This window comes from Streptomyces sp. NPDC091282, assembly GCF_044757385.1.
Taxonomy (GTDB): domain Bacteria; phylum Actinomycetota; class Actinomycetes; order Streptomycetales; family Streptomycetaceae; genus Streptomyces; species Streptomyces gramineus.
In genome coordinates this window covers 168,689-223,868 of the sequence record NZ_JBIVUX010000003.1, presented here as the reverse complement: position 1 = coordinate 223,868, position 55,180 = coordinate 168,689, and the positions used below count along the sequence as shown (strand labels likewise).

Here is a 55,180-nt window from a genome sequence, read left to right as displayed (position 1 = left end):
GAACTGGGGCTGCCACGGCAGGGGCGGGGCGAGGTGTCGTGAGGGGCGCGGTGTCCTGACGTGAGGGCTGCGGGGTGCCGGCACGAGGGGTGCGGAGTCCTGACGTGAGGGCTGCGGGGTGCCTGCGTGAGGGGTGCGGTGCCGTGGGAGGGCGCGGCGCCTTGGTGGCGCGGTACGGGCGGGCGCGTCCGTGAGGTGACTCGAACCCGGCGGGGCGCTCACGGTGCTTCCTGGACGCATCCGAGGCGGTTCCGGGGCAGTTCACGGGGTTGGCGCGGGCGCGCGGGGCGCGTGAAGTCGTGCGGCGGATGCGGGGCTTCGGGCGTACGGTCGGAGACATGCGCATTGTCATCGCTGGTGGTCATGGTCAGATCGCGCTGCGGTTGGAGCGGCTGCTCTCCGCGCGCGGGGACGAGGTCGCGGGGATCATCCGCAACGCCGAGCAGAGCGACGATCTGCGGGCGGCCGGTGCCGAACCGGTGCTGCTCGACCTGGAGTCGGCGTCGGTCGAGGAGGTCGCGGCGCAGTTGCGGGGTGCCGACGCGGCGGTGTTCGCGGCGGGCGCGGGACCGGGCAGCGGCACGGCCCGCAAGGAGACGGTGGACAAGGACGCGGCGGTGCTGTTCGTGGACGCGGCGGTACGCGCGGGCGTACGCCGTCTCGTGATCGTGTCGGCGATCCGCGCGGACCCGGCACACCCCGGTGACGACGTCTTCGACGTCTACCTGCGGGCCAAGGGCGAGGCCGACGCCTACGTCGCCCGGCAGACCGCCCTGGACTGGACGATCCTGCGCCCCGGCCAGCTGACGGACGAGCCGGGCACGGGCCTGGTCCGGCTGGAGGCCCACACCGGACGCGGGCCGGTCACCCGTGACGATGTGGCCGCCGTGCTCGCGGAGTTGGTGGACACCTCGGCGACGGCCGGTCTGACCCTGGAACTGATCGGCGGCTCGACGCCGGTCACGGTCGCCGTGAAGTCGGTGGCCGGGAACTGAGCGCACCGCCCGGCCGTTGCGCATCGTGACGGTGCCGACGGCCGGGCCCGGTCCTCAGAACAGCGGCAGCTGCCCCGGAAAGTCCGGCACGGCATACCCGTCCAAGGACGACTGGGCCGCGCCGAGTTCGGCCTGCCGCCGGGATCCGGAGCAGGAGACGAGGTCGCCGGTGTCCCGCGCCCCGGGCGGGTCGTGCCGCGCGAAGCGGCCCGCGACGACGGCGATTTCGCGGCGGCACACCGGACAGGTTCTGCGTCGGGAGGACATGATCCCAGTGTGCCCCGGCGCACGCCGCGCATATCGGGCCACAGGGGTCCCGGGCGGCCGGTCCGAGGATCCGCAGGCCCCTCGCACCGGCACGAGTGCGGGCCGCCCCGCCGGACCCCGGGAGCGACGCCTCACCCCTGTGGGCCACGTCACGCCGCCCACTCCTGGCACGCCCGCGACGCAACAAAAAAGACCCCCTCTGCACTGTGTTTCCACAGTGCAGAGGGGGTCTTCCCCAAAGTGGCGGCGCCAGGATTCGAACCTGGGAAGGTAAAACCGGCAGATTTACAGCGGGCCGCTTCCGAGCTGCCTCACCTGGCAAGAAGGGCAACGGAGCGCCCCTCGGGGGACACCTGGGGGAATCACGACCGTGGGCGCCGTGCGGCTAGCCGGCCCAACCGCGCCAGGACGAACTTCTTAAAAGCTCCCGCTATGCCACCAGCAGACCACCAGCCGGCGGCTCGGGACCGCCCATACGGGCCAGCAGGTAAGCGCCGTAGACACTCAGGATGCTGGCGAAGTACTCCCCGAGATCCAGCGGGATCTGGGTGTCAATGAGGGCGAGAGCGATGGCAACCCCCAGGAGCTGGGCCGCCGCCTTCATCACCGCCCGCTGCCCCTCACGGTCGTCGGGCGGCCGGTCCTCGCCATGGTTGTCGGGCGGGGGTGAGTTCCTGTCTACTGACATTGGGGTCCTTTCGAGGGCTCTGGGTGGGCCGCGTTTCAGTTTTCGAGGACTTGGGGCGCGGTCCCACCAGCAACATCTGGATCCATCGCGACGCCGTAGTGGGTTCCGCCCTCGGCGACCGCGTCGGTGTGAGCCACGAGAAACATCCGGGGTTCTCCCGGCCCTCTCGTTTTTCGCCAGGCGATTTTTTCACCGGGCGCCTGGCTCACGAGCGGAGCGTAGTCACAGCGGGTGAGGTGCCGCAACTACCCAAGGTCGTAGATCTCCGCCCCCGCTCGCGCGTGGCGCCGGAGGACTACGCCCGCCTCGCCCCCCTGACTCCTCCAGGCGACCCCGTTTCGAAGCTCCACCATTCCTTCATGGAGCGACCCCAACACCATGCCTGAGCTGCAGAGATTCAACATCTGCGACCATCAGGCGGTGCAAGACAGCCACCCTCGGACACCAGAGTGGTTGCATAGCAGCACAGCGCAAGATTACGCTCGCGACGCGCGCGTGGCGGGCTGAAAAAAAATCGCCTGGCAAAATCTTCGAAGGACAAGCTGATGACATCCGAGGCGGACATTCAGGCGATGACGGAGGGCGAGGACATGCGCCCAGTCTCGTTCAGGACTCCGGCGTTCCTGACCATGATCGGCGACATGCCGTCGTTCAACTTCGTTCATCCCGTGCCGGCCCTCGTGGAGCTCAGGGCGCGCACAGAGTCGGGCGTGATCGTCCGCAAAGACTTCGATCTTGATGATGAGGAGTACGGCAACCGTCCTATCGACTTCAAGCACGTGGAGAAGATCGCGAACGGGCTCTACGACCGCCCCGACACCCCGATTCAACAGATCCAGCTCGCCATCCCGAAGGACATCGACGGCGAGAAGACCTACCGCTGGAAGCGCTTCAACTCCATCTCTCCCGGCGTCGAGTTCGGCATGTTCACGGTCTACCAAGGCACGCCCATGCACATCGAGAACGGGCAGCACACACTGGAGGCACTCGCCCGAGTCTGGGATCGGGTCAAGGGCGCCTCCTTCGGCGAGGACCAGAAGAAGGAGGGCGTTCTGAAGGCGAGTGCCGCCCCCGTCCAGGTACTCGTGCAGAGCGATCGGGACGAGGTCACGAGGATGTTCGTGGTGGCGGGGATGACAAAGCCAATCTCCCCAGCACTCATGACGGCTCTTGACCAGAGTTCGTACGCGAATCGGCTCGGTACACAGGTAGGACGCCGTGCACGACTCCTCACCGACGAACCCGCTCGTCTCGTCTACCTGCGCTCCGCCGCACGCGAGGAGTCGCTGTACTCGACCGCTCACATGCGAGGGTTCACCACCGCCACCCTGGTCGGCTTCAGGGACCGCACTCCCGATGCGCGCGAGGCGAACGTGCGCAAGGTACTCGAGGAGCGTGCCGGATCAAGCGGCAACCTCAACGACGAATTGGAGACCGTCGTCACCGAAACTGTGACCGCTCTCGATTACGCGTATGAAAGGGTTCCCGGCTGGAAGGAGCTCCGCCGTTCCCCGGACGGGGCGGGCCTGTCGCCCAAGCAGTTCCGCGCGGAGTATCTGCACGGATCCCCAGCTGGCCTGTACGTGATCGGTGGCGTCCTTGGCGCTGCACGGTTCTGCGGTGTCCCGCTGAACGACGTCATCGATGCGCTCGCAGAGCTCCCATGGGGCCGATCCGAAGGCAAGATCCGCAAGGTGGACGGCGCAGAGAGGATGCAGCATCTCCTCTTCGAGGACACCCTCGTCCGCTTCGAGAAGGGGACGGATTCAGACGGCAACGTCATCTGGTCACCGACCACTGCCGGCGGCGCACGGACGAACTATGAGGCCGCCACGGAGAGGGTGTTGAAGGAGCTGACGCGTGAAGCTGCCTTCAAGGAGATGTACCACGTGAAAACACTTGTGCACCTCGGCCTGCGGTCGGCTAACCGTCGCGGCCGCCCGCGCAAGGCGGTTGAGAGCTAGCACCTGGCCAGCACAGTCGAGCCGCACCGATCCGCCAACTGCGCTGTCAGTGCTGTGATCTACGGTGTCGCGCATGGCACCTTCTGAGATCACTCGTGCGGGCATCCTGCAGGCGATTGCGGAGCACGACCGGATCGGCCCGGAGGCGTTCCGGGACACCTACGGCTTCCGCGCCGCGGCTACCTATCTCCTGGAGCACGAGGGGAACCTGTACGACTCGAAGGCGATAGCTGGTGTCGCCCACAAGTACGACTTCGGCGTAGCGCTCAAGCCCTCCTCTCCGGGGCTCAGCGGGGGCCTCAAGCATGCAGTGGCGTGGCTCCGGAGGGAGGGCTTCACCGTGGTGGAGCCCCCCAAGACCTTTCACAGGCGCGTGGGAGACGTCCGGCCGGCTCGACGTGCGACGGGGCCAGCCCTGCATCGTCCCGTTCTTCTGCTCTGGGCTATCGGCCAGGCTCTGGCCGGAGCACCCCGCATGCAGCCATGGGCAGCCACACGTGATGCTGTCGCACCTCTGCTGGTGAAGTACGGCCAGGTGGAAGACGGTGTGGACGGGGCCCGTTACCCGTTCTGGGCACTTGTTCGCGATGAGCTGTGGACCATCGAGCAGGGGCAGGAACTCAACCTGACCAGTCGGGGGCGGCGCCCGACACTGGAGTCTTTGAATGAGGTCAATCCCCTTGGCGGTCTGCGCGAGGATGACTACCACCTGCTCCGCTCGCATCCGGATGCCGCGGCATCCGCGGCTGCCGGACTGATCCTGCGCTACTTCCATCCCCTTCCAACAGGCTTGCTCGAAGACTTCGGCCTCCACGAGTTGCTCGCCGGCAGGTGGCCGGATGCTCTGCGCCCGCTGCTTGGGGAAACGTTCAAGGATCGGGACGCCATTTGGCGGGCCTATGGCGGTCAGAAGATGGCAGGAATCGGCTGCCTCGCCGATGGCATCCTGAGCGCCTTCTCGGACGACAAGGGGCCTTACGCCGATGGGCGTATCCCGGACACCAACTGGATCGCCTACGTGGGCGACGGTCTATCTGGCGACCAGAAGCTCACTGACGGCAACGAGCTCATGGCCGAACATCAAACGGCTGGTCGCCCGCTGCGCTACTGGCACAAGCCGTTCCAGGGACAGTTCAGCTTCGAAACCTGGGCCGTGATCGTGCAACGCCGACTGCGGTGGGGCGTGGGAGAAGACAAGCTGCCCCGTCGTGAGTTCCTTTGGGTGCTGGCGCCTGTCCCTTCCCCGGAGCGGGAGACCTGGCCCGCCGAAGTGCTCGAAGCGCTGGACGCCGATACAGGGGAGCTCCACGACGACACCGGCGACTACCGTCCCAGCGACCTCGACCTCGAAGCCCCCAGCGGCGAGGAGAGCGACGAGGATGCGTATCGGCGTCTGGCGCAGAAGGCCGAGTCGAACGCTGAGCGGCGCGGCCAGATGAAGAAGCCGACCCTGGCCGACAAGTACGTCCGCGACCCCAGCGCGCGAGCTGCAGTCATCAAGCGCTGCCGCGGTAGGTGCGAAAGCCCTCAATGCGCAGGCCACCCCACCGAGCTGACCACAGCCGGCCTGCCAATCTTGCAGGTCGACCACGTCAAAGACCTCGCCAAGGAGGGACCCGATGTCCCTTCGAACATGATCGCCTTGTGCCCCAACTGCCACGCCCTCAAGACCTACGGCGCGAACAAGGAGAAGCTCCGGCGCCTGCTCGCTGCTACAGCACGACGCCTCCATGAGGCGATGCTCGATTGACTTACGCGTGCCGGCGTCTACTCGTGGGGTAGGCGCCGGCACTTCACAGGAACGGCGTTCAAGAGCGTTGCGGTTGCACCAGCCCCGACCCCGCTGGCCTGCTGAAACGGCAAGCCATGCACCGGGGGTGCCTCGGCTGGCCCACACATGGCCCACAGAGGATCTAATTCGCTCGGCCGGGCAGATCCCACACGCTTCGCGCGACGCTCTGCCCGCTGAGGTAGGTGGAGTAGGGCCGGTCCCCCTGGTGCGGCAGGGTGTGCCGGTGTTGCCGTCAACGAGTGCCGTCAGATACGGGGAGCGAGGTTTCCCACGCGAGTTGCACGGGTGGCTGAGCTGGCAACACTGCCCGGTGCAGACGGCCGCGGACGTGAGCGGTCCTCGGGTGATCGAGACCACGTCACAGGAGGTGGATTGACTCGTTCGAGTGGCCGGCCTGACGTGTCGTAGACGACTTTAACTTGATTGGTGCAGGTCATCTGGCGGTTATAGCGTCCTGAGCATTCTGTGACTTCGAAGCTGTAGCAGCGGACGGTAGCGGGCCGATAGACTTTCAGTCATCGATCCTTCGAACAGTGATCTTTGAGTAGAAGGAGACAGAGATGATCGATGAAGCACAGATGCGCTTGTTAGCGCTCTGCACACTGCGCATAGACAGCACGAGTGTCGATTGGTCACTCCTTGCTCGGTGCGCGCTACGAGGCCACCTCGACAGCCTGTGCGAGGGATTCATCCCCGAGGAGACGGCTGTTGCACGCAAGGCTCTTCCACTGCTGCGGAAGGGGCTGGCAGAACTCCCTCTGAGTCAGCATTTTGCGCGAGTCGAAGGTGAGTTGGAGCAGGCTTCGAGTGTCGACGCCGAGCTGGTTACAGTACTCGACCCCGAGTACCCCGAGAACCTACGCACCTTGACGGATCTTCCCCCTTTCCTCTTCTACCGAGGGAAGCTTGATCATCAGGCTGATTCACGCTCAGTCGCAGTCGTCGGAACACGGAACGCGACGGATCTGGGCCTTTCGCGCGCCCGACGGGTTTCACGTGAGCTCAGCGAAGCTGGCTACACGATTTCGTCCGGGCTTGCTCGCGGTGTAGATACGGAAGCACACCGAACGGCTCTCCATTTCGGGCGCCGCACCGTCGCCGTGATCGGTACCGGGATCACCAAGTGCTATCCCAAGGAAAACTCAAGTCTTGCCGAGGAAATCGCAGAGCAAGGGCTAATCGTGTCGCAGTTTTGGCCCTCGCGTTCCCCGGGGCGCGACACCTTCCCTCGAAGGAATCACGTCACGTCGGGGATGAGTCTGGGCAGTGTTGTTATTGAGGCGTCGGGAACCTCGGGCGCCAAGATGCAGGCGCGAGTGGCAGCAGAGCAAGGGCGACACGTGATGCTGCTGGAATCCCTCGTAGATCAGCAGCCATGGGCTCGAAAGATGGTCGAGGATGGGCGCGCCACTCCTGTCGCCAGCGCCGAACAGATGCTCGAAAAACTTGAGACTCCTGTCCGCTCAAGGCAGATTCAGCCCCCCGCTCAGCTCGTGTTTGACGCTAAGTGATTGCCCATCATCGGACGGTGTGCATACCCTCTGATGGGGAGTTGACTGTCAGAGGGGGCTGGGTTGCCGTATCGCCGTTTCAAGCGGCCCAATGATCGTGGTTGGACTACTGCGGATTGGGTCGGGTGGCTGCAAGAGCAGCACGTTGCTCCATCGGCCTTGCCTGATGACGTAGGCACGTGCTCCTTATGCCGGGCACCGACGCGGATCGGTGCCCTGGGCACGCCCTACGAGCGCTGCTATGAATGTCGCCATACAGTTTCGACCGTATTGGATGGTTTTGTTCCCATATGCTACTCCATCCATGACGGCCTCGAAGGCGTGCTCGGGTGCTCGAAGAATGAACCTCCTGACGCTTGGCTGAGGTTGCCATTAGGGTCGCTTCTATTTACGTTTCTGAGGCGCCACCTTGAATGCATCGAAGGGTTTTATGGCGGCGCGTTCGATTTGAAGATAGTGACGCCATCGCACTCGTCTACACGTGGCGGAGTAAGTCATCTGGATGCGCTTATCGGCCACATTCGAGGTTTTTCCTCCGAGTGGGCCAGTGACATCTTAGTGAAAAATGACGCTTCGAAAGCCGGGACTCGACGCGGGAAAATAGTACCGGATCTATTCACAGCTAAGCCAGTTGTCGAAGGCAAGAGGGTTCTGCTGTTTGACGATACCTTCACGACTGGTGGCTCTATGGCAAGCGCCGCTCATGCCCTGAAGCGTAGCGGGGCGACCTCTGTCGTGGGCCTCGCCTTCGGGCGGCAGCTGAATGCGGAATGGAGAGACTCTAAAGATTTTGTCGCTTCCCTGTGCGATAGAGAACTAGAGCTCGATAAATGTGTGGTGCATGGGGGTAGCCAGACAGACCCATTCGACCTCTTCTTTCGCCAGCCCGGCTGATCCGGGCGCTGGCTGATCAGTTCGGGTAATTCACAACTGTCGTCAGCGCCCACGGGGTTAACGATGAGCCCCCTCTGCTCTGAAAACTCAGGGTCCAGAGGGGGCATCTGCGCTAGACGGAAACTGAGACGGAGCAGTCGCCGGTCCTATCAGGCCTGACCTGCGGTTTCCGGCACGAGCCGGCTCGTGAAGCCGCTTTTGCGTAGCCGCTCGAACGCGGCCCGGACGTCGTCGGGAATCTCCTGCTCGATCATGAACCCCTGCCGGGGGTAGATCATGAGTCGCTGCTGAGCGCCGACCATCATGTCGAGTACAAGGCGCGCGTCTCCGATCGAGTCGATGTACTCGGTGAGCGTCATGGGGGTGGACGCACACACCCACTCGACACCCGGCCACAGCTTCCGGGCGGTCGCGTACGAACGTCGTTCCTCGTACGGCTTGCTGACCAACAGGACGGACGAGACAGGCACGCCCACCTCTTCCAGGACCTCGCGAGAAAACCGGATGTTGTCTCCTGTGTTCCGCGCTTCGGGCTCCACGAGGATCGCCTCCGCTGGCACCCCCAGCTCTACGGCGCGCTCGCGGTAGTGCTCGGCTTCGCCGCGCGGCATCCGCTCCTGAGTCGTACGACTGGTCGCTCCGGTGAAGACGACGAGCGGGAACATGCCCCGGTGGTACAGCTCCGCTGTGGTGTCAGCCACCCCCAGGTCGTGACTGCCGAGACCGACAGCCACAGAGCATGGACGGGGCTGATGGCCCATCTGCTGGAAGTCCCACAGTGTCTGAGCGTCCACCCACACCTGAGCCGAGATCACTTGCTCTCGCCCTCCACCTCTGTCTGTGCCGAGTCGGGCACCTTGAAGTCGTACGACCATGCGAACCGTGTCGCCGCGTGCACCCCGATGGCGAACTCAACCACGGTTCCATCTGCCGTGCGCGTCGTCCGGTGGAGCTCCACCACCCACTCGCCCGGAGAGAGTTGGAGTAGCTGAGCCTCTTCGGCCGTGGGCACGCGCGCGAACAATTCCTCGGTCATGTGGTCGATCTCGTACCCAGCGTCGTACAGGACGCGGAACCCGCCGCCCCGTCCGGCCGGACCCGGAGCAGGGTTCACGATGCGGGTTCCTTCTACGTGTTCGGGCCGGTAGTAGCTGGTCAGGGTGTGTGTCGGCTGCGTGCCCTCCTTGACCAGGCGCGCCCGCGCGTAGACGTCGGCGCCCTCAGGCAGACCGTAAGCGGCGGACACGACGGCCGACGCCTTCACACGGCTGACCGTCTGAGTCTGCTCGTTCCGGTCGTACGAGCGCCCGGACGCCACGCGGTCAGCGATGAACGCGACCTCATCGCCGTCGCGCCATTTGGCTTTGTCATACCGGTCGATGCCTACTCGCTTGAGTCGGGGCCGGGGGCGCACAGTGGTGCCGCGCCCCCGGGTCATCGTGACCAGCCCTTCTGCTTCCAGCGTCTTGTAGGCCTTGTGGACCGTCTCCTTTGAGCCCTCGCCTGCCTCTACAAGCTCCCGAATCTGCGGAAGCTGCTCGTCAGGCGCAATCTCCCCGCTCCTGATCAGCCCGGCATACCGGTCCGCCAGTTCCCGCCACTTTGGCGCTTTCGCTGCCATGTCGACTCCTCCCGACAGATCCAAGTGAAGCACACAGTCCTAGGACAGTTGACAGTCCTAGGACTGCGATGCATTCTCTTCTCAGGCCGCTCGCAGTCCTAGGACAGCGAAGCGGAGGGAGCCCTCTTTGGCTGTCCTCCGCAAGCGGTTAGGGGCCCGGGACAGAGCGGGCCGAGGGACCCGGACTCCTGGTCATCCGGAGGGCTTGAGACCGAAAGGTCACGTCTCCATACGCCTGAAACGGGAGCGCGCTCCCGAAGGAGACACCTGCACGACATTGAACGTTTCCGCAGCTCATCGGCTGCGGGCCGGTTGCCTCCGTCGCTCGTCTCGCACGAGCGACGCAGAGGGGAGCCGGATCACCCGACTTCAACGGCGCGCGCCCCCGGAGGTGCAACTCCGGGGGCGCTGTTCGGGCCGTTCCTGACTGGAAGGAACAAGACCCAATGAGCCACATCGTGACTGTTCAGGAGGCTGTTACCGCGTTCGCCGACTTCATGGAGCCGACGAACGCGGAACTGGACGCGATCGAGCGGGAGATGCCGCTGATCCTGGCGGACGTTGACCTGCTGGACGCGTACATCACCACCCTGGACCGCGCCCCGTCCGAGCTGGACAAGCGGCGCATCCGCCGGGCCCGCCGCCGCGCGGTGGCGGCCCGGCTGGAGCTGGCCAACCGCACCGTCACCGCGAGCCGGCCCGGCGGTGCGGCGTGAACGACGACACCCGCGAGTTCCTGACCGCCCTCCTGGACGCCATCAACCTCCCCTCCCCGGCCACCTACGGCGACCACGAAGCGTTCCAGCGCGTGCTGGAAGACCGCGCACTGGACGCGGTGGTTGCCCTGAGCGGCGTTCTGGGTGAACCCGCGGATGCCGACTGGGGGCTTGGCTGGCACACCGCTTACCTGCGCGAGCAGGTCGCCAAGAAACCGGTGATCACCTACCTCCACTTCGACGCGGCCGGCGGTGCGGTGTGAACGGCCTGATGAACATGGCCTCGGCCGCTGGTCCATTAGCGGCCGGCTGGAGCGTCCACAGCGTGTGGATGCGCCGCCGGTTGTCGATCGCGCGGCATGACCCGCTCTCGGGGCTGTGGACGCGGGACGCGTTCGAGCACCGCGCCGCCCGGCTGCTGGCCCGGCACCCGCACGTGGCCGTGGTTCTGGTCGACCTGGACGGGTTCAAGGCCCTCAATGACACCCACGGTCACGCGGCTGGTGACACCGCGATCCGTGCCACGGCCGGAAGTCTGGCCGCAGCGCTCGCCCCCTACCGCGCGGCGGTTGCGGGCCGGCTGGGTGGGGATGAGTTCGCCGCCGCCGTGGTCCTGCCGGACCCCATCGCGTCGTCGTGGCTGCTGCGCGGTCTGCACGACGAGATCACCGCCCCGTTCCGGCACGACGGTCGCCGTCTGACGGTCGGCGCGTCCATCGGTGGCGCCCTTTCCAGCGCCGTGCCCGCGGGCGCCGGACGGGAGTTGCCGGCGCTGCTGCGGCTGGCGGATGAGGCCATGTACATGGCCAAGCGGGGTGGGGGCGGCTGCCAGACCGCCGCGTTCACGACCCGTCACACGACGACCGCCGGGCGGCGCACCGGACGCCCCGGCACCCACACCACACCGCGAAGGGAGGCGTCATGAGGCGCCTGAACGCGAAGTCCCTGCTGACCGTGCTGCCTGCCGTCGCGATGACGGCCGTGTCCATGGTGCTCACGCTGGCCGTGGTCGTGATGTGGCTGGGCGAGTCGGTGCCCAAGGGCGTCGCCCTGGTCGTCGGGTTGGGCATCGACGGCGGATGGCTGGCCACCCTCGCCTATGAGCGCCGGCTGGCCGCGCAGGGCGACCACAGCAACGCCGTGACCGGCGTCGGCTGGTCCTTCGGCGCCGTCGCCTCCGGGGTCCTGGTCACGCACGCCCTACTCGCCGACACGACGTCGCGGGGCGCGTGGCTGGCCGTGGCGTGGCTGCCGATCGCCGCGAAGGCCCTGTGGCTGGTCCACGGTCTGTGGGAGCGCACCGCCCTCACCCCGGCGGCGCTGGACATGATCCGGGGCATTCAGCAGGACGCCCGCGACGACGCGGCCGTGGCCCGCGCCCGCCTGCGGGCCGAAGCGTCCACGGAGGAGACGCGGCTGACGGCCGTGACGGAGGCAGGGGCGCGCGTCGCACGCGTCCAGGCCCAGACTGCCGACACCCTCGCCGATGCGTGGTCGAAGCTGGAGACGGCCCGCAAGGGCGAGAGCACCGGGCGCGCCCTGACCAGCGTGACGGCACGGGTCACGCCCGGCGTCACACCCTCCTGGGAACTACCCGTCTGGGGACCCTCGGAGCCGCTTGCGGCGCTGGAGTCCGGTCCCGCGCTCACCGATGACGCCCTGGACGTCGTGGTGGACGCGATCCGGCTGAGTGAGCAGCCGCCGTTGTCGTACCGGGAGATGGCCACCCGCTTCCGCGCGGCCGGCCACTCCGCATCCGAGGTGCGCCTACGGGCGTCCTGGAAGCGCGTTGCCTGATGGCCGCGCTGCCGGTGTTCCGGTGGCACCTGGCCCCGGACGGCTACGCCACCCGCCGCCAACTCCGCGCCCGGAACCTGCGGCCTGGCGGTCAGGACGTCGCCGCACAGCTCGAACGCCCGCGCCGCCGGCGGCCCCCGCTGGTCGCCTACCTGTACCGGGTCGACCTGGCAAAGCCGGTCCGGCCCATGACAGCCGCGCGGTGGGCGGCGCTGGCCAAGGCCAATGCCGCCCGCCGCGTCTGCCCCGTCTGCCGGCGTGATGCCGGCTACGTCATCTCTCCCTCGCTCGGCTTGTGCGCGCCGTGCGCTTTCCCTGAAGGGTCCCGCGATGGAATCGCTGCCTGACGTGCCCCGGGTCGTGCAACTCCCGGACGGCACCTACACCTACGCCAGCAACCTGCCCGCCGCACAGCAGCCGTACAGCGGGCCGCAGGTCATCCATCAGCACGTGCATCAGGCGCCGCCGGACCGCACGGTGCAGCGCATCGCGCTCGGCTCCGGGATCGGTGCCGGGACGGTCGCGGCCGGCGTCTACTTCGGCCCGCTGCTGGTCGGCGTCCTGACCGCGATGGCCGCGAACCTCGCCCTACTCGCGCTGATCGCGGCGGTGTGCGCGTGGGGTGTCGTCACCGTCGTCCGCTCGGTCGGCGGCGAGGACGGCAAGCGCGCCGCCGACACCGTCCGCCGCTCCCGCCGGCGCTGACGGCTGCCTGCGATCCCCGAGCCGATCGGCCGGGGGTCGTGGGGAGCCGGACAGTCCGGCCCGGAACGGGAGACACCGTGAGCAGCAGCAGCGAACAGCTTCGCTTCACCGCCGGCGAGAAGGCCCGCCTCGCCCTGCTGGTCGCCCGGATGGCCAAGCGCGGCCTCGCCGACGACCGCCAGTTCGGCGGCCGGGTCGACCAGAGCGACCTTCAGCGCAGGGTCGAGCGGATCGAGAACCAGGCCCGCCGCCGCGCGGCGACCAGCAAGAACGGCAAGTAGCTACGCCCCGGGGGCGGTCGTCCCGGCCAAGGAATCAGGCCGCCCCCGGGTCACCCACCACCCATTTCTGTGCAGCAGGGAGTTCCCAGAATGACGGACAGCACCATGGGCCCGCACCTGCGCCCCGTGCCCGCCACCGACGACGACATGTCAGCCGCCCCCGTGCCGGTCGACAACCCGGCCTTGCGGGACCCGAAGGTCAGGATCGAGAAGCGCAAGCCGGTCCTCGCGGGTTGGCTGACCAACCGGCGTGACTTCGCGGCGACCACCCGCCACGCCGGCGCGAACCTGGGCTATGCCGCGCTCTACCACGGCGTTCGCGTCCCGGTGTATGCCGGGCGCCTCGCCCTCATGTCGCCGCGGGGGGCGTGCCGGTTCGTCGCGTCCACCAACCGGTGGATGTGGGACCGCGAAGCCGCGCCCCTGCGGGACTTCGCCGTCCGCACGGAGGACGTCGAGGAGTACATGCGCCTGGCCCGGCTGCGCGCGGGACGGATCCGGCTGCGCGGCCTGGTCACCCTGGTCGCCGCGGTGTTCGGTGTCGGCTTCGCCCTGTACCTGTACGTCCTCGCCCCCGCCTACCTGTACGCGTTCGCCGCCGGCGGGGTGCTGCTGCTCGGCATCGGCGGCCAGCAGCCCGACTCACCCGTCGTCGGCCCCGCGGTCCTGAAGACCGAGGTGCAGAAGCTGACCGGCTCCATCGTCCTGCGCGGCCTGGACTCGATCGGGAACGCGAAGGTGACCGCCGCCATCAAGAAGGGCGGGGACATGAACGGGCTGCGGTTCGTCTCGGAGATCGTCAGGGACGGGCCCGGCTACCGCGCCGACCTGGACCTTCCCTACGGCGTCACGCCCGAGGACATCATGGAGGCCCGCAAGCCCCTCGCCTCAGGACTTCGCCGCAAGACCGGCTGCGTCTGGCCCGCCCCCGACCCCGAGCAGCACGAAGGCCGCCTGGTCCTGTGGGTGGGCGACAAGCCGATGAACGAGACGACGAAGCCCGCGTGGCCGCTGGCGAAGTCGGGGACGGTCGATCTGTTCCGGCCGGTCGTGTTCGGCAACGACCAGCGCATGCGCGACGTGTCCGTCACGCTCATGTTCGCGTCCGTCGTGGTCGGCTCCATCCCGCGGATGGGCAAGACGTTCCTGATGCGGCTACTGCTGCTCATCGCCGCCCTGGACCCGCGCGCCGAACTGCACGCGTTCGACTTCAAGGGCACCGGCGACTTCGGCGCCCTGGAGCCCGTGTGCCACCGCTACCGCGCCGGCGAGGAAGACGAAGACATCCTCTACGTCGTCCAAGCCCTCCGTGAGCTGAAGGAGGAACTGCGCCGCCGGGCCAAGGTCATCAAGTCCCTGCCCCGTACGCGCTGCCCCGAGTCCAAGGTCACGCCGGAGCTGGCGAGCGACAAGAGCCTCGGTCTGCATCCGATCGTGGTCGGGTTCGATGAGTGTCAGGTGCCGTTCGAGCACGAGGAGTACGGAAAGGAGATCGAGTCGATCTGCACCGACCTGACCAAGCGCGGTCCCGCGCTTGGGATCGTGGCCATGTTCGGCACGCAGCGACCCGACGCGAAGTCGTTGCCCACCGGCATCAGCGCGAACGCCGTGCTGCGGTTCTGCCTGAAGGTCATGGGCCAGCCGGCCAATGACATGGTGCTGGGGACGTCGATGTACAAGTCGGGGTACCGGGCGACGATGTTCTCCCGCTCCGACCGGGGCATCTGCTGGATGGCCGGCGAGGGCGACGACCCCCGCATCGTCGCGTCCGCGTTCGTTGACGCGGTCGCCGCCGAACGCATCGTCGCCCGCGCCCGCACCGCGCGTGAGCAGTACGGCAACGTCACCGGCCACGCCATCGGCAACGGCCCCGAGACGACCGGCACCGGATCCGACATCCTCGCCGACACCCTGAACGTCATCGCGGACGACGAGAAGGCCGTGTGGTGCGAGCGGATCGCCGGCCGCCTCGCCGCCACCGACCCGGACACCTACGCGGGCTGGCAGGGCGAGAACGTCACCGCCGCGCTCAAGCCCTGGGGCATCAAGCCGGGGCAGGTCTGGGGTACCACCGACGACGGCGAAGGCGCCAACCGGCGCGGCATCAAGCGCGCCGACATCACCGCCGCGATTACTCGCCGTAACGCCGATCGGGCCGCGGCTTGACCGAGCAGCGCTGCTAGACCTAGCAGCCGCCGTTGCTAGGTCTAGCAGCCGTACTAGCGCCCCATGAGGCCGCTGATCAGCTCACTAGCGTCTAGCGGCCCACCTGCGAAAACACCCCGAAACCGCCCCTGGAAGGGATGTGAGCCCTGGTGGCTCTCGCTAGCTGTGCCCTGCTACTCACCCTCACTGGTTACGCAGTGTTATGTGCGGTCCGGCCGTTCACGCCGTGCCGGAAGTGCTCCGGGGCCGGCGTCCGCCAAGCCCGCCGCAAAGTCAAGCTCTGCCGGCGCTGTCACGGCCGCCGCTACCGGCTGCGCGCCGGCCGCCGGCTGCTCAACTCCGGCCGTGCCGTCCACCGCGACGGCACCCGCAGTGTCCGCCCCCGCCGCCTCACCGATTGGGAGTTCACCGAATGGCCGTGACCGTCTCCCTCGTCCTGCTCTTCGGGCTGGTCCTGTTCTTCCTGCTGCGGAGCAACAGCCTCAGCGCCGGCGCGGTGTTCGTTGCCGTCATGTTCGGGTTCTTCCTCGCCTCCACCGGCGCCGCCGCACCCATCACCAACATGACCACCGCCGTCGTCCAGTCCATCCCCAACCCATAGGCAGGAGCAGCATGTTCGAGATCCGCACCGCACTGGCCACCCGCGAGGGAACCGCCGCCGACAACGCCGACGCCGCCCGCGTCTACCGCCTGGCCGACGGCATGGTCGGGGCCGCCGTCATCGACGGCATCGGCCACGGCCCCCACACCTCCACCACCGCCCCACTCCTCGCCGAAGTCGCCGCTCGGATCTCCGCCCGCCGCGGGCCGCTCGGCGGACTCCTCACCGCCGCCGAACTGATCGCCGACAAGGGAGCCGACGGCTCGGAAGCGGACGCGGTCGCGGTCGCGGCCCGCGCCATCCCCGGCGACGACATCACCGTCATCAACTGGACCGGCGACGCCCGCGCGTACGGCTGGGACGGCCGGCGGCTGGAGCTGTACACCGACGACCACACGGTCGGAAAGCAGCTCCGGGCCAACGGTGTAGCTCTGGAGATCGCCCGGGAGCACGACAACTGGCTTCGCACCAGCCTCGCCCGGGCCACGATCGGCACCGTCTACACCGCGGGCATCCGCGACCACCTCGTCATCCTCACCACCGATGGCGTCCACGACCAGATCCCGGCCGACCTCCTGACCAGCCTCGTCCGCGACCACGAGGACGACCCGGACGCGCTCGCCGCCGCGCTGGTCGCCGCCGCCCAGGACAATCCGGACGGCTACCGCGACGACGCCACCACCGTCATCATCCGCCGCTGACCGGAGCTCCAACACCCATGCCCCGCCTGCGACTCAAGGTCATCGACTGGCCCCACCGTGCCCTCGCCTTGACCGACACCCCCCACCCGAAGTGCCCCGGCTGCAAGGGCGCGGGCGGCAACGCCCACGTCTGCGTGGACGCCAACGGCGAGTACGACGGCACCGACTGGTACCCCTGCGACTGCTGGGACGACACCCGCCGCCTCATCCTGCTGCCCCTGCCACGCCGCACCCCGCCCGGCAGCTACAGCAGCGAACCCCCGTTCTAACCACACCAAGGGCGACCCCCCTTCCGCCAAGAACCGGGGTCGCCCTTGCTTCCCAGTCACCCTCAAGGAACTGGAGACATCCAGAATGACGCAACCGACAGCCATTCGGCGAGTACTCGCCACGACTGGCGAGCATCTGCCCACTGCTCTGCGTCTCGCGTCCGACGGCCTGCCGGTGCTGCCCCTACGCCGGGGCAAACTGCCGTTCGGGAACTGCCCGACCTGCGCGCACAACGTCTGCGGGGGCCGACCCAACATGAAAGCCCCCGGACCTTGCGCCTGCCCGCATCCGTGCCACGCGTGGGCCGCCGCGACCACCGACCCGCACGTCATCGGCTCTCCCCCGTGGGCGTCCGCGTGGCAACATGCGGCGGCCGTGGCCTACCACCCCGGCGGCGCCGACCTCACCGTGGTCGACCTGGACGACGCGACGGCCATCGAGTGGGCCCGCGCCGCGCTGCCCGCCACCCGGATCGTTGCGACGACGCGCGGGGAGCACTGGATCTACCGGGGCACCATGCCGTCCGCCAACGCGGTCCGGCCCGGCGTCGACATCAAGTCCTTTGCCGCGTACGCCCGTTGGCTCGGAGACGGCACGGGCGCCACAGTCCCCCTGCCGGACTCCGTGCGCGCCCTGGCAGTAAAGGAACCCACTGTGCCACGCAGGGCGCCACAGAGCCTCACAGTGCCTCTTAGGGGCTATGGGGGCGAGTGCCCGCACCGTGCGCCGACCTATCTGGACCGGGGCGTGTCCATGGCCGTGCAGCGGATCAGCGAGGCGCGTAGCGCGGTCCACGCGACGGTGTACCGGACGTTCCTCGCGGTGCTCTCGACGCACGGCCGGTGCGGCTGCCTCACCGACGCTCACGTCGGCAGGTTGTTCACCGCCGCGCAGGCCAAGGGCGAGTCCCCGCGGCACTGCGCGGACGCGTGGGCCAACGCCCTGACCGCGTTGGGGCTGTGACCGTGTCCGACGACGAGAAGGACCCCGCCCGCAAGGTCATCACCGACTACGCGCAGGCGCACTTCCGGTACTTCCGCACCGTGGACGGGACCGTGTACGCGCAGCGCACCGGCCACCCCGTGGCCCGCCCGATCCGCTCCCAGGGAACGACCGGCAGCCACCGGCAGGAACTCATGGTCGGCCTCTTCCGTGACGGGGTCGGCGTCTTCAACGGAACCGCCCTCAAGGAGGCGTTGGACTTGATCGAGGCACTCGCCCTCACCGAGCAGGTACAGCCCACCCACATCCGCGTCGCCCCCGGCTTCGACGGGGCCACCTGGCTCGACCTCGGACGCGACGACGGGCAGTCCGTCCGCATCCACCCCTCCGGCTGGGACATCCGCGTCCCCGACCCGCAGGAAGTGTGCTGGCGGCGCACCCAGCTCACCGGGGAACTCCCGATGCCCGCCAAGGACACCAACGGCAAGGGCATCGACCTGCTGATGCGGCTGTGCAACTTCGCCGACGCCCAGACCGAAGCCCTCGCCATCGCGTGGCTCATCGGCTGCCTGGAGCCGTCCGCACCCGTCCCCGCCCCGTTCCTCACCGGCCCGCAGGGCGCCGGCAAGTCCACCGGCGGGCGAATGCTCGTGCGGATCATCGAGGGCATGAGCGGCGACCTGCGCAGGGCGCCCAAGGACGAAGAGAACATGATCACAGCGGTCGCGGCCGGATGGATCACCGCCCTGGACAACCTCTCCCACCTGCCCCCGGACCTGTCCGACCTCATGTGCTGCATCATCACCGGAGCCGAGAGCATCAAGCGCGCGCTGTTCACCGACGGCGACGTCGTCCGCTCCCGCTACCGCCGGCCCATGCTGCTGACCGGCATCGACGTCGGCGTCATCCGCCCCGACCTCGCCGAACGACTCCTCACCCTGCGCCTGGAACGCCCCCGCGTACGGCGCACCGAAGCGGAGCTGTGGACGGAGTACGCCGAGATCCTGCCCGTCGTCCTCGGCTCCCTGCTGGACCTGACCGTCAAGGTCCGCGCCGTCCAGGCCGAGACCCCGACCGATCTGCGCATGGCCGACTTCGCCCACCTGTGCGCCCAGCTCGACACCGCTACCGGCTTCGGAACTCTGGAGGCCTACCGGGCCAGCCTGGACGACCTCAACGACGACGTGATCGAGGGCGACCTCCTGGCCCAGACCGTCCTCAAGCACGCCGCTGAACTCACCCCCGGCGAAGAGGTCCGGATGACGTCAGCGGAGTGGCTGCATGCCCTGACCGCCCTCTACAGCGGCGAGGAATGCCGCCCCCTGCCCAAGGGCTGGCCCACCACCGGAAAGGTGCTCTCCGACCGGCTCAGGCGCATCCAACCCACCCTGGCCGCCCGGGGCGTCCTCGTTGACTGGGGCCGCACCCGCGCCGCCCGCTACATCGAACTCAGCCGCCAGGCCCCGCCCCCGCCGCCCGAGCAGCAGCCCGCGTTCTGACCCGCCGCACAGGCGGACAAGCAAGAGGAGCACGCCCCCGCCGGGTGCTCCTCTTGCTGTTCGGCGGCGGCAGCCGCCCTGCACAGGTCGCGCCGCGAAGCGGCCCGTTCTTCAAGCCCTGAGCAGCACGTAAGACCTACAGACACCCCCCTTCTTTTTCCTAAGTAGGGAAGATCTGCGTCACCACGTCACCGAGAGCCTGACGGACGGCCGCTGACCTGCGGCGAAAGCGGGTGACGCAGTCGGCGAACCCTGCGTCACCCCGCGTCACTCGCGTCACTCGCGTCACCCCGTGACGAGCGCCCGTGTCATCGGTGACGCAGTGCCCGCCGCGCTGCGTCACCAGAACCCGCAGGTCAGAAGCCTGATTGACGCAGGTAACGCGGTGACGCAGAAATCCCAGCTTCGGACAGCACAGACCACCCCGCCCCAAGACCAGCCCAAGCGAGGAGTAGCACTGTGGCCCGCCCCAAGATGCTCAAGCTCCCCGAAGTCCTCGAAGAGATAGAGATGAGCCGCGCCGCGTTCTACCGCATGCGTGCCCGTGGCCAGGCACCGAAGCTCATCAAGCTCCCCAACGGGCAACTCCGTTGCCGACGCACTGACCTTGACGCGTGGTGGGCGTCCATGGAAGACACCGCCGCCGCCTAACTCCTTCCGGCACACACGAGACACGAGGGGCCCGCTCTTGCGGGCCCCTCTGGAGTTTGCATGTCACTGACCTACGACGTCCGTCTCTACTCCATCGAGATACGCAAGGATCGCCCGAAGCCTTACCGTCTCCGTTGGCTGGTCGGGGAGCGCAAGCACTCCAAGAGCTACACGCTCAAAGTGCAGGCGGAAGGGCGCCGTTCGGAACTCATGTCCGCCGTGCGGCGCGGCGACCAGTTCGACGAGGAGACGGGCCTACCCGTCTCCGAGCTGCGCGCGAAACTGGGCTCCGTCACCTGGTACGAGCACAGCCGTGCCTACGTCGATCGCAAGTGGCCCCTGGCGCCGGCGAAGTCGCGAAAAAACTACGCCGACGCGCTCGCCACCATCACCCCGGCACTCGTCAAGACGAAGGCGGGGATGCCGGCCCCGGCACTTCTGCGACGCGCCCTCTACGGGTGGGCGTACAACCGGAACCGCCGGAACGAGACCCCGCCGGACGACGTGGCCAGCGCCCTGGCATGGGTCGCCAAGCACTCCATGCCGGTGTCCGCGCTGGAAGACCCTGCAACCGTCCGCCTGGCCCTGGACGCTCTCGCCCTGCGACTGGACGGGAAGGAAGCGTCACCGCGTACCGCGAAGCGAAAGCGGGCGTGCCTGAGCGACGTTCTCGGACTCGCCGTGGAAGAGCAATACTTCGCCATGCCAGTCAACCCGCTCACGGCCGTGAAGTGGGCTGCCCCGAAATCAGTTGAGGCGGTGGACCCCGAGAGCGTCGCCAACCCTCGCCAGGTCCGCGCACTGTTGGCGGGGGTCCGCGAGCAGGGGCCGCGCGGGCGACACCTGGAAGCGTTCTTCGGGTGCCTGTACTACGCGGCCATGCGCCCGGCTGAGGCTGCCGGACTGCTCGCGAGTCAGTGTCACCTGCCGGAGACGGGGTGGGGGATGCTCACTCTGCGGCAGGGCATCGTTCGGGCAGGGCGAAGCTGGACGGACGACGGGACGGCACACGAGACCCGCCACCTGAAAGCGCGCGCCAAGAAGGACTCCCGTCCGGTGCCGATCCCGCCGCACTTCGTCCGCATGCTGCGGGAGCACATCGCCGCACACGGTACGGCGCCGGACGGCCGGCTGTTCCGGACAAGCCGCAACGGCCTACTTCAGGAGACCGGCTACGGGGAGGTGTGGGCAAAGGCTCGACAAAATGTCCTGAGCGAGGCGGAGACGTCCTCACTGCTCGCCCGCCGTCCCTACGACCTGCGGCATGCCGGTGTGTCGTTCTGGCTCAGTTCCGGCGTGGACGCCATGGAGTGCGCCCAGCGGGCCGGGCACAGCATCGCGGTCCTGCACAAGGTGTACGCCAAGGTGCTGGACGAGACCCGGGAGCGTGCCAACAGCCGGATCGATGCGGCACTTCGGGAGTGGAATGGGCCCGAGTGATCATGCTCACCCCCCGGGGGACACCTGGGGGACACGCACTGATCAACAGTGGGATCCGGGCGATACGAGGTGAGACACGTCCACGTCTCGTCCACGCTGAATCGAACAGGGCCACCCAATGAGAAACCCCCTCTGACCAGGCCAAGAACCTGTTCAGAGGGGGTCTTCCCCAATGTGGCGGCGCCAGGATTCGAACCTGGGAAGGCGAAGCCGGCAGATTTACAGTCTGCTCCCTTTGGCCGCTCGGGCACACCGCCTGGGTTTGCCACCAAGTCGAACCGCTTTCGGCGGTACTCCCTGGCAACGACGTAAACAATACCCGATCCCCGGGGGTGCTCCGCCACCCGATTGATCTGCGCTCACGGGACGCGGGGTGGCTAGGCTGGGGCGGATGCGGCCCGGTCCCCACACCAGGCGCGGTCGCCGTCACGCACCGGAACGCATCCCGTTACGCCCCCCGATACAAGGAGCCACAGGACATGGCCGACTCCAGTTTCGACATCGTCTCGAAGGTCGAGCGGCAGGAAGTCGACAACGCCCTCAACCAGGCCGCCAAGGAGGTCTCTCAGCGCTACGACTTCAAGGGCGTGGACGCCTCGATCGCCTGGTCCGGCGAGAAGATCCTGATGCAGGCGAACTCCGAGGAGCGGGTCAAGGCCATCCTCGACGTCTTCCAGTCGAAGCTGATCAAGCGCGGCATCTCGCTGAAGGCGCTCGACGCGGGTGAGCCTCAGCTCTCCGGCAAGGAGTACAAGATCTTCGCGTCCATCGAGGAGGGCATCTCCCAGGAGAACGCCAAGAAGGTCGCGAAGGTCATCCGGGACGAGGGCCCCAAGGGCGTGAAGGCCCAGGTCCAGGGCGACGAACTGCGCGTCAGCTCCAAGAGTCGCGACGACCTCCAGGCCGTGATCACGCTCCTGAAGGGCCAGGACTTCGACTTCGCCCTCCAGTTCGTGAACTACCGGTAGTCACACCGCCGGGCGAGGTACGACGAAGGGTGGGCGCCCCTGGCGCCCACCCTTCGTCTCGTCCGCGCGCTCGCCTCGTGCGCCGGCCACGGCCTGCGGTCAGTCGCGTGAATTGCCGAAGAGCAGGCGGTAGAGGATCAGCAGGACCAGCGAGCCGCCGATCGCCGCCACCCAGGTCGCGCCGTCGTAGAAGTTCTTGGTGATGGGGTGGTCCAGCCAGCGGGCCGATATCCAGCCGCCGAGGAACGCACCCACGATGCCGATGAGGGTCGTGCCGATGAAGCCGCCCGGGTCGCGTCCCGGCAGCAGGATTTTGGCGATGGCGCCGGCCAACAGTCCCAGGATGATCCAACCGATGATGCCCATGCCCTGCACCTGCCCTTCCGTGCTGTGTTCGCACTGTTCCGGCCCTGTGAATTCGTTTTCGGCCGGTCGTGACAGACAGGTTGTCCGAGTCATCCGCAGATGACCGTCGCGCATCTGTTCGCGCCCTGTCGATGACGAGGACGCCGTGACGCCATCCCGCGGTTGCGGCGATCAGTAGGGTGCGCGCATGTCCTCCCCTCCCCCCGTTCTGCGGCGCACGCTGGGTGTCCGCGACGCCGTGGTGATCGGCCTCGGCTCGATGATCGGGGCCGGCGTCTTCGCGGCCCTCGGCCCGGCGGCCCGCGCGGCCGGGACGGGGCTGCTGCCCGCACTGGCCGTCGCCGCCGTGGTCGCCTACTGCAACGCCATGTCCTCGGCCCGCCTCGCCGCCCGCTACCCGCAGTCGGGCGGGACCTACGTCTACGGACGGGAGCGGCTCGGCGCCTTCTGGGGGTATCTCGCGGGCTGGGCGTTCGTCGTGGGCAAGACGGCGTCCTGCGCCGCGATGGCCCTGACCGTGGGTGTCTACGCGTGGCCGGGGCAGGCACATGCCGTCGCGGTCGCGGCCGTGGTGGCTCTGACCGCCGTGAACTACGGCGGTGTCCAGAAGTCGGCCCGCCTGACGCGGGTGATCGTGGCGGTGGTGCTGGCCGTCCTCGCTTGCGTGGTGGTCGTGTGCCTGACGTCGGGCCGGGCGGGCGCCGGGCGGCTGGATATCGGTCTGTCGTCGGGTGCCGGCGGTGTGCTTCAGGCCGCGGGTCTGCTGTTCTTCGCGTTCGCCGGGTACGCGCGGATCTCGACCCTCGGCGAGGAGGTGCGGGACCCGGCGTGCACCATCCCGCGCGCGATTCCGGTGGCCCTGGGTATCGCCCTGGTGGTGTACGCGTGCGTGGCGGTGGCCGTGCTCTCCGTGCTCGGCGCCGACGCGCTGGGCCGATCGGGGGCGCCGCCGGCGGACGCGGTGCGGGCGGCCGGGGTGCCGGGGTTGGTGCCCGTGGTGCGGGTGGGCGCGGCGGTGGCCGCGCTCGGCTCGCTGCTGGCGCTGATCCTGGGCGTGTCACGGACCACGCTCGCCATGGCCCGGGACGGTCGTCTGCCTCCGGCGCTGGCCGCCGTGCATCCGCGTTTCGCGGTCCCGCACCGGGCGGAACTGGCCGTGGGTGCGGTGGTCGCCGTCGCGGCGGCGACCGTGGACGTGCGGGGTGCCATCGGTTTCTCCTCCTTCGGTGTGCTGGTGTACTACGCGGTGGCCAACGCCTCGGCCTGGACGCTGGATCCGGCTCCGCGTGCGCGGGTGGTTCCGGTGGTGGGCGTGCTGGGTTGCGCGGTGCTGGCCTTCGCGCTGCCGGTGGTGTCGGTGGTCACGGGGGCGGCCGTGCTGGCCGTGGGCGCGCTGGCGTACGCCGTGCGATGGCGGTCGCCTGCTCCGTAGCCGGCCGCGGCCCTCCGGAGACGGGTCCGTCAGAAGATCGGTAGGTACGAAGCCCCGCGCGGTACAGGGACCGGACGGTCAGGGGGCCTGTTGCGGGGCCGGGGCCGTGCGTATCCGGAAGTCGTCCCACGGCGCGAGATCCGTGCCCTCGTCGGTCTCCTCGTACCAGCCGGTGCCGTCCATCCAGACGCACAGCCAGTCGGTGAGGGTGGGCGCGTCCACGAACCAGGCGCCGTCGGCGGCGTCGGCGTTGGGCTCGTAGAGCAGGACCGTGGCCTGCGGGGTGCGGCAGTCCACACACGCGTACATGCCGCAGCCCCAGTGGGAGATGGGCAGGATGCCCTCCGGCCAGGGCCACTCCGGGTTCTTGCGGCCGTACTCGCGGTTGGCGAGGTACTGGGCGACGGCGGCCGGTTCGCCGGAGGGAGCGGCGTCGAGCAGGGGCAGCAGACCGTACGACGGTCCGAAGCCGCCGTCGCCGACCTGCTCGTAGAGCGCGGCCAGGAGGGGCGGCAGGGGGAAGCCCAGGGTTTCCCGGGCGCGGTCGAGGGTGGCCGCGTCGACGGGCGCGGGAAGCGAAGGCCAGCCCCACGGACGGGAGTCGCGGGCCTGTACGGCCACCCGTGTCAGCACCTGCTCGATCTCGGTCATGGCTTCATGATGCAGGCCGCCACCGACAAGCGTGGCGGCCTGTGGACAACCGTGGACCGGCCGTGGCCCTGTGGACAACTCCGGTGTGGCAGGGCCCGGATGAGGTGTGGTCAGCGGTTCGCGAACGGCTGGTCGGTGGGGACGATCTCGCGTCCCAGCGGGAGCAGGGAGACCGGGATCAGCTTGAAGTTGGCGATGCCGAACGGGATTCCGATGATCGTCAGGCACATCGCGATGCCGGTGACGATGTGGGCGAGCGCCAGCCACCAGCCCGCGAGGACCAGCCACAGGACGTTGCCGACGCAGGAGGGCGCGCCGGCGTCCTGCCGCTCGACGGTCGTGTAGCCGAAGGGCCACAGGGCGTAGACGCCGATACGGAACGCAGCGAGGCCGAAAGGTATGCCGATGATCGTGATGCAGAGGATCACGCCCGCCAGCAGGTACCCGAGGAACAGCCAGAAGCCGCTCAGGACGAGCCAAATGACGTTAAGGATGGTCTTCACTGCGGGCGACCTGCCATCTTCTCCAGTCGGGCGATCCGCTCCGCCATGGGCGGATGCGTCGAGAACATCTTGGACAGTCCCTGGCCCGGACGGAAGGGGTTCGCGATCATCATGTGGCTCGCGGTCTCGATGCGGGGCTCGGGGGGCAGCGGGAGCTGCTTGGTGCCGGCCTCCAGCTTGCGCAGGGCGCCGGCGAGGGCGAGCGGGTCACCGGTGAGCTGGGCGCCTGAGGCGTCCGCCTCGTACTCCCGGGAGCGGCTGATGGCGAGCTGGATGAGGGTCGCGGCGAGCGGGCCCAGGATCATGATGAGCAGCAGGCCGAGGAAGCCGGGGCCGTCGTCGTCGTCCGAACGGCCGACCGGGATCAGCCAGGCGAAGTTGACCAGGAACATGATCACCGAGGCGAGGGCGCCGGCGACCGACGAGATGAGGATGTCGCGGTTGTAGACGTGGCTGAGCTCGTGGCCGATCACGCCCCGCAGTTCGCGCTCGTCGAGGATGCGCAGGATGCCTTCCGTGCAGCACACGGCGGCGTTGCGCGGGTTGCGGCCGGTGGCGAAGGCGTTCGGGGCCTCCGTCGGGGAGATGTAGAGGCGGGGCATCGGCTGGCGGGCCTGGGTGGAGAGGTCGCGGACCATCCGGTAGAGGGCCGGGGCCTCGAATTCGCTCACCGGGCGGGCGCGCATCGCGCGTAGCGCCAGTTTGTCGCTGTTCCAGTACGCGTACGCGTTCGTGCCGAGGGCGACGAGGACCGCGACGATCAGACCCGTACGGCCGAAGAAGCTGCCGATGACGATGATGAGTGCCGACAGTCCTCCGAGGAGAACTGCGGTTCTGAGTCCGTTGTGCCGGCGGTGCACGGTACGCCCTCCAAGTCGTGCGGCAGGAGAACCCTTTGCTCTGCGGTGCTGCCTTCCGATCTGCCTTGCCACCGGTGTCGTGGTGTCACGTCCAGTGGACCCTTACGCACTGGTCAACGCCAGGCGACGGCCACTAGTTCCCTTGTGTCCGCTGTGCGCCGCGTGGGCCGTTCGGGTGAGAGCCGCACCGCGGCGCGCTCGGGGCCGCAGGGGCGCGGGGCGGGGCCGGACGGGCGCGCAGGGGGTCTCAGGACAGTCCGGGGGTGGTGCCGGAACCGCCCGGTGGCTGGTGTCAGAACAGTCCGGTGGCGGCGAAGCGGAGCACCAGCTGGGGTGCGCCGGAGAGGGCGACGCCGGCGGCCCCGGTGAGGGCGAGCGCGGCGGTGAGGGAGGCCGGGACGCGGTGCTCGGTGGTGTCGCCTTCGGGGGTGCGGAACAGCAGGGCCGCCCACTGGAGGTAGTAGTAGAGGGCGATCACGACGTTGACGGCCATGACGACGGCGAGCCAGCCGAGGCCGGCGTCGACGGCCGCCGAGAAGACGGTGACCTTGGCGAACAGTCCGATGATGCCGGGCGGGAGTCCGGCCAGGCACAGCAGGAAGAACGCCAGGAGGAGCGCGGTCAGCGGGTTCTTGCCGTACAGGCCGCGGTAGTCGGAGAGCCGGTTGAGTTCCTTCGTACGGCCGACCAGGGCGGCCACCGTGAAGGCGCCGAGGTTCACGGCCGCGTACATGAGGGCGTAGGCGACGGTGGAGCCGATGGCCTTGCGGGGGTCTTCGGCGTATCCGGCGGCGGCGATCGGTACGAGGAGATAGCCGGCCTGGCCCACCGACGACCAGGCGAGCAGCCGTACCGCGCTGTACGCGCGCGTGGCCTGCTGGCGCAGGGCGGCGACGTTGCCGACGGTCATGGTGAGGGCGGCCAGGGCGGCCAGGGCCGGTCCCCAGACGTCGGCGTAGGAGGGGAAGGCGACGACGGTGACCAGGATCAGGCCGGAGAAGCCGACGGCCTTGCCGACGACCGACAGGTAGGCGGCGATGGGCAGCGGGGCGCCGACGTAGGTGTCGGGGACCCAGAAGTGGAACGGGACGGCGGCGGTCTTGAAGGCGAAGCCCACGAGGGTGAGGACGACGCCGGTCTGGGCGAGGGTGTGCAGCTGGCCGTCGACGTGCTGGATGCGGTCGGCGACCTGGGTGAGGTAGAGGCTGCCGGTGGTGGCGTACACGAAGCTGATGCCCAGGAGGCTGACGGCGGTCGCGGTCACCGAGGACAGGAAGAACTTCAGGGCGGCTTCGGAGGACTTCGCGTCGCCGTGCCGGATGCCGACGAGGGCGAAGGCGGGCAGGGAGGCGACCTCCAGGGCGACGATCAGGGTGGCGAGGTCGCGGGCGGCGGGCAGCAGGGCGGCTCCGGCGGCCGAGGAGAGCAGCAGGAACCAGAACTCGCCCTGGGGGTAGCGGCGGTTGCCGTCCTTGAGGGTGGTGACGGACAGCAGGGCGGTGAGCAGGGCGCCGCCGAGCACCAGGAACTGCACGACCAGGGTGAACCGGTCGGCGGTGTAGCTGCACGCGCGCGTGGTGCCCGTCAGGCAGAAGGTGCTGCGGTCGTGGTCGAGGAGCGGCAGCAGCAGGGCGGCGGCCGCGGCGAGTCCGGCCGTCGAGATCCAGCCGAGGACGGGTTTCCTGGCTTCGGGGAGGAACAGGTCGCCGACCAGGACGGCGAGGGCGACCACCGCGGTGAGGGTGGGCGGGGCGACGGCGAGCCAGTCGACGGACTGGACGAGGTTCGCGGCCAGTGGCTGGGCCAGGGCGCTCATCGGGGGCCTCCTGCGAGGAGCTGCTGCACGGCCGGGTCGGTCAGTCCGAGCAGGGCCTTGGGCCACAGTCCGGCGACGACGGTGAGGGCGACGAGCGGGGTCCAGGCCGCGAACTCGTAGGTGCGGACGTCGGTGAGTTCCGGCATGTCCTGAGGGACGGTGCCCATGCAGACGCGGCGGACCACGGCGAGCATGTACGCGGCGGTCAGCAGGGTGCCGAAGGCGGCGATCGCCATGAAGGTGAGGAAGGCGGGCCGGCTGAGGCCTGCGGCGGGCTTGAACGCGCCGAACAGGGCGAGCATCTCGCCCCAGAACCCGGCGAGGCCGGGCAGTCCGAGCGAGGCGACGGCGGCGAAGGCGATGAGCCCGCCCAGGCGGGGTGCCTTGCCGTACAGCGCGGCGCCCGTCTCTTCGGCGAGGGTGTCGAGGTCGGTGCTGCCGGTGCGGTCCTTGAGGCCGCCGACCAGGAAGAACAGCAGGCCGGTGATGAGGCCGTGGGCGATGTTGGCGAACAGGGCGCCGTTGACGCCGGTCGGGGTCATGGTGGCGATGCCGAGCAGCACGAAGCCCATGTGGCCGACGGAGGAGTAGGCGATCAGGCGTTTGAGGTCGCCCTTGGCGCCCCGTCTGGCGAGGTTCAGGCAGGCGAGGGAGCCGTAGACGATCCCGATCACGGCGAGGGCCGCGAGGTAGGGGGCGAAGGTGCGGAATCCGTCGGGGGCGACCGGCAGCAGGATCCGGACGAATCCGTAGGTGCCCATCTTCAGCAGGACGCCGGCCAGCAGGACCGAGCCGACGGTCGGCGCGGCGGTGTGGGCGTCCGGGAGCCAGCTGTGCAGGGGCCACATCGGGGTCTTGACCGCCAGCCCGATCCCGATCGCGAGAACGGCGATGACCTGCACGGATGTGGTCAGGGACCGGCCGTTGTCAGTGGCGAGTGCCACCATGTCGAACGTGCCCGCCTTGATTCCGATCAGGAGCAGGCCGAGCAGCATGACGACGGATCCGAGCAGGGTGAAGAGGATGAACTTCCAGGCGGCCCGGGTCCGGCCGGCGCCGCCCCAGCGGGCGATGAGGAAGTACATCGGGATGAGGACCGTCTCGAACGCGAGGAAGAACAGCAGCAGGTCGAGGACGGCGAAGCTGGCGAGGGTGCCGGATTCCAGGACGAGGATCAGCGCGACGAAGGCCTTCGGGGACGGGCCTGCCGGCATGTTGAAGTACGAGTAGAGCGCGCAGAGGAAGGTCAGCAGCGCGGTCAGGACCACGAGGGGGAGGGAGATGCCGTCGATGCCGAGGTGGATGCGCACGTCGAGTGCGGGGATCCAGCTGATGTCGGTCGTGGCCTGCATCCTGGACGGATGGTCCTGGTCGAAGCCGAGCGCGAGGACGATCGCGGCGATGAGGACGGCACCGGTCACGGTCACGCCGTGGCGGAGCACGGCCTGCTCGGGTGACTTTCCCTTCAGTCCGGGCGGGGCGGGCAGCAGGGCGGCGACGGCACCGAGCAGCGGGCCGACGACGATCAATGCCAGAAGGATCTGCATCACGGACTCGTTGATATCGATCACGCCTGCTCACGCTCCCGTGGCGACGAGGAGGACGGCGACCGCCAGGACGACGGTGCCGGCGAGCAGCGCGCTCACATAGGTCTGGACGTTGCCGGTCTGGGCGCGGCGTACGGCGGCGCCGAGGAGGCGGGGTGCGGCGGCCGCGCCGCGGACGTAGGTGTCGACGACCTCGCGGTCCAGGAACTGGACGAGGCCGGCGGCGGCCAGGACCGGGCGGACGAACAGCGCGTCGTACACGGCGTCCAGGTGGAAGCCCTCGGCGGCGTGCCGGCGGAGCGGGCCGAGCAGCAGCCTGGCGGGGTCCGCCGGGTCGGGTGCGTAGGCGATGTCGCCGAAGGCGGGCGCGTGGGCGGCGATCGCCTCGGCCTCGACGAGGGCGGCGTCGGCCTCGGGGTGCGCGGCGACGGCTCCGAGCGGGGTGCTGGCGGCCTGTGTCCTGGTGTGCGTCCACGCGCCGTAGGTGAGGAGTCCGCCGACGAGCGCGAGGCCGGTGCCGAGGACCGACGTGGTGAGGGTGGGGGTGAGGTCGCGGCCGTCGAACCAGCCGGGCAGTGACCGGTAGGCGAATCCGCCGAAGGCGAGGGACGGCACGGCCAGGACCCACAGCACCACGGTCATGGACAGCGGCTGCCGGCCGTGGTCGGGGGCTTCGGTGCCGCGGCCCCGGAAGGCGAGCAGCCACAGCCGGGTGGCGTACGCGGCGGTGAGCAGGGCGGTGGCCAGGCCGGCGACGAGGACGATCCAGCCGGCGCTGCCGGGGGCGTGCGCGGTGTGGCCGGCGGCCGCGTGTTCGGCGGCGCCCAGGACGGACTCCTTGGAGAAGAAGCCGCTGAAGGGCGGGATCGCGGCCAGGGCGAGCAGTGCCACGGTCATCGTCCAGTAGGCGTCCGGGATGCGGCGGCGCAGTCCTGAGGTGCGGGACATGACGGCCAGCGAGTTGGTGCCCGCGGCGTGGATGACCACGCCGGCGGCGAGGAACAGCAGCGCCTTGAAGGCGCCGTGGGACAGCAGGTGGAAGACGGCGGCGCCGCGGTCGCCGACGGCGAGCGCGCCGGTCATGTAGCCGAGCTGGCCGATCGTCGAGTAGGCGAGGACGCGTTTGATGTCGTCCTGGGCGAGCGCGGCGAGGGCCGAGCCGACCATGGTGACGGCCCCCATGACGGCGAGGACGACCATCACGGCCGCACTGGCCTCGAAGACCGGGAGGAGACGGGCGATGAAGTAGACACCGGCGGCGACCATCGTGGCGGCGTGGATCAGCGCGGAGACGGGGGTCGGGCCGGCCATCGCGTCGGGGAGCCAGGTGTGCAGCGGGAACTGCGCCGACTTGCCCGCGACCCCGCACAGGAGCAGCAGGCCGACCAGGGTCGGGTGGTGCAGTCCGCCGCCCGCGACGGTGTCGAGGATCGTGGTGATGCGGAACGACCCGGCGTCGGTGGCGAGGGCGAACAGGCCGATGAGGAACGGCACGTCGCCGAGCTTGGTGACCAGGAAGGCCTTGACGGAGGCGGCGCGGGCCTCGGGGGTCTCCCAGTAGTGGCCGACCAGGAAGTAGGAGCAGATGCCCATGACTTCCCAGCCGACCAGCAGCACGACCAGGTCGCCGGAGTAGACGACCAGCAGCATCGCGGAGGTGAAGAGGGAGACGAGGGCGGCGTACGACGGGTAGCGCGGGTCGTCGCGCAGGTAGCCGGTCGAGTAGATCTGCACGCAGGTGGCGACGAAGGCGACCAGGACGGCGACGAGTGCGGCGAAGCCGTCGATGTACAGGGCGAGTTCGATGGGGACCGAGCCGGTCGGGGTCAGCTGGGTGTGGGCTTCGACGGCCCGGCCGCCGCTCTGGTCCACGGCGACCGCGATGGCCAGCGCGAGCGCGGCGAGCGCGGGCAGGACCGCGAGCGGGCGGACGAAGCCGGGGGCCGTGCGCCCCACGAGCAGGCCGGCCACGGCGGCGAGGAAGGGCAGGAGGGGGACGAGGGCGGCGAGGTGGATCGTGGTCACGCGGTGGCCTCCGCCTTCTCGCCGGCCGTCCCGTCCGGGGGCGGGGGCGTGCCGTGTTCGTGGCCCTCGGCGGTGTCGCGGAGCCGGTCGATGTCGGAGGTGCCGCGGTTGCGGTGGACGGCGAGGACGATCGCCAGGCCGATGCCGATCTCGGCGGCGGCGATGGCGATGGTGAACAGGGTCAGTGCCTGTCCGGAGTGCAGGGTGTCCCGGGCGGCCTTGTTCAGCCAGACGTCGAAGGCGACGAGGTTGAGGTTGACGGCGTTGAGCATCAGCTCGACCGACATCAGGACCAGGATCGCGTTGCGTCGGGCGAGGACGCCGTACAGGCCGGTGCAGAAGAGGAGCGCGGAGAGGACGGCGGGATAGGCGAGGTGCATCAGCGGGCGCCTTCCTGCTCGGTGTCCTGCGGCTCGGCGGCTTCCCGCTGTGCGCCGTGCGGCTCGGCGGCTTCCCGTTCAGGGCCCCGCCCCAGGGCGTCTCGCTCGATCGGGTGAATCCCGGAATCCGTGACGGGAGGGGAACTCTGCGTGACGGCCCGGCCGTTCACAGGGGGCGGGGCCGGGTCCGCCTTCGTCTTCCGGGACAGGACGATCGCGCCGACCAGGGCCGCGAGAAGAAGGACGGAGAGTGCCTCGAAGGGCAGCACCCAGTGCTGGAAGAGGCTCTCGCCGGTGACCTTGGTCGAACCGGCGGCGGGACCGCCCAGGTCGACCCAGGTGGTGCGGAAGGCGTCGACGACCACCCAGACCAGGGCTGCCGCGGCGGCCACCGCCACGGCCAGCGCTGTCCAGCGGTTCTCGGAGTCCGCGTCCGGGGAGCGGCCGATCGGGGCCCTGGTGAGCATCAGACCGAAGAGGAGGAGGACGACTACGGAACCGACATAGATGAGGACCTGCACCCAGGCGATGAACTCCGCGGTGAGGAGCAGGTATTCGACGGCGAGACCGCCGAGCGTGACCACCAGCCACAGGGCGGCGTGCACCAGCTGGCGGGTGGTGACGGTGACGAGGGCGGCGCCGAAGGTGACCAGGCCGACGAGGAGGAACGCGATCTCCACACCGGTCGGGGACAGGAAGCCGTGCGGCGCCTGGGCGAGAGGGCTCACGACTCCCCTTCCCGCGGTTCGTCCTGAGCGGCGGCCGCGAGCTTGTCGGCGGTCTTCCGGGCGGCGGCGATCTCCTTCGGTTCCTCCGCGCCGGGATCGAGGGCGGGCGGGGCCGGGACCGTCCACATCCACTCGCGGAGCTTGTCCCGCTCGTGGGTGAGTTCGTGGATGTCGGTCTCCGCGTACTCGAACTCCGGGGACCAGAACAGGGCGTCGAAAGGACAGACCTCGATGCAGATACCGCAGTACATGCACAGGGAGAAGTCGATGGCGAAGCGGTCCAGGACGTTGCGGCTGCGTTCGCGGCCGCCGGGGGCCGCCGCCGGGACGGTCTCCTTGTGGGAGTCGATGTAGATGCACCAGTCGGGGCACTCACGGGCGCAGAGCATGCAGACCGTGCAGTTCTCCTCGAACAGGCCGATGACACCGCGGGTACGGGGCGGGAGCTCGGGCAGGGCGTCCGGGTACTGCTCGGTGACCGTCTTCCGGGTCATCGTGCGCAGGGTGACGGCCAGGCCCTTGGCGAGGCCGCTGCCGGGAATGGGGGCCACGGTTAGGAGATCACCACCTTGACGATGCCGGTGAGGGCGATCTGGGCGAGGGAAAGGGGGACGAACAGGGTCCAGGAGAACTTCTGCAACTGGTCCTCGCGCAGCCGGGGATAGGTCACGCGGAGCCAGATCACGACGAAGGCGAGCAGCGCGGTCTTCAGGAGGGTCCACAGCCAGCCGAGGCCGTCGGCTCCCCAGGGCCCGTGCCAGCCGCCCAGGAAGAGGACGGTGGTCAGACCGCACAGGACGACGATCCCGGCGTACTCGGCGAGCAGGAACAGGGCGAACCGCAGACCGGTGTACTCGGTGTACGCGCCGAAGATGATCTCCGTGTCGGCGACGGGCATGTCGAAGGGGGGCCGCTGGAGTTCGGCGAGGCCGGCGACGAAGAAGACCAGGCCGCCGGTGATCTGCCAGGGCAGCCACCACCAGTGGAAGGCACCGACGATGCCCGGCAGGGAGACCGTGCCGGCCGCCATCGCCACGGAGGCGGCGGCGAGCAGCATGGGCAGTTCGTAGGCGAGGAGCTGAGCGGCGGTGCGCAGACCGCCGAGGAGGGAGAACTTGTTGGCGCTGGCCCAGCCGGCCATGAGCGAGCCGAGGACGCCGACGCCCATGACGGCCAGCACGAAGAACACACCGGCGTCCACCACCTGGCCCACCGCGCCTTCGCCGGGGCCGATCGGGATGGCAAGCAGCACCAGCAGGTACGGGAGGAGGGCGACTGCGGGGGCCAGTTGGAAGATGCGGCGGTCCGCGCCCGCGGGGACCACGTCCTCCTTCTGCGCGAACTTCACGCCGTCGGCGATGAGCTGGGCCCAGCCGTGGAAGCCGCCCGCGTACATCGGACCGAGACGGCCCTGCATGTGGGCCATCACCTTGTGCTCGGTCTGACCGACGATCAGAGGGAAGGTGAGGAAGACGACGAACACGAGAAGGAGTCGCAACACGACGTCCAGGGCGTCGTTCACTGCGGGCCTCCTGGGCGGTCTTCACGGGGTACGGGTCGGACGGGTCGCTCCTCGGGGGCGGTTCCTGGGCCGGGAGGAGTGTCGGGGTCGTCGGGGTCGGCGTCGGCGGGAGGCGCCTCGGAGTCGTCGGCGTCGGAGCGTGCTGACTCCCCCTCGGGCCCGGGTTCGTCGAAGGCCGGACGGGCGTGGTGCCAGGGCGCGTCGGGGCTGCGCGGCGTCGTGGGCCGGGCCGGGGTGGCAGGGTCCGACGCCGGTGCCGTGTCCTGCGCGCGCTGCGACGCGGAGCCTCCGGAAGCGGTGCGGGCCCGGCGCGGCCCGCGAGGAGCGGCAGCCGTCGGCTCCGCCGCCTCGGCGGCCTCGCCTCCCACGGCGCTCCCGCCTGCCGCGGTCCGGTCCTTCGCAGCGCTCTCCCCCGCAGCGCTCTCGCCCGCGGCGCTCTCGCCCGCGGCGGACACCGCCCGCTGCGAAGCAGACCCTTCACTCGCGCTGCGCCCCCGCCGCGGAGTGACCGCCGGAGGAGCCTGCTCCCCCGGCACCGCCCGCTGCGAGGCAGACCCCTCGCTCGCGCTCCGGCCCCGCCGCGGGGTGGCCGTGGGCTCCGTGCCGGTGGGTGTCGGTTCCGGCGTGGGTGTCGGGGTGGCCGAGGGCGTCTCGTCGGTCGTCTGGCCGGCCGAGCCCTCCGCTGCCGTGCGGGAGCGGCGTACGGGGCGGTCGCCTGCCGCGTGGGCCGGGCGGTCGCCGGCGGGGCGGCCCGCGGCGGCTCGGGCCGGGCGGGCGGGGGCAGGGGGCAGCTGGCCCTTCAGGGGGCCCCAGTCGTTGGGGTCGGGGACACCGGGAGGGAGCATCTGGCGGCGCCTGGGGCCGGCGTGGTCGGACTCGCCGGGCTCCTTCGCTCCGGGCCAGGCCTTGGCGACGCGGGCCGCCAGGACGAAGTCCTTGCGCAGCGGATGGCCCTCGAAGGTCTCGGGGAGGAGGAGGTGGTCGAGGCCAGGGTGTCCGGAGAAGCGGACGCCGAACATCTCGTGGGTCTCGCGTTCGTGCCAGCGGGCGCCCGCGTAGACGCCGACGGCCGAAGGGAGTTCGGCGGCGGAGTGCGGCACGGTGGTGCGCAGGAGCAGGCGGCGGACCGGGGCGAGGGCGACCAGGTGGGCGGAGACGCGGAACCCGGTGCCGGGTTCGTCGACCGCGCTCATCCAGTCGAAGAAGGTGCAGCCCAGGGCCGTACGCGCGGTGTCGAGGGCGGTGAGCCAGGAGGAGGGAGGGACATCGACGGTGAGGACCTCGTAGGACTCCTCGGCCGTGGCGTCGGGGCCGAAGAGTTCGGCCACGGGTGCGGGGAGCCAGCCGGCGGGGGCGGTCATCGCGGGTCCCCTTCGGCGGTGGGGGCCGGTGGCCGCACCAGACCGCTCTGCAGGGCGGCGGCGGACGGGCGCGGGGTCTCGTAGCGCTCGCCCAGGGACTCCGCGGCGATCTTCTCCTGGAGTTTGAGGATGCCCTGGAGGAGGGCCTCGGGGCGCGGCGGGCAGCCGGGGACGTAGACGTCGACCGGGATGATCTGGTCGACGCCCTTGGTGACGGAGTAGGAGTCCCAGTAGGGGCCGCCGCAGTTGCTGCACGCGCCGAAGGAGATGACGTACTTGGGCTCGGGCATCTGCTCGTACAGGCGCTTGACGGCCGGGGCCATCTTGTCGGTGACCGTGCCCGAGACCACCATCAGGTCGGCCTGGCGGGGGCCGGGCGCGAAGGGGATCACTCCGAGGCGGATGAAGTCGTGGCGGGCCATCGACGCGGCGATGAACTCGATCGCGCAGCAGGCGAGGCCGAAGTTGAAGACCCACAGCGAGTACCGGCGGCCCCAGTTCAGGACGACCTTCATCGGCTCGGGGGCGAGGCGGGCGAGCGTGCCCAGTCGTTTGGGTTCCGGGAGCAGCACGGGCTCCGACGGCGTCACGTCCATGTCAGGACGCCCTTCTTGTAGGCGTACAGCAGGCCGACGGCCAGGAAGCCGAGGAAGACGAACATCTCCACGAGCGTGGTGGCGCCGTAGCCGGGGGCGGCGAAGACCGTCGCCCAGGGGAACAGGAAGATCGAGTCGACGGCGAAGATGACGTAGAGGAAGGCGTAGACGTAGTAGCGGACCTGGGTGTGGGCCCAGCCCTCGCCGACGGGGTCGACGCCGCACTCGTAGGTCAGGAGTTTCTCGGGTGTGGGGACCACGGGGCGCAGCAGCCGGCCGGTGCCGAAGGCGACGGCCACGAAGAGCACACCGAGCAGGGTCAGCAGTCCCACGACCGAGTAGGACGCGAAGTAGTCCGAGGCGAGGACCGTGGCCGGTCCGCCGTTCGCCGTCTCCCGCATCGTCGGTCCCCTCGCTCCCTCGACTGACCGCGGGCCGGTCCCGGCTCCGCGTCGTGACCTCAGTCAACTCTTGATTCGACGATCTGTACGCACGGGAGTCTAGGCCCTGATAAAGACACGGTAAGCAGCCCGTCACGCGGTGAGAGCGGTGGGAGAGGGCGGCGGGAGCGGCCGGTGGGGTTTTCCCCAGGATGGCCCCGGCGGCGAACTCCATGGCGTTGCGCCACGGCACACGGCACGCTGGCGCATATGACCGCACCTGTTCCCCGCACCCGCAGCAGCCAGGCCGACGGCGGCGAAGAGCGCGACCGGCTGCCGCCCGTCCGCTTCGCCTACGACGGTCACACCTGGAAGGAGATCGCGCACCTCCTGCTGAATCTGCCGGCGGCGGTGTTCGGCTTCGTCTACGTCTCCGCCACGGTGTGGGTGAGCGGTGCACTGACGATCACGGTGGTGGGCATCCCGCTGCTGGCGGCCACGCTGCTGGGCGCGCGGCAGCTGGGGAAGCTGGAGCGGGCGCGGGCGAGGGCGCTGCTCGGGGTGCGGGTGGAGGAGCCGACTCCGCTGCCGTTGGGCAAGCGGGGCAGCAGGACCCAGCGGCTGTTCATGGCGCTGAAGGATCCGGTGGGCTGGCGGACGCTGCTGTACGACTTCATCCGGCTGCCCTGGGGTGTGCTCACCTTCTGCACGGTGCTGACGTCGCTGTTCGTGCTGTGGCCGGTGCTGCCGTTCATCGCGCGCGGGCTGACGAACGCGGACCGGGCGATGGTCCGCGGTCTGCTGTCGCCCTCCGACGAGCTGGAGCGGCGGATCGCCGAGCTGGAGTCGGACCGTGGGGTGGTGGTGGACACGGCCGCCGCCGATCTGCGGCGCATCGAGCGGGATCTGCACGACGGCGCCCAGGCGCGGCTCGTGAACCTCGCCATGGGGCTCGGGCTGGCCAAGGAGAAGCTTCTGGAGGATCCCGACGGGGCCGCGGCGATGGTCGAGGAGGCGCACGGCGAGGTGAAGCTGGCGCTGCAGGAACTGCGGGACCTGGCCCGGGGCATTCACCCGGCGGTGCTGACCGACCGCGGTCTGGACGCGGCGCTGTCCTCGGTGGCCACGCGGTGCACGGTGCCGGTCCAGGTGACGGCGGACCTGCCGTCCAGACCGGCGGCGGCGATCGAGGGCATCGCCTACTTCACGGTCTCCGAGCTGCTGCAGAACGTCAGCAAGCACAGCGGGGCGCGCAGTGCCTCGGTCGACGTGTGGCGCAGTGACGACCGGCTGCTGATCCAGGTGACGGACGACGGGCGGGGCGGGGCGAGTCTGGACGGCGGCACGGGGATGCGCGGGCTCGCGGACCGGCTGGGCGCGGTGGACGGCCTGTTCGTCGTCGACTCGCCGGCGGGCGGGCCCACGACGGTCACCGCCGAGCTGCCCTGGCGGGACCGGGGGTAGGGAAAACCCCCCGTTCAAGACGGAGACGGGCTCCATGGCCCGGGGAGCGGCGGCACGGGAGGGTGGAGGTACGCCAGGGACGGCCCTGGCGGACGGGCTGGGACAGACAGCACAGGACGGACGGGACGGCACCGATGGCCACGGAGTACCGGCACGGGCAGGGATACGGACAGGACCACGGGTTCGGCCACGGCCGCGACCGCGGGTTCCACGGTGAGCGACGGCATCGGGTGCCGGCGGTGCTGCGGGCGCCGTTCGAGGCGCGCAGCTGGCGTGAGTTCGCGTATGTGCTGCTGGGCTTCCCGATCGGTGTCGTGCTGTTCGTGTGGACCGTGACGATGGTGTCCCTGGGTGTCGGCCTGGTGGTGACCTTCGTCGGGATCCCGGTGCTGGCCGCGGCCCTGGCCGGCTGCCGGGGCTTCGGGGCGCTGGAGCGGGCGCGGGCGCGCGGGCTGCTGGGGCTGGAGGTGGCGGATCCGGAGCCGTTGCGGATGCGCAAGCCGGGAGTGGCGGCGTGGATCGGCGCGGTGCTCAAGAGCGGTGTCTCCTGGCGGCATCTGCTGTACGCGGTCCTGCAGTTCCCCTGGTCGGTGTTCTCCTTCGTCGTGGCGCTGAACTTCTGGACGTACGGCTGGGCCCTGCTGACGTATCCGCTGTGGTTCTGGGTGCTGCCGGTGTACGCCGGGCAGGACGGCCTCCAGCTGTACGGCGACGCGCATCACAGCGTCTACCTCGACAACCCGTTCGAGATCACGGTGACCGCGCTGGTGGGGCTGCTCTTCACGCTGGCGACGCCGTGGATCGTACGGGCGCTGACGCTGGTGGACCGGCTGATGGTGCACGGTCTACTGGGGCCCTCGAAGCTGGCGTCGCGGGTGGTGGAGCTGGAGTCCGACCGGGGGACGGTCGTCGACACGGCCGCGGCCGATCTGCGGCGGATCGAGCGGGACCTCCATGACGGGGCGCAGGCCCGGCTGGTGGCGCTGGCCATGGATCTGGGGCTGGCGAAGGAGAAGCTGCGGGAGGATCCGCAGGTGGCCGCGCGGATGGTGGACGAGGCGCACGGCGAGGTGAAGACGGCGCTGCAGGAGCTGCGGGATCTCGCCCGGGGCATCCATCCGGCGGTGCTCACCGACCGGGGTCTGGACGCGGCGCTGTCGGCGGTGGCCTCCCGGTGCACGGTGCCGGTGCGGGTGGAGGTCGATCTGGCGGAGCGGCCGGCGGCGGCGATCGAGGGCATCGCCTACTTCACGGTCTCCGAACTGCTGCAGAACATCAGCAAGCACGCGCGGGCGCGTGCGGCGACGGTGGACGTGTGGCGGAGCGAGGACCGGCTGATGCTCCAGGTCGTGGACGACGGGGTGGGGGGCGCGGACACGACGAGCGGGTCGGGTCTGGCCGGGCTGGCCGAGCGGCTGGACGCGGTCGACGGGATCCTGGTGGTGGACTCGCCGGCGGGTGGACCCACCCGGGTGACGGCGGAGCTGCCCTGGCGCCGCTGACCCCCGCGGTCGCGCGTCGCCGCGGTCGCGCGTCGCCGCGGACGTCCGTCCCGCGGATTCCCGTGTCCCGGTCTCCCGTCCCCCGGATTCCGGCCCCGGCGTCGCCTCCCCCCGACGCCGGGTCGCGCCCCTCCCGGCGCCGGCCCGGCCGAATCGACCCGCCTCCTGCCAGGACCGCCCCGCGCGCCGTCGCGAATGCTGGAATGCTGGTCTTTCGGACAGGGCAGGCATGTACGCCGTACGGGGTGTGGGGGGCCGGGAGATCGTGGAGGACAGGGTGCGGGTGGTCATCGCCGAGGATTCCGTGCTGCTCAGAGAGGGGCTGACCCGGCTGCTGACCGACCGCGGACATGACGTCGTCGCGGGTGTCGGTGACGCGGAGGCGCTGGTCAAGACCATCGCCGATCTGGACGCGCAGGGCGCGTTGCCGGACGTGGTGGTGGCGGACGTGCGGATGCCGCCGACGCACACCGACGAGGGGGTGCGGGCGGCCGTACGGCTGCGGAAGACGCATCCGCGGCTCGGCGTGCTGGTGCTGTCGCAGTACGTGGAGGAGCGCTACGCCACCGAACTGCTGGCCGGTTCCAGCAGGGGTGTGGGCTATCTGCTGAAGGACCGGGTCGCCGAGGTCCGGGAGTTCGTGGACGCGGTGGTGCGGGTCGCCGAGGGCGGTACCGCGCTCGATCCCGAGGTGGTCGCGCAGTTGCTCGGGCGCAGCCGCAAGCAGGACGTGCTGGCCGGCCTGACTCCGCGCGAGCGGGAGGTGCTGGGCCTGATGGCCGAGGGGCGGACGAACGGGGCGATCGCCCGCCAGCTGGTCGTGAGCGACGGAGCCGTCGAGAAGCACGTCAGCAACATCTTCCTCAAACTGGGACTGTCCCAGAGCGACGGTGATCACCGGCGCGTGCTGGCCGTTCTGACCTATCTGAACTCCTGACGGAGCCGGCACGTGTCGGAACCGGAAGGCGGTCAGCGGGAGAGAAAATCATGACAAGTCAGGGCGACAGGTCGTCTCGGAACGCCGTCCATCATGTGAGCCGGCACGGGAAGGCGACCCTAACCGACGTAGGGTTGATTGCGGGATGGTCGGTGGGACGGCCGCCCCCGGACAGCCGCCTCGAAGGAGGTCCAGTTCAGTGACCAGCCAGGTCAGCAGGACAACGGAACAGGCCGACGGAACCGTCGTGGGAGAACAGCGCAGGCCGGGCGGTGTGAAGGCCGTCCGGCGCCTCGACCGGGTGATCATCCGGTTCGCGGGGGACTCGGGTGACGGTATGCAGCTCACCGGCGACCGGTTCACCTCCGAGACCGCGTCCTTCGGCAACGATCTCTCGACCCTCCCCAACTTCCCCGCCGAGATCCGGGCCCCGGCAGGCACCCTGCCCGGGGTCTCCTCGTTCCAGTTGCACTTCGCCGACCACGACATCCTCACCCCCGGGGACGCGCCGAACGTGCTGGTCGCGATGAACCCGGCCGCCCTGAAGGCGAACATCGGGGACCTGCCGCGCGGCGCGGAGATCATCGTCAACACGGACGAGTTCACCAAACGGGCGATGCAGAAGGTCGGCTACGACGCCTCCCCGCTGGAGGACGGCTCGCTGGACGGCTACAGCCTCCATCCGGTGCCCCTGACCACCCTGACGGTGGAAGCCCTCAAAGAATTCGACCTCACCCGCAAAGAGGCCGAGCGCAGCAAGAACATGTTCGCGCTCGGCCTCTTGTCATGGATGTACCACCGGCCGACCGAGGGCACGGAGCGGTTCCTCAAGCAGAAGTTCGCCCGCAAGCCCGAGGTGATGAACGCCAACCTGGCGGCCTTCCGGGCGGGCTGGAACTTCGGGGAGACGACGGAGGACTTCGCGGTCTCCTACGAGATCGCCCCGGCGAGCACCGCCTTCCCGGTGGGCACCTACCGCAACATCTCCGGGAACCTGGCGCTGGCCTACGGTCTGGTGGCCGCCTCCCGCCAGGCCGGCCTGCCGCTCTTCCTCGGCTCGTACCCGATCACCCCGGCCTCCGACATCCTGCACGAGCTGTCGAAGCACAAGAACTTCGGTGTGCGGACCTTCCAGGCGGAGGACGAGATCGCCGGGATCGGCGCGGCTCTCGGGGCGGCGTTCGGCGGCTCGCTCGCCGTGACGACCACCTCGGGCCCCGGTGTCGCCCTGAAGGCGGAGACGGTGGGGCTCGCGGTGTCGCTGGAGCTGCCGCTGCTGGTCGTCGACATCCAGCGCGGCGGTCCTTCCACCGGGCTGCCCACCAAGACCGAGCAGGCCGACCTGCTGCAGGCGATGTACGGCCGCAACGGCGAGGCCCCGGTCCCCGTGATCGCCCCCCGCACCCCCGCCGACTGCTTCGACGCCGCTCTGGAGGCCGCCCGGATCGCGCTGACGTACCGGACCCCGGTCATGCTGCTGTCCGACGGCTACCTGGCCAACGGCAGCGAGCCCTGGCGCATCCCGGAGCTGACGGAACTCCCCGACCTGCGCGTGCCGTTCGCGACCGGCCCCAACCACACGCTCGACGACGGCACCGAGGTCTTCTGGCCGTACAAGCGCGACCCGCAGACCCTGGCCCGCCCGTGGGCGATCCCGGGCACGCCCGGTCTCGAACACCGCATCGGCGGCATCGAGAAGCAGGACGGCACCGGCAACATCTCCTACGACCCCGCCAACCACGACTTCATGGTCCGCACCCGGCAGGCCAAGATCGACGGCATCGACGTCCCGGACATCGAGGTCGACGACCCGGACGGCGCACGCACCCTGGTCCTCGGCTGGGGTTCCACCTACGGGCCGATCACGGCGGCGGTGCGGCGGCTGCGCCGGGCCGGCGAGCCGATCGCCCAGGCGCACCTGCGCCACCTCAACCCCTTCCCGCGCAACCTGGGCGCGGTCCTGGGGCAGTACGACAAGGTGGTGATCCCCGAGATGAACCTCGGCCAGCTCGCCGCCCTCGTCCGCGCGAAGTACCTCGTGGACGCGCACTCGTACAACCAGGTCAACGGCATGCCGTTCAAGGCCGAGCAGCTCGCCGAGGCGCTCAAGGAGGCCATCCATGACTGACACCGCCGACGGACTGCTCCAGCTCGTCCCCAAGGCCCAGGCCGCGCAGTCCATGAAGGACTTCAAGTCCGACCAGGAGGTGCGCTGGTGCCCGGGCTGCGGTGACTACGCGATCCTGGCCGCGGTGCAGGGCTTCATGCCGGAGCTGGGGCTGGCGCGGGAGAACATCGTCTTCGTCTCCGGCATCGGCTGCTCCTCGCGGTTCCCGTACTACATGAACACCTACGGGATGCACTCGATCCACGGCCGCGCCCCGGCGATCGCCACCGGGCTCGCCGCCTCGCGCCGGGACCTGAGCGTCTGGGTCGTCACCGGCGACGGCGACGCCCTCTCCATCGGCGGCAACCACCTGATCCACGCCCTGCGCCGCAACGTCAACCTGAAGATCCTCCTCTTCAACAACCGCATCTACGGCCTGACGAAGGGCCAGTACTCGCCGACGTCCGAGGTCGGGAAGATCACCAAGTCGACGCCGATGGGCTCGCTGGACGCGCCCTTCAACCCGGTGTCCCTGGCGATCGGCGCGGAGGCGTCCTTCGTGGCCCGCACCATCGACTCGGACCGCAAGCACCTGACCGACGTGCTGCGGCAGGCCGCCGCCCATCCCGGCACGGCCCTGATCGAGATCTACCAGAACTGCAACATCTTCAACGACGGCGCCTTCGACACCCTCAAGGACAAGCAGTCCGCCGAGGAGGCGGTGATCCGTCTGGAGCAGGGCCGGCCCATCCGCTTCGGCGCGGACGGCGCCCGCGGGCTGGTCCGGGACCGGCTCACCGGTGACCTGGCGATCGTCGACGTGACCCCGGACAACGAGTCCGAGATCCTCGTCCACGACGCCCGCTCCCCCTCCCCCACCACGGCCTTCGCCCTGTCCCGGCTGGCCGACCCGGACACCCTGGACCACACGCCCATCGGCGTCTTCCGTTCGGTGGAACGGCCGGTCTACGACGTCCAGATGTCGGAGCAGCTGGACACGGCGGTGGAGCAGCACGGCACCGGCGACCTGGCGGCGCTGCTGGCCGGCGGGGACACCTGGACGGTCGTGGGCTGACCTTCCCGGCGAGAAGCGGAGCGGGGCCCGGACATCGCGTCCGGGCCCCGCTCCGTGTTCAGGCGCGTTTGGCCTCGTCGTAGGCCTCCCGGGCCCGGGACACGTCCGCCATCCGCCGCTCGGTCCACAGCGCCAGGTCCCGTACCTGCCGGGCGGCCTCGCGGCCGAGGTCGGTGAGGGAGTAGTCGACGCGGGGCGGGATGACGGGTTTGGCGTCGCGGTGGACGAGGCCGTCCCGTTCCAGGGTCTGGAGGGTCTGGGTGAGCATCTTCTCGCTGACCCGGCCGATGGCCCGGCGCAGCTCGCTGAAGCGGTGGGGGCGGTCGAGGAGCTGGATCAGGACCAGGACGCCCCAGCGGCTGGTGACGTGCTCCAGGACCAGCCGGTGCGGGCACATCTGCTCACCGACGGCGTACGGGGCGACCCGCGCCGCGGGCGTGTCGTCGGAACGGTTCTCGACTCCATGGGTACTTACGGCCATGCCAGTACCTTACTTCAAAGTGGGTACTTTCCAATGGTTAGCGCACCTCCTAAGGTTAGTGACATCCGAACCCCACAAGGAGATCGCAGACCATGAGCATCGTCGTCACCGGAGCCACCGGACACCTCGGCCGCCACGTCGTGGCACAGCTGCTGGAGAAGGTCCCGGCCGAGCAGATCACCGCCGTCGTGCGCGACGAGGCGAAGGCCGCCGACTTCGCCGCCCGGGGCGTCACCGTCGCCGTCGCCGACTACAACTCCCCCGAGACGTTCGACCGCCTCTTCGCCGCCGGCGACAAGGTGCTGCTGATCTCGGGCAACGAGTTCGACAAGGGCCGTCCGCAGCAGCACAAGGTCGTCATAGACGCGGCCGTGGCGGCCGGTGTGGCGCTCCTGGCGTACACCAGCGCGCCGGGCAGCCTGAACGCCTCGCTGGTGGACGACCACCGCGCCACCGAGGAACTGCTGCTCGCCTCCGGCCTGCCCTGGACCCTGCTGCGCAACGGCTGGTACCACGAGAACTACACGGAGAACCTCGCCCCGGTGCTGGAGCACAGCGCCGTCGTCGCCGCCGCCGGTGACGGCCGGGTCTCCTCGGCCTCGCGCGCGGACTACGCGGCCGCCGCCGTCGCCGTGCTGACCGGCGAGGGCCACGAGAACCGGACGTACGAGCTGGGCGGCGACACCGCCTGGAGCTTCGCGGAGTACGCGGCGGAGATCGCGCGCCAGACCGGAAAGGAGATCTCGTACAACTCCGTGCCGGTGGAGACGCTGCGCAACATCCTGGCCGGTGCCGGCGTGCCGGAGGCGTTCGCGGGGATCCTGGCCGACGTCGACGCGTCGATCGCCAAGGGCGAGCTGGTCGTCGACTCCGGCGACCTCTCCCGGCTGGCCGGGCGGCCGACCTCGCCGATCTCGGAGGCCGTCGCGGACGCCCTGAAGTAGGCCGGGCCCCGGCGGGCCGCGCGTGGCCCGTGAGAGGCGTGGTGCCCGCACCCCCGCCTGTCATGACCGTATGCCGATACGGCCATGACAGACGGGGGTGCTCGGCGCTACCTTCGTCCCGGTGTGCCGGAGCGGGGCACGAGGGCGTGAGGAGGGCCGGTGGCCGAGATATCGAGGGGTGAGCGGCGGGCGGGGCTGGTGAACGGCTTCGCCGCGTACGGGATGTGGGGCCTGGTCCCGCTCTTCTGGCCGCTACTCAAGCCCGCCGGGTCCCTGGAGATCCTGGCCCACCGGATGGCGTGGTCCCTGGTCTTCGTCGCCGTCGCGCTGGCCTTCGTACGGCGGTGGGCGTGGGCCGGCGAGCTGCTGCGGCAGCCGCGCCGGCTGGCCCTGGTCGCGGTCGCCGCCGCCGTGATCACCGTCAACTGGGGCGTCTACATCTGGGCCGTGAACGCCGGTCACGTCGTCGAGGCCTCGCTCGGCTACTTCATCAACCCGCTGGTGACCATCGCGATGGGCGTGCTGCTGCTCAAGGAGCGGCTGCGGCCCGCGCAGTGGACGGCGGTCGGCGTCGGCCTCACCGCCGTGGTCGTCCTGGCCGTGGGCTACGGGCAGCCGCCGTGGATCTCCCTCGTCCTGGCCTTCTCCTTCGCGACCTACGGACTCGTCAAGAAGAAGGTCAACCTCGGCGGCGTCGAGTCCCTCGCCGCGGAGACGGCGATCCAGTTCCTGCCCGCGCTCGGCTATCTGCTGTGGCTGGCCGGCCACGGCGAGTCCAGCTTCGTCAACGACGGTGCCGGGCACGCGGCCCTGCTGGCCTCCACCGGGATCGTCACCGCGCTGCCGCTGGTCTGCTTCGGCGCCGCCGCGATCCGCGTCCCGCTCTCCACGCTCGGCCTGCTCCAGTACCTGGCGCCGGTCTTCCAGTTCCTGCTCGGCATCCTCTACTTCCACGAGGCGATGCCCGCCGAACGCTGGGCCGGCTTCGCCCTGGTCTGGGTCGCCCTCGCCCTGCTCACCTGGGACGCCCTGCGCACCGCCCGCAGGTCGGCACGGGCGCTCGCGGCCGCGGCCGCCGCCCTGCCGGTGACGGCCACCGCTCCGGCACCGCGAAGTCAGGTGTGAGGCCCGCACCCGTCGGCTATAAGTGGGCGCCATGACGCAGACGCCCGCACCCCTGCACTGGAAGCTCGTCATCGACGCCCGCGACCCGCACGCCCAGGCCGACTTCTGGGCGGCCGCGCTGCACTACACGGCCGAGGACAACAGCGCGTTCGTCGAACGCCTGCTGGAGCTGGGCGCGCTGCCCGGGGCGGCGGCCGTGCAACACCACGGCCGTGCCGCCTTCCGCGACCTGGTCGCCGTACGGCATCCGGACGATCCGTTCGACGAGGAGCGGGGCACCGGGCTGGGCCGGCGGCTGCTGTTCCAGCGGGTGCCGGAGGGCAAGCCGGGCAAGAACCGGCTCCACATCGACCTGCACGCCGGGGCGGGCGAACGGTCGCGGGAGGTGGCTCGGCTCGAAGAGCTGGGCGCGACGGTGGTGCGGCACGTGTCCGAACCGGCCGGGGAGTGGACGGTGATGGCCGACCCGGAGGGCAACGAGTTCTGCGTGCAGTGACCCGTCGCCCCCGCGCTCAGGCCCGCTCGGCGGCGCGCCGGGCCCGTTCGGTCAGGCGGCCCATCCGGGCGCGGGCGGAGTCCAGTTCCTCCGGTTCACCGGCGGCCGGGCCGTCCTCGGTGGTGAGCTGTGCCCACAGGTCGATCAGGTCGCGGCCGAGGCGCAGCCCGTGCTCCGGGTCGCGCACCGCGCGCCAGGCGGTGGCCGCGCTGCGCACGTTCCCGTAGGCGCCCTCGCCGTCCCCGGCCCGCCGGTGCTGCCGTGCCAGGTCGAGGGAGAGGTGGAAGGCGCGCAGCGGGTCGCCGGCCAGGTAGGCGATGTAGGCGGTCAGCTCGCGCAGGTGCAGCACCTCGGTGTGGTGCTCGCCGAGGGTCGCACCGGCCTCGGCGACGGTGCGCTCGGCGAGGTCGGCCGCCGCCTCGATACGGCCCGCGCGGACGGCCTCGTTGATCAGCGACACCGGCTCGGTGAGCAGCGCGGCCCCTTCCGCGGTCACGGTCACCGGCTCGTCGCCGAGCACCTCCTCGGCGACGGCGTCGAAGCCGCGGGCCGGAGTGTGCCGGGGGTCGGGATCGAACACGCCACCGCCCACGGGCTCCACGAGCGGCGCCGGGACGGGCGCGGGCGGAGCCGGGGGTGCCGTGACGGGCTCGACACGAGGACCGGCCCCGTCGGCCCGGGACACCGGCGAAGGCCCGGTGACGGCCTGAGCGGGGACGACGGCGGGGACGGGTGCTGGTGCGGATACGACGGCGGGTGCTGGTGCGGGTGCGGATACGACAGCGGGTGCGGGTGCGGGGACGACGGCGGGGGCTGCCGCCGGGACGGCGGCGGGGGCCGATGGGCCGTCCATGACGGGCGGCGGGCCGAAGACGCCGGTCGGCGGCTGCACCGTACCGAGCAGCCGTGGGGCCGGGGCCACCGGCGGCCGGTGGGCGGGAGCCGGGTCCGCGGCCTCGGGTTCGGGTTGGGCGACGGCGTGCAGCGCGTGCGCGGACCGGTCCCGGCCGGGCCCCCGCACCGGCTCCGGGGCCGGGGCGGGGGCCACGGAGGGGGCGGGGGCGCCGGGCACGGCCATCCGTACCGGTTCGCCGGTGAAGCTGCTGGAACCGTCCGGGTTCACCTGGAGGCGTACGACATAGCCGATGCGGCTGTCGTGCACGGTGGCGAGGGCGGGACGGCCGGCGGCGAGGGCGAGGCGCTGGAGGTGGTTGAGGACCGCCTGCTGGGGCTCTTCTCCGGGCGCCGGGAACAGCGGTACGCCGTCGACGGTCGCGGCGCCGCCCGTGACACGCACCTCGACCGGTTCGGCCGACCGGTCGGTCTGCTGCGCTTCCCGCTTCGTCTCGCGGCTGAGTCGGGACATCGGCCCTCATTCCCCCGGCGTCACCGTCCGGTCGTACCCGTGCGTACCGTCCAGTCTGGCCGCTCCCCTCGGCCCACGCGTCACCGCGACGTCACAGCCTCGCATCAGGAAGGGCCCGCCCGGTGTCCTCGTGCGCAGAAGCCGGGTTCCGGCCCGGCCGCCGCCGCACACCCTGGCCAATTTGAATGCACACGCATAAGATGCAGACAGCTTTATTCATCGCACGCCGTTCACCTGGGGGATCCTGTGACTCGCCGTTTCCTGTTCCTGCTGGGCAGTTCCCGTCCCGACGGGAACACCGAACTCCTGGCACGCCGGGCCGCCGAGCAGCTGCCCGAGACCACCGAACAGCGCTGGATCAGCCTGGCCGACCACCCGCTGCCGGACTTCGTGGATCTGCGCCGCGACGCCGACCACGTACGGCCGGCCGCGCACACCGCGCCCGGCCTGCTGCTCGACGCCACCCTCGAAGCCACCGACATCGTGATCGCCTCGCCGGTGTACTGGTACTCGGTGTCCGGCCTCACCAAGCGCTACCTGGACCACTGGTCCGGCTGGCTGCGCACTCCCGGCCTCGACTTCAAGGCCACCCTCGCGGGCCGCACCCTGTGGGGCGTGGCCGCGCTGGCCGACGACGATCCGTCCGTCGCGGACCCCTACGCCGGCCTGCTGCGCAACTCGGCCGCCTACCTCGGCATGCGCTTCGGCGGTGTGCTGCTCGGCAACGGCAGCGCACGCGGGGACGTCCTCAGGGACACCGGGGCACTCGCGCGGGCCAAGGAGTTCTTCGCCACGGAAGCACCTCTGGCCCGCTTCGGAACGGACGGGACAAGCGGAGCGGACGGGAGCGGCAGCGCGGCTGGGACCGGTGATGCGGTCGGGACCGCGGCCCTCACGCCGTGATGTCCTTCGTGCCGAACCGCGCCCAGGCCGCCGAGCCGAACACCGCCACGTACAGGGCCTGCAGCTCCAGGTTCTTGACCAGGTCGTCCCAGTAGACGGGGTCGCGCATCAGGTCGGCGAAGGACAGCCAGTAGTGGGAGAAGAAGTACGGCTGGAGCGCGTGCAGCTGCGGTATCTGGTCCAGGATCTGGACGGTGATCAGCAGGCCGACGGTGGTGGCCATCGCCGCGATGCCGCTGTTGGTCAGCGTGGACACGAACAGGCCCAGCGCTGCCGTGCCGGTCAGGGAGGCCGCCACCACCAGGGCGATCAGCAGGGCCCGGCCGAGGCCCTCGGTGAACGAGATCCGGGTGCCGGAGATGGTGGTCAGGTCGCCGAGCGGGAAGAGGAGCGCGCCGACGGCGAGGGCGGAGGCGGCGACCACCAGGGTGGCCAGCAGGCAGAAGGCCATCGTGGTCGCGTACTTGGTGAGCAGCAGGCGGGTGCGGCCCGCGGGGGCGACCAGCAGGTAGCGCAGGGTGCCCGCGTTGGCCTCGCCGGCGATCGCGTCCCCGGCGACCACCCCGACCGCCATCGGCAGGAAGAACGGCAGGGTCGCGGCCAGCGCCGTGAACACCAGGAAGAGCCCGTTGTTGGTGATCTGCGCGATGAACGCCGGGCCGCCGCCCCCGTCACCGCCGCCCTGCCCGTCGCCCTGGGTCTCGATCCTGACCGCGATCCCTATCAGCACGGGCACGGCCGCCAGGACGCCGAGCAGAGCCAGGGTGCGCCAGCGGCGCAGGGTGACGGCCAGCTCGCTGCGGAACAGGCCGAGGGTCCACAGCGGGTTCGGCCGTGCGGCCGGTGCGGCCGGGACCGCCACGTCAGCCCGCGACATCGAATCCCTCCCCGGTCAGTGCGACGAACGCGTCCTCCAGCGAGGCCCGTTCGAGGGTGAAGCCGCGCACCCGCACGCCTGCCGCCACGAGCGCCGCGTTGACCTCGGCGAGGTCGCGCTCGGGCGGTTCGCCGGTGACCCGGTCCTCCGTGGTGACGACGTCCGCGACGCCCTGTTCCTTGAGCACCCGGGCCGCGTCGCCGGTGTCCGGGGTGTGCACCACGAGCCGGCCGCGCGCCCCGGCCGCCAGGTCGGCCACCGCGCCCTGGGCGATCAGCCGGCCCTGCGCCATCACGGCCGCGTGGGTGCAGACCTGCTCGATCTCGTCGAGGAGGTGGGAGGAGAGGAAGACGGTGGTGCCGTCTCCGGCCAGCTCCCGCACCAGGGACCGGATCTCCCGCATGCCCTGCGGGTCGAGTCCGTTGGTCGGCTCGTCCAGGACCAGGAGCCTGCGGGGCTGGAGGAGGGCGGCGGCCAGCCCGAGGCGCTGCTTCATGCCCAGGGAGTAGGCCTTCGCCTTCTTCGCCGCGGCCGCCGTCAGGCCCACCCGGTCCAGCGCGGCCTCGACGCGGGAGCGCCGGGTGCGCGGGTCGGCGGTCGGGTCGGCGGCGTCGTACCGCAGCAGGTTGTCGCGGCCGGAGAGGAAGCCGTACAGCGCCGGGCCCTCGATGAGCGCCCCTACCTGGGGCAGGACGACGCGGGAGGCCCGCGGCATCGGGCGGCCCAGGACGCGGGCCGTGCCCGAGGTGGGGGCGATGAGGCCCATCAGCATGCGGATGGTGGTGGTCTTGCCGGAGCCGTTCGGACCGAGGAAGCCGAAGACGCTGCCCGCCGGGACGGTCAGGTCGAGACCGTCCACGGCGAGCTGTCCGCCGCGGTAGCGCTTGGTCAGGCCGCGGGTGTCGATGACGCCCGTGCGCGCCGGGTCGTCCCGGCCCGGGTCGTCCTCACCCTGGTCGTGCGGCCCGCGCTCCGTGGCGGACGGCTGGTCCATCGGCTCCCTCGATTCGTCGTGCCGGGCCGGGCGGGGAACTCCTGACGCCCTTGTTACCCCGCGTTCGCCGCCTTCACCAGCGCGGCCTTGTCCACCGCACCGACGTACACCTTGCCGTCGTCCGTCATCAGGGCGTTGATCAGGCGGGTCGAGAACACCGTGCCCTTGCCGAACTTGCCGGAGACCGGGTCGCCGAGCGAGCCGAGGAAGCCGCCGAGGTCACCGCCTGCGGAGGCGGAGCCGCTGGGCAGGCCGCCCTTGGTGCCGGTGTCGATGACGGCTATCGCGTTCCAGCCCTTGCCGAGGACGTCGAAGCCGTTCGCGCCGGGCGCCCCGGGGGTGTCGTGGCTGCCGGGAGTCCTGGTGATCTTGTCGCCCTTGTCGCCCTTCTCGGCCCTGTTCGCCTTGTCGAGGCTGTCGCCCTCGGTGACCTTGGCGCCCTTGGGCGGGGTGAAGTCGAAGGTGGAGGCGGCCGGCTTCGCGAAGCTGACCTGGGTGTACCCGGCGTCGATCACGGCCGCGCCGCCGCTGGACGGGGTGAGCGTGAACTTCAGCGGGGTGCCGGTCTTGGCGTCCACCGCGATGCTGATCGCGCCGACCGTCGTGCCGGACTGCTTGGGCTTGACGACCAGCCGGTAGGCGTCGCGGCCCGCGACCTGGGCGGTGCCGTCGACCTTCACCGACGTGGTGTCGTCGACCGACTTGAGGAGCTGGTCGGCGAAGTCCTTCGGGGTGGCCGGGGTCTCGTGGCGCTCGGCCTTGCCGGAGCCGGCGTCGGTGGAGTGGTAGACCTCGTTGGACTTGCTGTCGTAGCCCCACACGTTCGTGCCGTTGTGGATGAGGCTGTACTCGGCGCCGCTCTCCAGCACCGAGACCTTCTGCCGGTCGGGGCCGTCGGCGGCCACCCGCAGCGTGTGCGTGCCCGAGGCCAGCTCGGTGAGCTTGGCCGACGGGTCGGCCGAGGAGCCGTCGCCGCCCTGTGCCGCGCCGGACAGCAGGCCGTTCTCCAGGCCGCCGAGGTCGGGCAGGCCGAGGTCGGTGCTGATCTTCACCGTGCCGGACAGCTGCTGCACGTCCGACTTGGCGATCTTGTCGATGAGTTCCTGTGCGGTGATCTTCGGCAGGTCGGGGTCGCCCGAGTCGGCGAGTGCCGGAACCAGGCCGATCGTGGCCGCGGCCACGCCCATGACCGCGACCGGGACGACGTATCGCGCGGCCTTGCGCCGCCGCTCGGCGCGCAGCTCGTCGTCGGCCTGCGCGGCCCCCGTGCTGTCCTCGGTTTCGTACGGTGCCATGTGTGCCTTACCTCCGTCGTCGGCGGCGGCTGTGCTCGCACGTGTCCCACCCTGAGCCGCCATTCTCACCCGAATCGGTGAGCGGTGGTGATTTCCGTGGTTTCCATCTCACCAAATCCGGGCCGCTCAAGCGTCAGACCCGGGAGCCAACTCCGTGTACGACTGCGGTATGACACAAGGGTGGAGGCGCCTCCCCCGACCCGTAGGGGTCGCACGGCGGAGACGCCTCCTGTCACGTTCCGTAACCGCTCGTCGCGCGAGCCTCCGGGACGTGACCCAAGTCACACAGGAAGGGTTCGGGCTAGCCCGCCCGGTGCACCACCGCGTCGCACAGCTCCAGGAGCGCCGCCTTCGCGTCGCACTCCATCAGCGGCGCCAGCGCGGCCCGGGCCTCCTCGGCGTACCTGACCGTGTCCCGGCGCGCCTGCTCCAGCGCCGGGTGCGCCCGCAGGGCCGCCAGGGCCTGCGCGTGCCGGGCGTCGTCCGTGAGGTCGGAGTCCAGCAGCTCGCACAGTGCCACGTCCTCGGCCAGCCCCAGCCGGGCCGCCCGCTCGCGCAGCCGCAGCACCGGGAGCGTGGGGACGCCCTCGCGCAGATCGGTCCCCGGGGTCTTGCCGGACTCGTGGGAGTCGGAGGCGATGTCCAGGACGTCGTCGGCGAGCTGGAAGGCGACGCCGAGGCGTTCGCCGTACTGGGTGAGGACGTCCACGACCGTCTCGTCGGCGCCGGACATCATCGCGCCGAAGCGGCAGGAGACCGCCACCAGCGAGCCGGTCTTGCCGCCGAGCACGTCGAGGTAGTGGTCCACCGGGTCACGCCCGTCGGAAGGACCGGCCGTCTCCAGGATCTGGCCCGTCACCAGCCGTTCGAACGCGAGGGCCTGGACCCGCACCGCCTCGGGTCCGAGGTCGGCGAGGATCTGCGAGGCGCGGGCGAAGAGGAAGTCGCCCGTGAGGACGGCGACCGAGTTGCCCCAGCGGGTGTTGGCGCTGTCGACACCGCGGCGCACGGCTGCCTCGTCCATGACGTCGTCGTGGTAGAGCGTGGCGAGGTGGGTCAGCTCGACGACCACCGCCGACGGCACCACGCCGGGCGCGTACGGGTCACCGAACTGCGCGGCCAGCATCACCAGCAGGGGCCGGAACCGCTTCCCGCCGGCCCGCACGAGATGCTGCGCGGCCTCCGTGATGAACGGGACCTCACTCTTGGTGGCTTCTAGCAAGCCCTCCTCGACAGCCGTCAATCCGGCCTGGACATCGGCTTCCAGAGCCTGGTCCCGCACGCTCAGCCCGAACGGCCCGACGGTCACGAGGGGTCTCCTGTCTGCTGGTGTCCACTGGCGCTTACACGGTTTGTCGATAGGTCGCTGCCATCACTCAAGTCAGCGTATCCGGTCAGGTTTCGATCACCGAGGGCGCCCACCGTTACACCCCGGGCGCTATCGGATCACGACCGGTATGTTTTTGATCAGCCGATACGACCTGACATCTCATGACTTAACAGGAAGTACCGGCTCTTGTCGCGAAACCGTGGTGAACCGGAGGCACGCGGTGCCCCGGACCGGAGGTACCCCTTCCGCCGCCCGTCGATGCCGGCCGGCCCCACTTCGCGGGCCCCTCACCCCGGATAAGAACAATTCGGACAATTTTCAGAATTGCCTGTGACGCCCACCACTTCACCTGCCCCAATCGAGGCAATGCATACAAATCACGGCGTCCCGCTATTCCGTCGGCACCCGGAAAAGGGCATTCAATGAATCCCTCTTGTCCGATTCGCCGCAATTGCCACTTCGTGAAGTGGGTCACGTGGCCCTGAGTGCCACAAATGCGGTGAGGTGACCCTTTCTTCCCTTGCGCCATAAGCGAGTTGAGGCTTGGCAACCGCAAAGGATCAAGTGCCCCATACGACTCAGATCAAGGTCAATGGGTGCGTTGTGTGCATCAGGTGCTTGTTTCGGACATGTGCTCTCGCATACGTTCCGGCTCACCGGGCGGACGCCGAATCCTGCCGCCGCCCGTCGTGACCCATCGACGAGTTCATTCGCACGGCAGGAGCGGGGGAACCAGGTAAGCCGCCGGACCGGGCGACGGACGTCACCGAAGGACGTCGTACCGGAATGGCTAGGGGTGAAGTCGCTCCGCCTCAGGGCGGTGCGGCCGGGCACTCCCCGGTCCCGAACCCGACAGCTCACCTCGCAGGCGACGGAGAGGAACTTCGCCATGTCTGCTGTCTCCCAGCACCGCCGTCCCCGCCGTAACCCCCTCCTGCGCAGGCTCACCCTCGCGGGGACCGGCGCCGCCGTTCTCGCCCTTCCGCTCATCGGGGCGACCGCCGCCTCCGCCGCCACGTCCACCGCCACGACGGCTTCGTCGGCCGCCACGGCCTCCACGACACTCGCCGGGTACCCGAACAACCTCGACGGCTGGATCCGCGAGTCCCTCGCGATCATGGCCGAAAAGAAGATCCCGGGCACCTACGACGGCATCTACCGCAACGTGATGCGCGAGTCCTCGGGCAACCCGAGTGCCATCAACCTCTGGGACTCCAACGCCGCCAAGGGCATCCCGTCCAAGGGCCTGCTCCAGGTGATCGACCCGACGTTCAAGACCTACCACGTGGACGGCACGTCGTTCGACGTCTACGACCCGGTCGCGAACATCACCGCCGCCTGCAACTACGCCGCCGCGCGGTACGGCTCGATCGACAACGTGCACGGCGCGTACTGACCGGCGCGTACTGACCGGCGCGTACTGACCGGCTTCGTCAGCCGAAGAGTCGTTCGAGGACGACGGCCACGCCGTCGTCCTCGTTCGACGAGGTGATCTCGTCGGCCACCGCCTTGAGTTCGGGATGGGCGTCGGCCATCGCCACCCCGTGGGCCGCCCAGTCGAACATCGGGACGTCGTTGGGCATGTCCCCGAAGGCGACCGCCCGCTCCGGGCTCAGCCCGAGCCGGTCGGCGGCCAGCGCGAGACCGG

At 70.1% G+C, this 55,180-nt stretch carries 58 protein-coding genes, 1 tRNA gene and 1 riboswitch (2 of these 60 cut by a window edge); of the genes, 33 read left to right on the top strand and 26 right to left on the bottom strand.

Going from position 1 to position 55,180, the window contains the following annotated elements:
- Both ACIQOE_RS14815 and ACIQOE_RS14810 read left to right on the top strand, forming a co-directional pair.
- Positions 1-42, top strand: partial view of an amidohydrolase family protein gene (locus ACIQOE_RS14815; protein WP_363014831.1) — the 3' end only. Its footprint begins 1,227 nt before the window's first position; 42 of the gene's 1,269 nt are visible here — the last part of the coding sequence; the start codon falls outside the window, past its left edge; it ends in the stop codon at positions 40-42.
- Positions 43-338: 296 nt separating this feature from the next.
- Complete coding sequence (locus tag ACIQOE_RS14810) at positions 339-995, top strand: SDR family oxidoreductase (protein ID WP_351937524.1); 657 nt, start codon at positions 339-341, stop codon at positions 993-995.
- A 54-nt stretch (positions 996-1,049) separates the two neighbouring features.
- Here ACIQOE_RS14810 and ACIQOE_RS14805 read toward each other — a convergent pair whose 3' ends face one another.
- Both ACIQOE_RS14805 and ACIQOE_RS14800 read right to left on the bottom strand, forming a co-directional pair.
- Positions 1,050-1,262: a hypothetical protein gene (locus ACIQOE_RS14805; RefSeq protein ID WP_401411817.1), complete on the bottom strand. Its 213-nt coding sequence runs from the start codon at positions 1,260-1,262 to the stop codon at positions 1,050-1,052.
- A 430-nt stretch (positions 1,263-1,692) separates the two neighbouring features.
- Entirely contained in the window at positions 1,693-1,950 is a 258-nt protein-coding gene (locus tag ACIQOE_RS14800; RefSeq protein ID WP_401411815.1) for a hypothetical protein, read from the bottom strand.
- 545 nt (positions 1,951-2,495) lie between these two features.
- Between ACIQOE_RS14800 and ACIQOE_RS14795 the strand changes: the two genes are divergently transcribed.
- From ACIQOE_RS14795 to ACIQOE_RS14780, 4 genes are all read left to right on the top strand, one after another.
- Complete coding sequence (locus ACIQOE_RS14795) at positions 2,496-3,914, top strand: DNA sulfur modification protein DndB (RefSeq protein ID WP_401411813.1); 1,419 nt, start codon at positions 2,496-2,498, stop codon at positions 3,912-3,914.
- Positions 3,915-3,987: 73 nt separating this feature from the next.
- Complete coding sequence (locus ACIQOE_RS14790) at positions 3,988-5,664, top strand: HNH endonuclease (RefSeq protein ID WP_401411811.1); 1,677 nt, start codon at positions 3,988-3,990, stop codon at positions 5,662-5,664.
- Positions 5,665-6,266: 602 nt separating this feature from the next.
- Complete coding sequence (locus ACIQOE_RS14785) at positions 6,267-7,217, top strand: DNA-processing protein DprA (protein ID WP_401411809.1); 951 nt, start codon at positions 6,267-6,269, stop codon at positions 7,215-7,217.
- Between the two features lie 321 nt (positions 7,218-7,538).
- Positions 7,539-8,111, top strand: coding sequence for a phosphoribosyltransferase family protein (locus ACIQOE_RS14780; RefSeq protein WP_401412517.1), 573 nt, complete (start codon positions 7,539-7,541; stop codon positions 8,109-8,111).
- A gap of 149 nt (positions 8,112-8,260) precedes the next feature.
- Here ACIQOE_RS14780 and ACIQOE_RS14775 read toward each other — a convergent pair whose 3' ends face one another.
- Both ACIQOE_RS14775 and ACIQOE_RS14770 read right to left on the bottom strand, forming a co-directional pair.
- On the bottom strand, positions 8,261-8,926 hold the full coding sequence (locus ACIQOE_RS14775) for a YdcF family protein (protein ID WP_401411807.1): 666 nt from the start codon (positions 8,924-8,926) through the stop codon (positions 8,261-8,263).
- A complete protein-coding gene (locus tag ACIQOE_RS14770; protein WP_401411805.1) occupies positions 8,923-9,732 on the bottom strand; it encodes a GntR family transcriptional regulator in 810 nt (269 codons plus the stop codon). Before ACIQOE_RS14770 ends, ACIQOE_RS14775 begins: the two co-directional genes overlap by 4 nt.
- Positions 9,733-10,178: 446 nt before the next feature.
- Between ACIQOE_RS14770 and ACIQOE_RS14765 the strand changes: the two genes are divergently transcribed.
- The 15 genes from ACIQOE_RS14765 to ACIQOE_RS14695 all read left to right on the top strand — a co-directional run bounded on the left by ACIQOE_RS14765 (position 10,179) and on the right by ACIQOE_RS14695 (position 21,501).
- Positions 10,179-10,448 (top strand): DUF6284 family protein, encoded by a 270-nt coding sequence (locus ACIQOE_RS14765; protein ID WP_401411803.1) that lies wholly within the window; start codon positions 10,179-10,181, stop codon positions 10,446-10,448.
- On the top strand, positions 10,445-10,711 hold the full coding sequence (locus ACIQOE_RS14760; RefSeq protein WP_401411801.1) for a hypothetical protein: 267 nt from the start codon (positions 10,445-10,447) through the stop codon (positions 10,709-10,711). Before ACIQOE_RS14765 ends, ACIQOE_RS14760 begins: the two co-directional genes overlap by 4 nt.
- Before the next feature lie 14 nt (positions 10,712-10,725).
- Complete coding sequence (locus ACIQOE_RS14755; RefSeq protein WP_401411799.1) at positions 10,726-11,373, top strand: GGDEF domain-containing protein; 648 nt, start codon at positions 10,726-10,728, stop codon at positions 11,371-11,373.
- Entirely contained in the window at positions 11,370-12,245 is an 876-nt protein-coding gene (locus ACIQOE_RS14750) for a protein spdB (protein WP_401411797.1), read from the top strand. The genes ACIQOE_RS14755 and ACIQOE_RS14750 overlap by 4 nt, the downstream gene beginning before the upstream one ends.
- Positions 12,245-12,592 (top strand): RRQRL motif-containing zinc-binding protein, encoded by a 348-nt coding sequence (locus ACIQOE_RS14745; RefSeq protein WP_401411795.1) that lies wholly within the window; start codon positions 12,245-12,247, stop codon positions 12,590-12,592. The genes ACIQOE_RS14750 and ACIQOE_RS14745 overlap by 1 nt, the downstream gene beginning before the upstream one ends.
- On the top strand, positions 12,576-12,950 hold the full coding sequence (locus ACIQOE_RS14740; RefSeq protein ID WP_401411793.1) for a DUF6251 family protein: 375 nt from the start codon (positions 12,576-12,578) through the stop codon (positions 12,948-12,950). The genes ACIQOE_RS14745 and ACIQOE_RS14740 overlap by 17 nt, the downstream gene beginning before the upstream one ends.
- 77 nt (positions 12,951-13,027) lie before the next feature.
- On the top strand, positions 13,028-13,231 hold the full coding sequence (locus ACIQOE_RS14735) for a DUF6257 family protein (protein WP_365563116.1): 204 nt from the start codon (positions 13,028-13,030) through the stop codon (positions 13,229-13,231).
- Positions 13,232-13,321: 90 nt separating this feature from the next.
- Positions 13,322-15,397, top strand: coding sequence for a cell division protein FtsK (locus tag ACIQOE_RS14730; protein ID WP_401411791.1), 2,076 nt, complete (start codon positions 13,322-13,324; stop codon positions 15,395-15,397).
- 412 nt (positions 15,398-15,809) lie between these two features.
- Positions 15,810-15,998, top strand: a complete 189-nt coding sequence (locus ACIQOE_RS14725; protein WP_401411789.1) for a hypothetical protein — start codon at positions 15,810-15,812, stop codon at positions 15,996-15,998.
- A gap of 11 nt (positions 15,999-16,009) precedes the next feature.
- A complete protein-coding gene (locus tag ACIQOE_RS14720) occupies positions 16,010-16,699 on the top strand; it encodes a hypothetical protein (RefSeq protein ID WP_401411787.1) in 690 nt (229 codons plus the stop codon).
- Between the two features lie 17 nt (positions 16,700-16,716).
- On the top strand, positions 16,717-16,968 hold the full coding sequence (locus ACIQOE_RS14715) for a hypothetical protein (protein ID WP_401411785.1): 252 nt from the start codon (positions 16,717-16,719) through the stop codon (positions 16,966-16,968).
- Positions 16,969-17,053: 85 nt separating this feature from the next.
- Positions 17,054-17,932 (top strand): bifunctional DNA primase/polymerase, encoded by an 879-nt coding sequence (locus ACIQOE_RS14710; protein WP_401411783.1) that lies wholly within the window; start codon positions 17,054-17,056, stop codon positions 17,930-17,932.
- Between the two features lie 2 nt (positions 17,933-17,934).
- Positions 17,935-19,410, top strand: coding sequence for an ATP-binding protein (locus ACIQOE_RS14705; protein ID WP_401412515.1), 1,476 nt, complete (start codon positions 17,935-17,937; stop codon positions 19,408-19,410).
- A 459-nt stretch (positions 19,411-19,869) separates the two neighbouring features.
- Positions 19,870-20,061: a helix-turn-helix transcriptional regulator gene (locus ACIQOE_RS14700; protein WP_401411781.1), complete on the top strand. Its 192-nt coding sequence runs from the start codon at positions 19,870-19,872 to the stop codon at positions 20,059-20,061.
- A gap of 60 nt (positions 20,062-20,121) precedes the next feature.
- Complete coding sequence (locus ACIQOE_RS14695) at positions 20,122-21,501, top strand: tyrosine-type recombinase/integrase (RefSeq protein WP_401411779.1); 1,380 nt, start codon at positions 20,122-20,124, stop codon at positions 21,499-21,501.
- Between the two features lie 175 nt (positions 21,502-21,676).
- Here ACIQOE_RS14695 and ACIQOE_RS14690 read toward each other — a convergent pair.
- A tRNA-Tyr gene (locus tag ACIQOE_RS14690) sits at positions 21,677-21,758 on the bottom strand.
- A 222-nt stretch (positions 21,759-21,980) separates the two neighbouring features.
- Here ACIQOE_RS14690 and ACIQOE_RS14685 point away from each other — a divergent pair.
- A complete protein-coding gene (locus ACIQOE_RS14685) occupies positions 21,981-22,469 on the top strand; it encodes a YajQ family cyclic di-GMP-binding protein (RefSeq protein ID WP_351318103.1) in 489 nt (162 codons plus the stop codon).
- Positions 22,470-22,568: 99 nt separating this feature from the next.
- On the opposite strand, the gene ACIQOE_RS14680 is transcribed toward ACIQOE_RS14685, so the two are convergent.
- Complete coding sequence (locus ACIQOE_RS14680; RefSeq protein ID WP_351318101.1) at positions 22,569-22,835, bottom strand: GlsB/YeaQ/YmgE family stress response membrane protein; 267 nt, start codon at positions 22,833-22,835, stop codon at positions 22,569-22,571.
- A 187-nt stretch (positions 22,836-23,022) separates the two neighbouring features.
- Between ACIQOE_RS14680 and ACIQOE_RS14675 the strand changes: the two genes are divergently transcribed.
- Positions 23,023-24,267, top strand: a complete 1,245-nt coding sequence (locus ACIQOE_RS14675; protein WP_401411776.1) for an APC family permease — start codon at positions 23,023-23,025, stop codon at positions 24,265-24,267.
- A 78-nt stretch (positions 24,268-24,345) separates the two neighbouring features.
- Here the strand turns inward: ACIQOE_RS14675 and ACIQOE_RS14670 are convergent, their stop codons facing one another.
- The 13 genes from ACIQOE_RS14670 to ACIQOE_RS14610 all read right to left on the bottom strand — a co-directional run bounded on the left by ACIQOE_RS14670 (position 24,346) and on the right by ACIQOE_RS14610 (position 36,657).
- A complete protein-coding gene (locus tag ACIQOE_RS14670) occupies positions 24,346-24,918 on the bottom strand; it encodes an SMI1/KNR4 family protein (RefSeq protein ID WP_401411774.1) in 573 nt (190 codons plus the stop codon).
- A gap of 110 nt (positions 24,919-25,028) precedes the next feature.
- Positions 25,029-25,421, bottom strand: coding sequence for a YccF domain-containing protein (locus tag ACIQOE_RS14665; RefSeq protein ID WP_351318095.1), 393 nt, complete (start codon positions 25,419-25,421; stop codon positions 25,029-25,031).
- A complete protein-coding gene (gene htpX, locus ACIQOE_RS14660; RefSeq protein WP_351318093.1) occupies positions 25,418-26,281 on the bottom strand; it encodes a zinc metalloprotease HtpX in 864 nt (287 codons plus the stop codon). Before htpX ends, ACIQOE_RS14665 begins: the two co-directional genes overlap by 4 nt.
- A 292-nt stretch (positions 26,282-26,573) precedes the next feature.
- Complete coding sequence (locus tag ACIQOE_RS14655; RefSeq protein ID WP_365570547.1) at positions 26,574-28,097, bottom strand: NADH-quinone oxidoreductase subunit N; 1,524 nt, start codon at positions 28,095-28,097, stop codon at positions 26,574-26,576.
- Positions 28,094-29,668, bottom strand: a complete 1,575-nt coding sequence (locus tag ACIQOE_RS14650; protein WP_399013643.1) for an NADH-quinone oxidoreductase subunit M — start codon at positions 29,666-29,668, stop codon at positions 28,094-28,096. The genes ACIQOE_RS14655 and ACIQOE_RS14650 overlap by 4 nt, the downstream gene beginning before the upstream one ends.
- 6 nt (positions 29,669-29,674) lie before the next feature.
- A complete protein-coding gene (locus ACIQOE_RS14645; RefSeq protein WP_401411771.1) occupies positions 29,675-31,669 on the bottom strand; it encodes an NADH-quinone oxidoreductase subunit L in 1,995 nt (664 codons plus the stop codon).
- On the bottom strand, positions 31,666-32,049 hold the full coding sequence (gene nuoK, locus ACIQOE_RS14640) for an NADH-quinone oxidoreductase subunit NuoK (protein WP_351318085.1): 384 nt from the start codon (positions 32,047-32,049) through the stop codon (positions 31,666-31,668). The genes ACIQOE_RS14645 and nuoK overlap by 4 nt, the downstream gene beginning before the upstream one ends.
- The gene (locus ACIQOE_RS14635) at positions 32,049-32,777 is read right to left on the bottom strand and encodes an NADH-quinone oxidoreductase subunit J (RefSeq protein WP_401411769.1); all 729 of its coding nucleotides are present in this window, start codon (positions 32,775-32,777) and stop codon (positions 32,049-32,051) included. Before ACIQOE_RS14635 ends, nuoK begins: the two co-directional genes overlap by 1 nt.
- Complete coding sequence (locus tag ACIQOE_RS14630) at positions 32,774-33,328, bottom strand: NADH-quinone oxidoreductase subunit I (RefSeq protein WP_351318081.1); 555 nt, start codon at positions 33,326-33,328, stop codon at positions 32,774-32,776. The genes ACIQOE_RS14635 and ACIQOE_RS14630 overlap by 4 nt, the downstream gene beginning before the upstream one ends.
- A 2-nt stretch (positions 33,329-33,330) precedes the next feature.
- Positions 33,331-34,299, bottom strand: a complete 969-nt coding sequence (locus ACIQOE_RS14625) for an NADH-quinone oxidoreductase subunit H (RefSeq protein WP_401411766.1) — start codon at positions 34,297-34,299, stop codon at positions 33,331-33,333.
- Entirely contained in the window at positions 34,296-35,660 is a 1,365-nt protein-coding gene (locus ACIQOE_RS14620) for an NADH-quinone oxidoreductase subunit C (protein WP_401411764.1), read from the bottom strand. The genes ACIQOE_RS14625 and ACIQOE_RS14620 overlap by 4 nt, the downstream gene beginning before the upstream one ends.
- Entirely contained in the window at positions 35,657-36,256 is a 600-nt protein-coding gene (locus tag ACIQOE_RS14615) for an NADH-quinone oxidoreductase subunit B family protein (protein WP_351318075.1), read from the bottom strand. The genes ACIQOE_RS14620 and ACIQOE_RS14615 overlap by 4 nt, the downstream gene beginning before the upstream one ends.
- On the bottom strand, positions 36,247-36,657 hold the full coding sequence (locus ACIQOE_RS14610; protein WP_351318073.1) for an NADH-quinone oxidoreductase subunit A: 411 nt from the start codon (positions 36,655-36,657) through the stop codon (positions 36,247-36,249). Before ACIQOE_RS14610 ends, ACIQOE_RS14615 begins: the two co-directional genes overlap by 10 nt.
- A gap of 249 nt (positions 36,658-36,906) precedes the next feature.
- On the opposite strand from ACIQOE_RS14610, the gene ACIQOE_RS14605 reads away from it, so the two are divergent.
- From ACIQOE_RS14605 to ACIQOE_RS14585, 5 genes are all read left to right on the top strand, one after another.
- Positions 36,907-38,100 carry a sensor domain-containing protein gene (locus tag ACIQOE_RS14605; RefSeq protein ID WP_351318071.1) on the top strand — a complete coding sequence of 398 codons (1,194 nt, stop codon included), beginning with the start codon at positions 36,907-36,909 and terminating at the stop codon, positions 38,098-38,100.
- 134 nt (positions 38,101-38,234) lie between these two features.
- Positions 38,235-39,602 carry a sensor histidine kinase gene (locus ACIQOE_RS14600; RefSeq protein WP_399013633.1) on the top strand — a complete coding sequence of 456 codons (1,368 nt, stop codon included), beginning with the start codon at positions 38,235-38,237 and terminating at the stop codon, positions 39,600-39,602.
- Positions 39,603-39,831: 229 nt separating this feature from the next.
- Complete coding sequence (locus ACIQOE_RS14595) at positions 39,832-40,539, top strand: response regulator transcription factor (protein ID WP_351318067.1); 708 nt, start codon at positions 39,832-39,834, stop codon at positions 40,537-40,539.
- A 199-nt stretch (positions 40,540-40,738) separates the two neighbouring features.
- Positions 40,739-42,667 (top strand): 2-oxoacid:acceptor oxidoreductase subunit alpha, encoded by a 1,929-nt coding sequence (locus ACIQOE_RS14590; RefSeq protein ID WP_351318065.1) that lies wholly within the window; start codon positions 40,739-40,741, stop codon positions 42,665-42,667.
- Positions 42,660-43,721 (top strand): 2-oxoacid:ferredoxin oxidoreductase subunit beta, encoded by a 1,062-nt coding sequence (locus ACIQOE_RS14585; RefSeq protein WP_401411760.1) that lies wholly within the window; start codon positions 42,660-42,662, stop codon positions 43,719-43,721. Before ACIQOE_RS14590 ends, ACIQOE_RS14585 begins: the two co-directional genes overlap by 8 nt.
- 58 nt (positions 43,722-43,779) lie before the next feature.
- Here ACIQOE_RS14585 and ACIQOE_RS14580 read toward each other — a convergent pair whose 3' ends face one another.
- Positions 43,780-44,202: a winged helix-turn-helix transcriptional regulator gene (locus ACIQOE_RS14580; protein WP_399013631.1), complete on the bottom strand. Its 423-nt coding sequence runs from the start codon at positions 44,200-44,202 to the stop codon at positions 43,780-43,782.
- Between the two features lie 92 nt (positions 44,203-44,294).
- On the opposite strand from ACIQOE_RS14580, the gene ACIQOE_RS14575 reads away from it, so the two are divergent.
- The 3 genes from ACIQOE_RS14575 to ACIQOE_RS14565 all read left to right on the top strand — a co-directional run bounded on the left by ACIQOE_RS14575 (position 44,295) and on the right by ACIQOE_RS14565 (position 46,767).
- Positions 44,295-45,146, top strand: a complete 852-nt coding sequence (locus tag ACIQOE_RS14575) for an SDR family oxidoreductase (RefSeq protein WP_399013628.1) — start codon at positions 44,295-44,297, stop codon at positions 45,144-45,146.
- Positions 45,147-45,305: 159 nt separating this feature from the next.
- Positions 45,306-46,271, top strand: a complete 966-nt coding sequence (rarD, locus tag ACIQOE_RS14570; RefSeq protein WP_351318059.1) for an EamA family transporter RarD — start codon at positions 45,306-45,308, stop codon at positions 46,269-46,271.
- A 31-nt stretch (positions 46,272-46,302) separates the two neighbouring features.
- Positions 46,303-46,767, top strand: coding sequence for a VOC family protein (locus tag ACIQOE_RS14565; RefSeq protein ID WP_365570520.1), 465 nt, complete (start codon positions 46,303-46,305; stop codon positions 46,765-46,767).
- 16 nt (positions 46,768-46,783) lie between these two features.
- Here the strand turns inward: ACIQOE_RS14565 and ACIQOE_RS14560 are convergent, their stop codons facing one another.
- Positions 46,784-48,133 carry a tetratricopeptide repeat protein gene (locus ACIQOE_RS14560; protein WP_401411757.1) on the bottom strand — a complete coding sequence of 450 codons (1,350 nt, stop codon included), beginning with the start codon at positions 48,131-48,133 and terminating at the stop codon, positions 46,784-46,786.
- Positions 48,134-48,379: 246 nt separating this feature from the next.
- On the opposite strand from ACIQOE_RS14560, the gene ACIQOE_RS14555 reads away from it, so the two are divergent.
- Positions 48,380-49,036: a flavodoxin family protein gene (locus ACIQOE_RS14555; RefSeq protein WP_401411754.1), complete on the top strand. Its 657-nt coding sequence runs from the start codon at positions 48,380-48,382 to the stop codon at positions 49,034-49,036.
- Here ACIQOE_RS14555 and ACIQOE_RS14550 read toward each other — a convergent pair.
- The 4 genes from ACIQOE_RS14550 to ACIQOE_RS14535 all read right to left on the bottom strand — a co-directional run bounded on the left by ACIQOE_RS14550 (position 49,026) and on the right by ACIQOE_RS14535 (position 53,511).
- A complete protein-coding gene (locus ACIQOE_RS14550) occupies positions 49,026-49,913 on the bottom strand; it encodes an ABC transporter permease (RefSeq protein ID WP_351318051.1) in 888 nt (295 codons plus the stop codon). The genes ACIQOE_RS14555 and ACIQOE_RS14550 overlap by 11 nt on opposite strands.
- Positions 49,900-50,907 carry an ABC transporter ATP-binding protein gene (locus tag ACIQOE_RS14545; protein WP_351318049.1) on the bottom strand — a complete coding sequence of 336 codons (1,008 nt, stop codon included), beginning with the start codon at positions 50,905-50,907 and terminating at the stop codon, positions 49,900-49,902. The genes ACIQOE_RS14550 and ACIQOE_RS14545 overlap by 14 nt, the downstream gene beginning before the upstream one ends.
- A gap of 53 nt (positions 50,908-50,960) precedes the next feature.
- Positions 50,961-52,202, bottom strand: a complete 1,242-nt coding sequence (locus ACIQOE_RS14540; protein ID WP_365554930.1) for a DUF2092 domain-containing protein — start codon at positions 52,200-52,202, stop codon at positions 50,961-50,963.
- A 301-nt stretch (positions 52,203-52,503) separates the two neighbouring features.
- Positions 52,504-53,511 (bottom strand): polyprenyl synthetase family protein, encoded by a 1,008-nt coding sequence (locus ACIQOE_RS14535; protein WP_351318045.1) that lies wholly within the window; start codon positions 53,509-53,511, stop codon positions 52,504-52,506.
- Between the two features lie 709 nt (positions 53,512-54,220).
- A riboswitch (cyclic di-AMP (ydaO/yuaA leader) is annotated at positions 54,221-54,418 on the top strand.
- Positions 54,419-54,421: 3 nt separating this feature from the next.
- Here ACIQOE_RS14535 and ACIQOE_RS14530 point away from each other — a divergent pair.
- Positions 54,422-54,928, top strand: coding sequence for a transglycosylase SLT domain-containing protein (locus ACIQOE_RS14530; protein WP_351318043.1), 507 nt, complete (start codon positions 54,422-54,424; stop codon positions 54,926-54,928).
- 37 nt (positions 54,929-54,965) lie between these two features.
- Here ACIQOE_RS14530 and ACIQOE_RS14525 read toward each other — a convergent pair whose 3' ends face one another.
- Positions 54,966-55,180, bottom strand: the 3' portion of a protein-coding gene (locus ACIQOE_RS14525; protein WP_365554932.1) for an HAD family hydrolase. 592 nt of this gene lie beyond the right edge of the window; 215 of the gene's 807 nt are visible here — the last part of the coding sequence; the start codon falls outside the window, past its right edge; it ends in the stop codon at positions 54,966-54,968.

Bases quoted from the DNA above. Each gene is read 5' to 3' on its own strand.
- ACIQOE_RS14580 (WP_399013631.1), bottom strand. From the start codon at position 44,202: ATGGCCGTAAGTACCCATGGAGTCGAGAACCGTTCCGACGACACGCCC.
- ACIQOE_RS14595 (WP_351318067.1), top strand. From the start codon at position 39,832: ATGTACGCCGTACGGGGTGTGGGGGGCCGGGAGATCGTGGAGGACAGG.
- ACIQOE_RS14675 (WP_401411776.1), top strand. From the start codon at position 23,023: ATGTCCTCCCCTCCCCCCGTTCTGCGGCGCACGCTGGGTGTCCGCGAC.
- ACIQOE_RS14585 (WP_401411760.1), top strand. From the start codon at position 42,660: ATGACTGACACCGCCGACGGACTGCTCCAGCTCGTCCCCAAGGCCCAG.
- ACIQOE_RS14805 (WP_401411817.1), bottom strand. From the start codon at position 1,262: ATGTCCTCCCGACGCAGAACCTGTCCGGTGTGCCGCCGCGAAATCGCC.
- ACIQOE_RS14565 (WP_365570520.1), top strand. From the start codon at position 46,303: ATGACGCAGACGCCCGCACCCCTGCACTGGAAGCTCGTCATCGACGCC.
- ACIQOE_RS14695 (WP_401411779.1), top strand. From the start codon at position 20,122: ATGTCACTGACCTACGACGTCCGTCTCTACTCCATCGAGATACGCAAG.
- ACIQOE_RS14685 (WP_351318103.1), top strand. From the start codon at position 21,981: ATGGCCGACTCCAGTTTCGACATCGTCTCGAAGGTCGAGCGGCAGGAA.
- ACIQOE_RS14610 (WP_351318073.1), bottom strand. From the start codon at position 36,657: ATGCGGGAGACGGCGAACGGCGGACCGGCCACGGTCCTCGCCTCGGAC.
- ACIQOE_RS14615 (WP_351318075.1), bottom strand. From the start codon at position 36,256: ATGGACGTGACGCCGTCGGAGCCCGTGCTGCTCCCGGAACCCAAACGA.
- nuoK (WP_351318085.1), bottom strand. From the start codon at position 32,049: ATGCACCTCGCCTATCCCGCCGTCCTCTCCGCGCTCCTCTTCTGCACC.
- ACIQOE_RS14620 (WP_401411764.1), bottom strand. From the start codon at position 35,660: ATGACCGCCCCCGCCGGCTGGCTCCCCGCACCCGTGGCCGAACTCTTC.
- ACIQOE_RS14530 (WP_351318043.1), top strand. From the start codon at position 54,422: ATGTCTGCTGTCTCCCAGCACCGCCGTCCCCGCCGTAACCCCCTCCTG.
- ACIQOE_RS14810 (WP_351937524.1), top strand. From the start codon at position 339: ATGCGCATTGTCATCGCTGGTGGTCATGGTCAGATCGCGCTGCGGTTG.
- ACIQOE_RS14795 (WP_401411813.1), top strand. From the start codon at position 2,496: ATGACATCCGAGGCGGACATTCAGGCGATGACGGAGGGCGAGGACATG.
- ACIQOE_RS14730 (WP_401411791.1), top strand. From the start codon at position 13,322: ATGACGGACAGCACCATGGGCCCGCACCTGCGCCCCGTGCCCGCCACC.
- ACIQOE_RS14605 (WP_351318071.1), top strand. From the start codon at position 36,907: ATGACCGCACCTGTTCCCCGCACCCGCAGCAGCCAGGCCGACGGCGGC.
- ACIQOE_RS14745 (WP_401411795.1), top strand. From the start codon at position 12,245: ATGGCCGCGCTGCCGGTGTTCCGGTGGCACCTGGCCCCGGACGGCTAC.
- ACIQOE_RS14785 (WP_401411809.1), top strand. From the start codon at position 6,267: ATGATCGATGAAGCACAGATGCGCTTGTTAGCGCTCTGCACACTGCGC.
- ACIQOE_RS14550 (WP_351318051.1), bottom strand. From the start codon at position 49,913: ATGTCGCGGGCTGACGTGGCGGTCCCGGCCGCACCGGCCGCACGGCCG.
- ACIQOE_RS14575 (WP_399013628.1), top strand. From the start codon at position 44,295: ATGAGCATCGTCGTCACCGGAGCCACCGGACACCTCGGCCGCCACGTC.
- ACIQOE_RS14680 (WP_351318101.1), bottom strand. From the start codon at position 22,835: ATGGGCATCATCGGTTGGATCATCCTGGGACTGTTGGCCGGCGCCATC.
- ACIQOE_RS14770 (WP_401411805.1), bottom strand. From the start codon at position 9,732: ATGGCAGCGAAAGCGCCAAAGTGGCGGGAACTGGCGGACCGGTATGCC.
- ACIQOE_RS14790 (WP_401411811.1), top strand. From the start codon at position 3,988: ATGGCACCTTCTGAGATCACTCGTGCGGGCATCCTGCAGGCGATTGCG.
- ACIQOE_RS14655 (WP_365570547.1), bottom strand. From the start codon at position 28,097: ATGAGCGCCCTGGCCCAGCCACTGGCCGCGAACCTCGTCCAGTCCGTC.
- ACIQOE_RS14710 (WP_401411783.1), top strand. From the start codon at position 17,054: ATGACGCAACCGACAGCCATTCGGCGAGTACTCGCCACGACTGGCGAG.
- ACIQOE_RS14740 (WP_401411793.1), top strand. From the start codon at position 12,576: ATGGAATCGCTGCCTGACGTGCCCCGGGTCGTGCAACTCCCGGACGGC.
- ACIQOE_RS14725 (WP_401411789.1), top strand. From the start codon at position 15,810: ATGGCCGTGACCGTCTCCCTCGTCCTGCTCTTCGGGCTGGTCCTGTTC.
- ACIQOE_RS14560 (WP_401411757.1), bottom strand. From the start codon at position 48,133: ATGTCCCGACTCAGCCGCGAGACGAAGCGGGAAGCGCAGCAGACCGAC.
- ACIQOE_RS14800 (WP_401411815.1), bottom strand. From the start codon at position 1,950: ATGTCAGTAGACAGGAACTCACCCCCGCCCGACAACCATGGCGAGGAC.
- ACIQOE_RS14670 (WP_401411774.1), bottom strand. From the start codon at position 24,918: ATGACCGAGATCGAGCAGGTGCTGACACGGGTGGCCGTACAGGCCCGC.
- ACIQOE_RS14765 (WP_401411803.1), top strand. From the start codon at position 10,179: ATGAGCCACATCGTGACTGTTCAGGAGGCTGTTACCGCGTTCGCCGAC.
- ACIQOE_RS14600 (WP_399013633.1), top strand. From the start codon at position 38,235: ATGGCCACGGAGTACCGGCACGGGCAGGGATACGGACAGGACCACGGG.
- ACIQOE_RS14540 (WP_365554930.1), bottom strand. From the start codon at position 52,202: ATGGCACCGTACGAAACCGAGGACAGCACGGGGGCCGCGCAGGCCGAC.
- ACIQOE_RS14545 (WP_351318049.1), bottom strand. From the start codon at position 50,907: ATGGACCAGCCGTCCGCCACGGAGCGCGGGCCGCACGACCAGGGTGAG.
- ACIQOE_RS14715 (WP_401411785.1), top strand. From the start codon at position 16,717: ATGCCCCGCCTGCGACTCAAGGTCATCGACTGGCCCCACCGTGCCCTC.
- ACIQOE_RS14750 (WP_401411797.1), top strand. From the start codon at position 11,370: ATGAGGCGCCTGAACGCGAAGTCCCTGCTGACCGTGCTGCCTGCCGTC.
- ACIQOE_RS14755 (WP_401411799.1), top strand. From the start codon at position 10,726: ATGGCCTCGGCCGCTGGTCCATTAGCGGCCGGCTGGAGCGTCCACAGC.
- ACIQOE_RS14720 (WP_401411787.1), top strand. From the start codon at position 16,010: ATGTTCGAGATCCGCACCGCACTGGCCACCCGCGAGGGAACCGCCGCC.